At 39.1% G+C, this 55,176-nt stretch carries 71 protein-coding genes (1 of these 71 running past the window's edge); 53 read left to right on the top strand and 18 right to left on the bottom strand.

What is annotated here, in order from left to right; genetic code table 11:
* Positions 1–594 carry the start of an FAD-dependent oxidoreductase gene (locus tag HMPREF9072_RS09480; RefSeq protein WP_009411508.1) on the bottom strand. It extends 1,629 nt beyond the left edge of the window, so the window shows 594 of its 2,223 coding nt (coding positions 1–594); its start codon is at positions 592–594; the stop codon falls past the left edge of the window.
* Positions 595–682: 88 nt separating this feature from the next.
* Here HMPREF9072_RS09480 and HMPREF9072_RS09475 point away from each other — a divergent pair, with 88 nt between their 5' ends.
* Complete coding sequence (locus HMPREF9072_RS09475) at positions 683–1,387, top strand: response regulator transcription factor (protein WP_034566348.1); 705 nt, start codon at positions 683–685, stop codon at positions 1,385–1,387.
* Between the two features lie 12 nt (positions 1,388–1,399).
* Here HMPREF9072_RS09475 and HMPREF9072_RS09470 read toward each other — a convergent pair whose 3' ends face one another.
* The 4 genes from HMPREF9072_RS09470 to HMPREF9072_RS09455 all read right to left on the bottom strand — a co-directional run bounded on the left by HMPREF9072_RS09470 (position 1,400) and on the right by HMPREF9072_RS09455 (position 5,405).
* Positions 1,400–2,047, bottom strand: coding sequence for a hypothetical protein (locus tag HMPREF9072_RS09470; RefSeq protein ID WP_009411506.1), 648 nt, complete (start codon positions 2,045–2,047; stop codon positions 1,400–1,402).
* Positions 2,048–2,191: 144 nt separating this feature from the next.
* On the bottom strand, positions 2,192–4,774 hold the full coding sequence (gene mutS / locus HMPREF9072_RS09465) for a DNA mismatch repair protein MutS (protein ID WP_009411505.1): 2,583 nt from the start codon (positions 4,772–4,774) through the stop codon (positions 2,192–2,194).
* A gap of 42 nt (positions 4,775–4,816) precedes the next feature.
* The gene (locus HMPREF9072_RS09460) at positions 4,817–5,137 is read right to left on the bottom strand and encodes a type II toxin-antitoxin system YafQ family toxin (protein WP_009411504.1); all 321 of its coding nucleotides are present in this window, start codon (positions 5,135–5,137) and stop codon (positions 4,817–4,819) included.
* Positions 5,130–5,405, bottom strand: a complete 276-nt coding sequence (locus HMPREF9072_RS09455) for a hypothetical protein (RefSeq protein WP_002674416.1) — start codon at positions 5,403–5,405, stop codon at positions 5,130–5,132. The genes HMPREF9072_RS09460 and HMPREF9072_RS09455 overlap by 8 nt, the downstream gene beginning before the upstream one ends.
* A 476-nt stretch (positions 5,406–5,881) precedes the next feature.
* Here HMPREF9072_RS09455 and HMPREF9072_RS12545 point away from each other — a divergent pair, with 476 nt between their 5' ends.
* Positions 5,882–6,082: a phosphinothricin acetyltransferase gene (locus tag HMPREF9072_RS12545; RefSeq protein WP_232300847.1), complete on the top strand. Its 201-nt coding sequence runs from the start codon at positions 5,882–5,884 to the stop codon at positions 6,080–6,082.
* A 290-nt stretch (positions 6,083–6,372) separates the two neighbouring features.
* Here HMPREF9072_RS12545 and HMPREF9072_RS09450 read toward each other — a convergent pair whose 3' ends face one another.
* Positions 6,373–7,665 carry an MFS transporter gene (locus tag HMPREF9072_RS09450; protein WP_009411503.1) on the bottom strand — a complete coding sequence of 431 codons (1,293 nt, stop codon included), beginning with the start codon at positions 7,663–7,665 and terminating at the stop codon, positions 6,373–6,375.
* 604 nt (positions 7,666–8,269) lie between these two features.
* Between HMPREF9072_RS09450 and HMPREF9072_RS09445 the strand changes: the two genes are divergently transcribed.
* From HMPREF9072_RS09445 to HMPREF9072_RS09390, 12 genes are all read left to right on the top strand, one after another.
* Positions 8,270–9,550, top strand: coding sequence for a tyrosine-type recombinase/integrase (locus HMPREF9072_RS09445; RefSeq protein WP_009411502.1), 1,281 nt, complete (start codon positions 8,270–8,272; stop codon positions 9,548–9,550).
* 303 nt (positions 9,551–9,853) lie between these two features.
* Complete coding sequence (locus HMPREF9072_RS09440; protein ID WP_009411501.1) at positions 9,854–10,909, top strand: hypothetical protein; 1,056 nt, start codon at positions 9,854–9,856, stop codon at positions 10,907–10,909.
* Positions 10,910–10,935: 26 nt separating this feature from the next.
* The gene (locus tag HMPREF9072_RS09435; RefSeq protein ID WP_009411500.1) at positions 10,936–12,012 is read left to right on the top strand and encodes a hypothetical protein; all 1,077 of its coding nucleotides are present in this window, start codon (positions 10,936–10,938) and stop codon (positions 12,010–12,012) included.
* A 72-nt stretch (positions 12,013–12,084) separates the two neighbouring features.
* Positions 12,085–12,654 (top strand): hypothetical protein, encoded by a 570-nt coding sequence (locus HMPREF9072_RS09430; RefSeq protein WP_009411499.1) that lies wholly within the window; start codon positions 12,085–12,087, stop codon positions 12,652–12,654.
* Between the two features lie 22 nt (positions 12,655–12,676).
* Complete coding sequence (locus HMPREF9072_RS09425; RefSeq protein ID WP_034566346.1) at positions 12,677–13,135, top strand: hypothetical protein; 459 nt, start codon at positions 12,677–12,679, stop codon at positions 13,133–13,135.
* Between the two features lie 23 nt (positions 13,136–13,158).
* Positions 13,159–14,328 (top strand): hypothetical protein, encoded by a 1,170-nt coding sequence (locus HMPREF9072_RS09420; protein ID WP_009411497.1) that lies wholly within the window; start codon positions 13,159–13,161, stop codon positions 14,326–14,328.
* On the top strand, positions 14,325–14,849 hold the full coding sequence (locus HMPREF9072_RS09415; RefSeq protein ID WP_009411496.1) for a hypothetical protein: 525 nt from the start codon (positions 14,325–14,327) through the stop codon (positions 14,847–14,849). Before HMPREF9072_RS09420 ends, HMPREF9072_RS09415 begins: the two co-directional genes overlap by 4 nt.
* Positions 14,850–14,926: 77 nt before the next feature.
* Positions 14,927–15,799 (top strand): hypothetical protein, encoded by an 873-nt coding sequence (locus HMPREF9072_RS09410; protein ID WP_232300846.1) that lies wholly within the window; start codon positions 14,927–14,929, stop codon positions 15,797–15,799.
* 12 nt (positions 15,800–15,811) lie between these two features.
* Positions 15,812–16,087, top strand: a complete 276-nt coding sequence (locus HMPREF9072_RS09405) for a hypothetical protein (protein WP_009411494.1) — start codon at positions 15,812–15,814, stop codon at positions 16,085–16,087.
* Complete coding sequence (locus tag HMPREF9072_RS09400) at positions 16,080–16,694, top strand: hypothetical protein (RefSeq protein ID WP_009411493.1); 615 nt, start codon at positions 16,080–16,082, stop codon at positions 16,692–16,694. Before HMPREF9072_RS09405 ends, HMPREF9072_RS09400 begins: the two co-directional genes overlap by 8 nt.
* Positions 16,691–17,218, top strand: coding sequence for a glycoside hydrolase family 73 protein (locus HMPREF9072_RS09395; RefSeq protein ID WP_009411492.1), 528 nt, complete (start codon positions 16,691–16,693; stop codon positions 17,216–17,218). The genes HMPREF9072_RS09400 and HMPREF9072_RS09395 overlap by 4 nt, the downstream gene beginning before the upstream one ends.
* Positions 17,205–17,762: a hypothetical protein gene (locus HMPREF9072_RS09390; protein WP_009411491.1), complete on the top strand. Its 558-nt coding sequence runs from the start codon at positions 17,205–17,207 to the stop codon at positions 17,760–17,762. The genes HMPREF9072_RS09395 and HMPREF9072_RS09390 overlap by 14 nt, the downstream gene beginning before the upstream one ends.
* Positions 17,763–17,817: 55 nt before the next feature.
* On the opposite strand, the gene HMPREF9072_RS09385 is transcribed toward HMPREF9072_RS09390, so the two are convergent.
* From HMPREF9072_RS09385 to HMPREF9072_RS11795, 3 genes are read right to left on the bottom strand one after another with little or no spacing between them, the layout of a single operon-like run.
* Positions 17,818–18,393: a hypothetical protein gene (locus tag HMPREF9072_RS09385; protein WP_009411490.1), complete on the bottom strand. Its 576-nt coding sequence runs from the start codon at positions 18,391–18,393 to the stop codon at positions 17,818–17,820.
* Positions 18,394–18,423: 30 nt separating this feature from the next.
* Entirely contained in the window at positions 18,424–18,600 is a 177-nt protein-coding gene (locus HMPREF9072_RS12665) for a zinc-ribbon domain-containing protein (protein WP_157236449.1), read from the bottom strand.
* Between the two features lie 25 nt (positions 18,601–18,625).
* Positions 18,626–19,525, bottom strand: coding sequence for a S24 family peptidase (locus HMPREF9072_RS11795; protein WP_198143955.1), 900 nt, complete (start codon positions 19,523–19,525; stop codon positions 18,626–18,628).
* Positions 19,526–19,678: 153 nt separating this feature from the next.
* On the opposite strand from HMPREF9072_RS11795, the gene HMPREF9072_RS09375 reads away from it, so the two are divergent.
* Positions 19,679–19,993, top strand: a complete 315-nt coding sequence (locus tag HMPREF9072_RS09375) for a hypothetical protein (protein ID WP_009411487.1) — start codon at positions 19,679–19,681, stop codon at positions 19,991–19,993.
* Here HMPREF9072_RS09375 and HMPREF9072_RS09370 read toward each other — a convergent pair.
* Positions 19,977–20,369: a hypothetical protein gene (locus tag HMPREF9072_RS09370; RefSeq protein ID WP_009411486.1), complete on the bottom strand. Its 393-nt coding sequence runs from the start codon at positions 20,367–20,369 to the stop codon at positions 19,977–19,979. The genes HMPREF9072_RS09375 and HMPREF9072_RS09370 overlap by 17 nt on opposite strands.
* A 184-nt stretch (positions 20,370–20,553) precedes the next feature.
* On the opposite strand from HMPREF9072_RS09370, the gene HMPREF9072_RS09365 reads away from it, so the two are divergent.
* The 38 genes from HMPREF9072_RS09365 (at position 20,554) to HMPREF9072_RS09175 (ending at position 46,583) form a co-directional block, all read left to right on the top strand.
* Positions 20,554–20,766, top strand: coding sequence for a hypothetical protein (locus HMPREF9072_RS09365; RefSeq protein ID WP_051032653.1), 213 nt, complete (start codon positions 20,554–20,556; stop codon positions 20,764–20,766).
* Positions 20,767–20,769: 3 nt separating this feature from the next.
* Entirely contained in the window at positions 20,770–21,117 is a 348-nt protein-coding gene (locus HMPREF9072_RS09360) for a DNA-binding domain, excisionase family (RefSeq protein ID WP_009411484.1), read from the top strand.
* Between the two features lie 55 nt (positions 21,118–21,172).
* Entirely contained in the window at positions 21,173–21,679 is a 507-nt protein-coding gene (locus HMPREF9072_RS09355; protein ID WP_009411483.1) for a hypothetical protein, read from the top strand.
* A gap of 12 nt (positions 21,680–21,691) precedes the next feature.
* Complete coding sequence (locus HMPREF9072_RS09350) at positions 21,692–21,982, top strand: hypothetical protein (protein ID WP_009411482.1); 291 nt, start codon at positions 21,692–21,694, stop codon at positions 21,980–21,982.
* A gap of 112 nt (positions 21,983–22,094) precedes the next feature.
* Positions 22,095–22,952, top strand: a complete 858-nt coding sequence (locus tag HMPREF9072_RS09345; RefSeq protein ID WP_009411481.1) for a DUF1351 domain-containing protein — start codon at positions 22,095–22,097, stop codon at positions 22,950–22,952.
* 4 nt (positions 22,953–22,956) lie between these two features.
* Positions 22,957–23,772, top strand: a complete 816-nt coding sequence (locus HMPREF9072_RS09340; RefSeq protein WP_009411480.1) for a recombinase RecT — start codon at positions 22,957–22,959, stop codon at positions 23,770–23,772.
* Between the two features lie 2 nt (positions 23,773–23,774).
* A complete protein-coding gene (locus HMPREF9072_RS09335) occupies positions 23,775–23,993 on the top strand; it encodes a hypothetical protein (protein WP_009411479.1) in 219 nt (72 codons plus the stop codon).
* Positions 23,990–24,625 carry an MBL fold metallo-hydrolase gene (locus tag HMPREF9072_RS09330; protein WP_157236448.1) on the top strand — a complete coding sequence of 212 codons (636 nt, stop codon included), beginning with the start codon at positions 23,990–23,992 and terminating at the stop codon, positions 24,623–24,625. Before HMPREF9072_RS09335 ends, HMPREF9072_RS09330 begins: the two co-directional genes overlap by 4 nt.
* Positions 24,626–24,637: 12 nt before the next feature.
* Complete coding sequence (locus HMPREF9072_RS09325; protein WP_009411477.1) at positions 24,638–25,195, top strand: hypothetical protein; 558 nt, start codon at positions 24,638–24,640, stop codon at positions 25,193–25,195.
* Complete coding sequence (locus HMPREF9072_RS09320) at positions 25,195–25,482, top strand: hypothetical protein (protein WP_009411476.1); 288 nt, start codon at positions 25,195–25,197, stop codon at positions 25,480–25,482. The genes HMPREF9072_RS09325 and HMPREF9072_RS09320 overlap by 1 nt, the downstream gene beginning before the upstream one ends.
* Positions 25,482–25,970, top strand: coding sequence for a DUF3127 domain-containing protein (locus tag HMPREF9072_RS09315; protein ID WP_009411475.1), 489 nt, complete (start codon positions 25,482–25,484; stop codon positions 25,968–25,970). The genes HMPREF9072_RS09320 and HMPREF9072_RS09315 overlap by 1 nt, the downstream gene beginning before the upstream one ends.
* A 24-nt stretch (positions 25,971–25,994) precedes the next feature.
* On the top strand, positions 25,995–26,228 hold the full coding sequence (locus tag HMPREF9072_RS09310) for a hypothetical protein (protein ID WP_009411474.1): 234 nt from the start codon (positions 25,995–25,997) through the stop codon (positions 26,226–26,228).
* A gap of 88 nt (positions 26,229–26,316) precedes the next feature.
* Positions 26,317–26,760: a hypothetical protein gene (locus tag HMPREF9072_RS09305; RefSeq protein ID WP_009411473.1), complete on the top strand. Its 444-nt coding sequence runs from the start codon at positions 26,317–26,319 to the stop codon at positions 26,758–26,760.
* A 3-nt stretch (positions 26,761–26,763) separates the two neighbouring features.
* Positions 26,764–27,537 (top strand): phage antirepressor KilAC domain-containing protein, encoded by a 774-nt coding sequence (locus tag HMPREF9072_RS09300; protein WP_009411472.1) that lies wholly within the window; start codon positions 26,764–26,766, stop codon positions 27,535–27,537.
* Between the two features lie 136 nt (positions 27,538–27,673).
* Positions 27,674–30,277 (top strand): DNA methyltransferase, encoded by a 2,604-nt coding sequence (locus tag HMPREF9072_RS09295; RefSeq protein WP_009411471.1) that lies wholly within the window; start codon positions 27,674–27,676, stop codon positions 30,275–30,277.
* A gap of 72 nt (positions 30,278–30,349) precedes the next feature.
* Complete coding sequence (locus tag HMPREF9072_RS09290; protein ID WP_009411470.1) at positions 30,350–31,267, top strand: DUF6291 domain-containing protein; 918 nt, start codon at positions 30,350–30,352, stop codon at positions 31,265–31,267.
* The gene (locus tag HMPREF9072_RS09285; RefSeq protein ID WP_034566344.1) at positions 31,227–32,000 is read left to right on the top strand and encodes a hypothetical protein; all 774 of its coding nucleotides are present in this window, start codon (positions 31,227–31,229) and stop codon (positions 31,998–32,000) included. The genes HMPREF9072_RS09290 and HMPREF9072_RS09285 overlap by 41 nt, the downstream gene beginning before the upstream one ends.
* Before the next feature lie 7 nt (positions 32,001–32,007).
* The gene (locus HMPREF9072_RS09280) at positions 32,008–32,280 is read left to right on the top strand and encodes a hypothetical protein (protein WP_009411468.1); all 273 of its coding nucleotides are present in this window, start codon (positions 32,008–32,010) and stop codon (positions 32,278–32,280) included.
* A complete protein-coding gene (locus HMPREF9072_RS09275) occupies positions 32,277–32,597 on the top strand; it encodes a hypothetical protein (RefSeq protein ID WP_009411467.1) in 321 nt (106 codons plus the stop codon). The genes HMPREF9072_RS09280 and HMPREF9072_RS09275 overlap by 4 nt, the downstream gene beginning before the upstream one ends.
* A complete protein-coding gene (locus HMPREF9072_RS09270) occupies positions 32,594–32,818 on the top strand; it encodes a hypothetical protein (protein WP_009411466.1) in 225 nt (74 codons plus the stop codon). Before HMPREF9072_RS09275 ends, HMPREF9072_RS09270 begins: the two co-directional genes overlap by 4 nt.
* 22 nt (positions 32,819–32,840) lie before the next feature.
* Complete coding sequence (locus HMPREF9072_RS09265) at positions 32,841–33,356, top strand: MazG-like family protein (protein ID WP_034566341.1); 516 nt, start codon at positions 32,841–32,843, stop codon at positions 33,354–33,356.
* Positions 33,346–33,792, top strand: coding sequence for a hypothetical protein (locus tag HMPREF9072_RS09260; protein WP_009411464.1), 447 nt, complete (start codon positions 33,346–33,348; stop codon positions 33,790–33,792). The genes HMPREF9072_RS09265 and HMPREF9072_RS09260 overlap by 11 nt, the downstream gene beginning before the upstream one ends.
* Before the next feature lie 242 nt (positions 33,793–34,034).
* Positions 34,035–34,529, top strand: coding sequence for a hypothetical protein (locus HMPREF9072_RS09250; protein WP_034566338.1), 495 nt, complete (start codon positions 34,035–34,037; stop codon positions 34,527–34,529).
* A gap of 38 nt (positions 34,530–34,567) precedes the next feature.
* On the top strand, positions 34,568–34,924 hold the full coding sequence (locus HMPREF9072_RS09245; RefSeq protein WP_009411462.1) for a hypothetical protein: 357 nt from the start codon (positions 34,568–34,570) through the stop codon (positions 34,922–34,924).
* A gap of 114 nt (positions 34,925–35,038) precedes the next feature.
* Positions 35,039–35,239 (top strand): hypothetical protein, encoded by a 201-nt coding sequence (locus HMPREF9072_RS09240; protein ID WP_009411461.1) that lies wholly within the window; start codon positions 35,039–35,041, stop codon positions 35,237–35,239.
* A 210-nt stretch (positions 35,240–35,449) separates the two neighbouring features.
* Entirely contained in the window at positions 35,450–35,788 is a 339-nt protein-coding gene (locus HMPREF9072_RS09235; protein ID WP_009411460.1) for a VRR-NUC domain-containing protein, read from the top strand.
* 51 nt (positions 35,789–35,839) lie between these two features.
* A complete protein-coding gene (locus HMPREF9072_RS09230; RefSeq protein WP_009411459.1) occupies positions 35,840–36,433 on the top strand; it encodes a hypothetical protein in 594 nt (197 codons plus the stop codon).
* Positions 36,434–36,444: 11 nt separating this feature from the next.
* Positions 36,445–36,894 carry a hypothetical protein gene (locus HMPREF9072_RS09225; RefSeq protein WP_009411458.1) on the top strand — a complete coding sequence of 150 codons (450 nt, stop codon included), beginning with the start codon at positions 36,445–36,447 and terminating at the stop codon, positions 36,892–36,894.
* Between the two features lie 2 nt (positions 36,895–36,896).
* Positions 36,897–38,249, top strand: coding sequence for a phage terminase large subunit (locus tag HMPREF9072_RS09220; RefSeq protein ID WP_009411457.1), 1,353 nt, complete (start codon positions 36,897–36,899; stop codon positions 38,247–38,249).
* A gap of 173 nt (positions 38,250–38,422) precedes the next feature.
* A complete protein-coding gene (locus HMPREF9072_RS09215) occupies positions 38,423–38,983 on the top strand; it encodes a hypothetical protein (protein WP_009411455.1) in 561 nt (186 codons plus the stop codon).
* A 4-nt stretch (positions 38,984–38,987) separates the two neighbouring features.
* Complete coding sequence (locus HMPREF9072_RS09210) at positions 38,988–39,197, top strand: hypothetical protein (protein WP_009411454.1); 210 nt, start codon at positions 38,988–38,990, stop codon at positions 39,195–39,197.
* Positions 39,163–39,582 (top strand): hypothetical protein, encoded by a 420-nt coding sequence (locus HMPREF9072_RS09205; RefSeq protein ID WP_009411453.1) that lies wholly within the window; start codon positions 39,163–39,165, stop codon positions 39,580–39,582. Before HMPREF9072_RS09210 ends, HMPREF9072_RS09205 begins: the two co-directional genes overlap by 35 nt.
* Positions 39,583–39,587: 5 nt before the next feature.
* A complete protein-coding gene (locus tag HMPREF9072_RS09200) occupies positions 39,588–40,067 on the top strand; it encodes a hypothetical protein (RefSeq protein ID WP_009411452.1) in 480 nt (159 codons plus the stop codon).
* Positions 40,067–41,140: a hypothetical protein gene (locus tag HMPREF9072_RS09195; RefSeq protein WP_009411451.1), complete on the top strand. Its 1,074-nt coding sequence runs from the start codon at positions 40,067–40,069 to the stop codon at positions 41,138–41,140. Before HMPREF9072_RS09200 ends, HMPREF9072_RS09195 begins: the two co-directional genes overlap by 1 nt.
* Positions 41,137–43,023 carry a hypothetical protein gene (locus tag HMPREF9072_RS09190; RefSeq protein ID WP_009411450.1) on the top strand — a complete coding sequence of 629 codons (1,887 nt, stop codon included), beginning with the start codon at positions 41,137–41,139 and terminating at the stop codon, positions 43,021–43,023. Before HMPREF9072_RS09195 ends, HMPREF9072_RS09190 begins: the two co-directional genes overlap by 4 nt.
* A 13-nt stretch (positions 43,024–43,036) precedes the next feature.
* The gene (locus tag HMPREF9072_RS09185) at positions 43,037–46,099 is read left to right on the top strand and encodes a hypothetical protein (protein WP_009411449.1); all 3,063 of its coding nucleotides are present in this window, start codon (positions 43,037–43,039) and stop codon (positions 46,097–46,099) included.
* A complete protein-coding gene (locus HMPREF9072_RS09180; protein WP_009411448.1) occupies positions 46,096–46,350 on the top strand; it encodes a hypothetical protein in 255 nt (84 codons plus the stop codon). The genes HMPREF9072_RS09185 and HMPREF9072_RS09180 overlap by 4 nt, the downstream gene beginning before the upstream one ends.
* Positions 46,351–46,352: 2 nt before the next feature.
* Positions 46,353–46,583: a hypothetical protein gene (locus HMPREF9072_RS09175; protein ID WP_223375702.1), complete on the top strand. Its 231-nt coding sequence runs from the start codon at positions 46,353–46,355 to the stop codon at positions 46,581–46,583.
* A gap of 65 nt (positions 46,584–46,648) precedes the next feature.
* On the opposite strand, the gene HMPREF9072_RS09170 is transcribed toward HMPREF9072_RS09175, so the two are convergent.
* From HMPREF9072_RS09170 to atpD, 8 genes are all read right to left on the bottom strand, one after another.
* Entirely contained in the window at positions 46,649–47,374 is a 726-nt protein-coding gene (locus HMPREF9072_RS09170) for a YggS family pyridoxal phosphate-dependent enzyme (RefSeq protein WP_009411446.1), read from the bottom strand.
* A gap of 24 nt (positions 47,375–47,398) precedes the next feature.
* Positions 47,399–47,980 carry a threonine/serine exporter family protein gene (locus HMPREF9072_RS09165; protein ID WP_009411445.1) on the bottom strand — a complete coding sequence of 194 codons (582 nt, stop codon included), beginning with the start codon at positions 47,978–47,980 and terminating at the stop codon, positions 47,399–47,401.
* A complete protein-coding gene (locus HMPREF9072_RS09160; RefSeq protein WP_002674442.1) occupies positions 47,967–48,737 on the bottom strand; it encodes a threonine/serine exporter ThrE family protein in 771 nt (256 codons plus the stop codon). Before HMPREF9072_RS09160 ends, HMPREF9072_RS09165 begins: the two co-directional genes overlap by 14 nt.
* A 224-nt stretch (positions 48,738–48,961) precedes the next feature.
* On the bottom strand, positions 48,962–50,932 hold the full coding sequence (gene dnaG / locus HMPREF9072_RS09155) for a DNA primase (RefSeq protein WP_009411444.1): 1,971 nt from the start codon (positions 50,930–50,932) through the stop codon (positions 48,962–48,964).
* Positions 50,933–50,959: 27 nt separating this feature from the next.
* Positions 50,960–51,970 (bottom strand): virulence RhuM family protein, encoded by a 1,011-nt coding sequence (locus tag HMPREF9072_RS09150; RefSeq protein ID WP_009411443.1) that lies wholly within the window; start codon positions 51,968–51,970, stop codon positions 50,960–50,962.
* 1 nt (position 51,971) lies between these two features.
* Positions 51,972–52,784, bottom strand: coding sequence for a DUF2262 domain-containing protein (locus HMPREF9072_RS09145; RefSeq protein ID WP_009411442.1), 813 nt, complete (start codon positions 52,782–52,784; stop codon positions 51,972–51,974).
* Between the two features lie 328 nt (positions 52,785–53,112).
* Complete coding sequence (gene atpC, locus HMPREF9072_RS09140) at positions 53,113–53,349, bottom strand: ATP synthase F1 subunit epsilon (protein ID WP_002675806.1); 237 nt, start codon at positions 53,347–53,349, stop codon at positions 53,113–53,115.
* Positions 53,350–53,408: 59 nt separating this feature from the next.
* Positions 53,409–54,923 (bottom strand): F0F1 ATP synthase subunit beta, encoded by a 1,515-nt coding sequence (atpD, locus tag HMPREF9072_RS09135; protein WP_002674457.1) that lies wholly within the window; start codon positions 54,921–54,923, stop codon positions 53,409–53,411.
* Positions 54,924–55,176 lie beyond the last annotated feature (253 nt).

Below are 55,176 nucleotides of genomic sequence, written 5' to 3'. Positions count from 1 at the left end.
GTTATAAGGGTCATCTGTATAATAACCCAAATTAGCCGTGAGTACGTTTTTGAGTGCTTCATTTTTGATATTTGCATCAAGCCATTTACCCACATTCATTGTAGAAGTTTTGATAATGGTAGGAATCAAGAAAGGCATCAGCGGGTAGAGCAATATATTGAGCCATTTGCTACGGGGGAGTCGGCGCATTTCGGTGTAAAGCCTATCGATGAGTCGAAAATAACGCTCGATTTCGACTTTACTATCAGGAAAATCGGCGATGAGTTTTGCTTTGGCTTCTGCCCCGTGATGCAGGGTACACTGGAAGTTTTGCTTCTTCAAATGGTAGAATTCGGGTACTTTTAGAAATTCTACTTCCTCAAACACCCCTAAAAGTTCTAAGATAGGACGTTTAGGGTCGGTTTCGTTCAATCCGTCGATTTCGTGCAAACCTACTTCCATTAGGTAATCTTTACGTTTGAAAGCGGTAGCACAACCACCTGCGATATAGTGTTGTTCGAGCACAATTACCTTCTTGCCCCAGAGTGCCAAAGTAGCTCCGGCGATGAGTCCGCCCAAGCCACTACCTATAATAATACTGTTGTAATTTTTCATCTTTGAGAAATAATTATTAATTTTGGGGCAAAATTACGGCGGTTGCGCAAGTGTGGCAATACGCAAAAATAACCATTTTTAATTGACGATGAGCACCTCAGCCTCTATGGAAATCTTAGCACAGAAGTATATCCCTTATGCCGAAATGCTAGCAAAAATAGGGAATAATGCCGTTTTTATAGTAGATAAAAACGAGCATTTCTATTTTATTTCCGATAAGTTTAAACTCTTTGGTTACGACGATATTCCTAAGAACGACAGCAGTGAAATGCAAGATTATCCGCTAAAACGACGCATTCACCCCGATGATTTGGCGATGAAAGAGCTCATAGATGAGAAGATTTACGAGTTTCTATCGTCCTTACCCAAAGAAGAACAAGTGCAGTACAAATACATTTACGACTATCGCGGAATGGCAACCGATGGCACTTATGGGCGCGTGACTAACGAGGTGCAACTATTAGAAGTTACTGACGATAATTACCTCGCCTTAGGCATTATAGAAATTGCCCCTGACCAATCGGAGAACTTGCCGGTAAGGGTGCAAATGAAACACTGTATCACAGGGGAGATTATCCCCATAAAAATAGAAGAGGAAGATTTTGTGCTTACCCCGCGAGAAAAGGAAATACTCACACTTGCCTCGCAAGGCTTTTCGAGCAAAGAAATAGCTGAACAGTTATTCATCAGCACTTACACAGTGAATAGACACCGACAGAATATACGGGAAAAATTCAATGCTGAAAGCCTTATAGAAGCGATTGATTTAGCAAGAAGGAAAGGAATATTGTGATAAGTAACAGGTTTAATACGCTGTTACTTTTTGAGCAATTCTTTCGTAGTGAGTGAAAATACGATAGGTACCTACTTTCATTATTTTATTCTCACTGTCTTTTTTTTCAGTAACTGTTAGTACAAACGCTAAGTTTTTAATACCTTGAGGAGTCAGTTCACCTGAAATTAGGGTTACATCGTTATTCTTTACACCTTCTGTATTAGCAGCGTGGTTTAGGAAGACGGTAAACTTGTTACCACTACCTGAAATGATAGCACCAGAGCCTGTAGCTGTATCAAACACTCCGAATTTCAGTGCTTTGTAATCAGATTTTACCTTTACTCCTTGTTGATCATAAAACTTATATTTATAATCGGCAGCTGGATCTCCTTTGGTAAAGTAATGGTCGTCGGGGTCACTGGTGTAAAGGAATTTGAGGTTGTCGAGCAAATAGATACCCTCGATATTAGGCGGGTTAGTTCCTTCGTGAATGGTCATTCCGTTGGCAACCATTTCGGTAAGAGTTTTGTCGGGCAAAATGGCTTTAGCTTCCTTAGGAATGTTGAAGTTTGTAACTTCGGTAGTTTTCTTTCCTTCATTGTCGTCGGATTTAGAGCATCCAACAATTGTAAGCAGTGCAAATAAGCCTGCACAAAGTGTGTAAATTGTTCTTCTCATTTTTATTGATTTTTAAATTGTTTAGTTATTATAGACTTTGCTAAAGTGTAGCGATGCTGTTAAAACCTCCCCCTAACCCCCTCAAAGAGGGGGAATGTAGCGACACTACTAATTTACTAATTTACTAATTTCCAAATTTGCTAATTAGCTAATTCGCTTTCTCATTTCGTTGAGCTTCATCAGTGCCTCTACGGGGGTGAGGGTGTTGATGTCGAGACTGAGTAAATCTTCTTTTAGGGCTTCTAAAAGTGGGTCGTTCATATCAAAGAAGCTTAATTGCATTTCTTTTTGGGCGTTTTTAACCACTTCGGCAGTGGGTACTACATTATGACTCTCCTCGAGCTTTTTAAGCATTTTATTCGCCTTCTGAATCACATATTGAGGCATTCCTGCCATCTTCGCTACGTGTATCCCAAAACTGTGTGCTGAACCACCCTCGGTGAGTTTGCGCAAGAAAAGTACGCTGTCTTTGGTTTCTTTTACCGATACATTGTAATTCTTGATGCGCTCGAATTGCTCACTCATCTCGTTGAGTTCGTGATAGTGCGTAGCAAAAAGGGTTTTGGCTTTGCTAGGGTGTTCGTGCAAATATTCGGCGATTGCCCACGCTATGGAAATACCATCGTAGGTGCTAGTACCACGCCCGATTTCGTCCAAGAGCACCAAACTTCTATCGGAGATGTTGTTCAAAATAAGGGCTGCCTCATTCATCTCCACCATAAAAGTAGATTCACCCATAGAAATGTTATCGCTTGCTCCTACACGGGTGAATATCTTATCGACAATACCTAATTGAGCGTTGGCAGCAGGCACAAAACTGCCTATCTGTGCCAAGAGGACTATCAGAGCAGTTTGTCGCAGGATAGCTGATTTACCCGACATATTAGGTCCAGTAATCATTATGATTTGCTGGCGTTCACGGTCTAAATATACATCGTTGGCAATGTAGGGCGTACCAACGGGCAATTGCTTTTCAATCACAGGGTGGCGACCGTCTTTAATCTCAATGGCATACCCTTCGTTCATCTCGGGGCGGTGATAGTTGTTTTCCATCGCCAAAGTAGCAAAACCACAAAGGCAATCCAGCTGACCGATAAGCGTGGCATTTGTTTGTACCTGACCGATATACTCACTGATAAAAGCAATCAGTTCGGCGTATAGCGATTGCTCTAACTGAGCGATTTTTTCTTCAGCACCTAATATTTTAGCTTCGTATTCTTTGAGTTCTCCGGTGATATAACGCTCGGCATTCACAAGGGTTTGCTTGCGTATCCAATCCGCAGGAACTTTATCTTTATGAGTGTTACGCACTTCGATATAGTAGCCAAAGACGTTGTTGCTATCTATTTTTAGAGAAGGAATACCCGTGCGTTGGCTTTCGCGTAAGAGTAAATCGTCTAAATAACTTTTACCCGAATGTGAGAGTCCGCGTAGTTCGTCCAATTCTGCCGAAAAACCTTTGGCGATAGCATTGCCTTTGGCTATGTTCACAGGAGCATCTTCATTGAGTGTTTCGGCGATGCGCGCGCTGAGCTGTTCGCAACTGTGGAGCTTGTCGCCCAAAAGGGTAAGCGATTCATTAGCAGAAGCCAAACACAACTGTTTTATCAAGGGGATATGTTCCAAGGAAGCGCGCAATTGCACTACCTCCCGCGGATTGATTTTAAGAGTAGCAACCTTAGAAATCAGTCGTTCGATGTCGCCCATACGGCTGAGGGCTGTTTTCACCTGCTCTAATACATCGATATGCTTCAAGAAGTAATCGACCACCTCGTGACGCTGACGGATTTTGTCTAACTTCTTCAGCGGTAACGCCAACCAGCGTTTGAGGGTACGGCTACCCATAGGCGATAGCGTTTTATCAATCACATCGAGCAAACTCACCGAGGGGGTAGTATTGCCCGTATAGAGTTCCAAATTGCGAATGGTGAACTTGTCGAGCCATACATAAGCCTCTTCGGCGATGCGCTGAATGGCAGTAATGTGTTGGAGTTGGTGGTGTTGGGTTTCGGATAAGTAGTAGAGAATAGCCCCTGCGGTAAGAATTGCTTCGGTGAGTTCGTCTACGCCAAAGCCTTTGAGAGAGTTGGTTTGAAAGTGTTTGGTAAGTACCTGTTGGGCATAATCGTCTTTAAAGACCCAATCTTCCAAGTAGAAACAGTGAAAGTCGTCGCCAAAATGTTCGGCAAATTCCTTTTTTTGATGTTTAGCAACGAGCAGTTCGCTGGGGCGGAAGTTCTGCAAGAGCTTATCGATATAGGTTTTATCGCCTTGTGCTACCAAGAACTCACCGGTAGAAACATCGAGAAAAGCTGCACCGCAGCCTTGTTTGCCCAACCATACTGAGGCTAAGAAGTTGTTGCTCTTGCTTTGTAATATATCGTCGTTGAGGGCAACTCCTGGGGTAACGAGTTCTGTAACACCTCGCTTTACAATGCCTTTCACGAGTTTAGGGTCTTCGAGCTGGTCGCATATTGCCACGCGGTAGCCCGCTTTTACGAGCTTAGGAAGATAGGTATTGATAGAATGGTAAGGAAAACCCGCCAATTCACTGCGCTCGGTACCGTTGTTGCGGTTGGTGAGCACAATGTCGAGGGTATGAGCGGCTTTTACGGCATCTTCACCGAAGGTTTCGTAGAAATCGCCTACCCTAAACAGCAGTAAAGCATCAGGGTATTTGCTTTTTATCTGATTGTACTGTTTCATCAAGGGGGTTTCTTTTGCCATATTTTTTTAGTGAAAAAGTGAAAAGTTTATGAGGAATATTTATTATTTCTTATTTTTATAAAAAAGCTCTGAATGACTACCTATTCTATCTAACATAATTGTTTTTTCAGTATCATCTTGTTCCCAAATAAGTAGTAAGTCAGGTTCTATATGACATTCCATACAACCTTTATAATTTCCTGTTAAAAGATGAGGTTTTTTATCCATTGGGATACCTTCAGAACCTTTTTCTATCAAAATATTAATTATTTCTATAATTTTTGATAGCTTAATAGGTTGATTTTTATATTTTTTTAGTTCCTTTTTAAAGGTCGTAGCATAGACAATACGATACAAATCTTTATTTTCTTTTGTGTCATTCATCTTCTTCAGATAAGATATCGTTAATCAATTCTTGAGCATTTGTATAACCTTTTACGAGTCCCTTTTTATATTTAGCGAGTTCTGTTCTTCCTTCCTCAATAGCTTTTATAGTTTCTTTATTAGGAATATATTCCTCTACAGGTTCGGCTACTATAGTAGGTTCTACTATCACATTATATTTCTTGAAAAGAGATTCAAACATAGGCACGTCTCCCTCAGGGATACTCACATTGTAATTGACCATTTTATTGTAATTTACAGTTCTCATATTCTATTTTTTTTGCAAAGATAATAATAATTTGCTAATCTGCTAATTTTACATTTGTCTATTCTATATCGGCAGTGGAGTTATACTTTTGGATAAGGTGATAAAAATCGTTTTTTGACAGGTCAGACTTGTTGGACAAATCGGATAGGTTAGAGAGAGCGGAAGGAAACGGAGAAATTCAAAAGAGGAGAAGTAGGGTTTTTGACGGAAAAAGGGTGTGAGGATGAATGTAGTTAGCTTATAGGTAGCTTATAGGAAGCTTATACGAATCTTGGACGATTGGTATAGAAAGGGTATATAAGTGGTTGACTCATAGTATAATACAGCGATGCAAAAAATGGTAAAAACGGGGTTTCGAGACGAAAGAGAAGGGAAGAGGTGATAGGCCTTAGGCCATAGGCAATAGGGGGGAGTATGACGAAAAAGGGAGAGAATGACGAATGACGAATGACGAAAAAGGGGGAATGTGACGAGTCATTTATTCGGTAAGCCCCCGAACCCCCGAAGGGGGACTAGCTGGAAAAGGAGACAAACCTCTCCCTTTACACATACTCCGCTCTCGCGGGGCACATACCCAGCTGTCGCTGACTACCTTCAAGAGGGGGAATGTGATGACGGAGAAGCAAAGAAATGACGAGGGACAAATGACGAATGACGAAGGTAATGTGAGGTCGTAACACGAGATACAGTATAACTTTGCCAAAGGTGCGAGCCGCATAGGCAATTTAAAACTTTGGCAAAGTATTGTAACAAGGAAAGACAAAACGTATTTAACGCCACAATATTAGAAATGCCAATAATACTCAATCAATGGCAAATTGCGAATGATGGGCTTTGAGTGAAGATAGAACGAAGGGAAAATTTGCTGTATGAGAGAAGCTTGAAAAAATTTTAGGAGAGAAAATAGGAAAGACTGCCCCACTAAAAGTGGGAGCAGTCTTTCTTCTAACTTAGGGAAATTTGATTATTAATCTACGTTGATATCGGTATTTACATTTTTACTACCTACGAGGGCATAATACAAGAGGAATAGCAATGCTAATACAATTACCCAGTAACTTTGGATATAACCAAAAGCATCGGCAGCCCAACCTTGGATAGCTGGCAAAATACCACCACCACACACCATCGCCATAAAGATACCTGAGGCTGCGGCTGTATATTTACCCAAACCTTCGGTAGCGAGGTTAAAAATACCTCCCCACATTACTGAGGTACACAAGCCACAAAGAATGAGGAACATTATGCTTATTGGCACTTCGGCTAACCCAAAAGATATATCAGATTTGAACACAGGCATATTTACCATTTGTGTTTCGGGTATTAATATAGCTAAGATAACAAAAAGAATTCCTAAGGAAGATACAAAAGTAAGCATTCCTTTGCTTGAAAACTTCGCTCCTAATGAACCTCCGGTAAGACGACCGATGAACATCAGGAACCAATAGGTACCTACTACTGAACCTGCAATAGTGGTATCTATTGCTAAGCCGTTCATTTCTGGACTACTGGTCATAAAAAGGTTTGCGATGTTGGGAATTCCTACTTCAATCCCTACGTAAAGGAAGATAGCTATTGCTCCTAATATAAAGTGGCGGAAAGATAGTGGACTGTGTTTATCGGTTACATCTTTTTGTTTTACCGCTGCGTGAGGTTCGGGTATTTGCATTAGGGCAAGTACAATAAATGCCAAAGCGAAGATACCCATTGCTAAGAAGAGGGCAGGATTGGCATCGGCAATAGAAGTACCGGCACTGATAGTACCAATGAGGTACCCTACTAATACGGGCACGATAGTTGCCCCGATAGAGTTGATAGCGCCTCCGAATTGCAAGAGTTGGTTACCGCGTTTGCCACCACCACCGAGGGTGTTGAGCATTGGGTTTACTACCACGTTCAGCATACACATAGAGAAGCCTGAGATAAATGCCCCAGTGAGGTATACTCCAAAGCTACCCATATTACCTGAAAGGAAAGTAATACAAACGCCAACGAAGCCTACGGCAATAGCTGTTAAAGCAGTTTTCTTATAACCGATGCGTTGTAGCATTAGCCCTGCGGGAATCCCCATAAAGGCATAAGCGATAAAATTGGCTAAGTTCCCCAATTGTGATTCGAGGTTGCTTGCCATAAATTGGTTTTTTACAATTACCCCGAAAGGGTTTTGTAAGCCCGTTACGAATGATATCATAAAGAATAAGGCGAACATCATCGCAATGGGTAATGCGTAACTTTTGTTTTGTTGATTTTGGTGTTCCATTATTTTTAGTTATTTATTATTTTAGAAAATAGGGAATAGGAGAAGGGAATTAGTTGTTAGAAATTACTTATTTCTCCTATTAACTACTGTATTTAGTAAATAGTGGGGCAAAAGTAAATAAAGAAAATATAAAACACAACAAAAACGAAAACTTTTTTAAGGTTTATTTATGAAATATATTAGATGTTAGGTGTTAGAAGTTAAAAATCAGAAAATTAAGAAATTAATAAATAGGGACACGAGTTAAAAGCTCACGCCAGTGGAAGAAGAAAAAAGGAAGAAAAATTAGAAAATGGAGGGAGGGTCGTAGCACGAAGGATAGTTGAAACTTTGCCAAAGTTTTGATACGGACGAGTCAGACTATTCGAATGTGTTCGATATCGATAGCTAAAGGCTTAAAGAATAATCATTAACGGCTAACCACTATTTTTCATTCAAACAGTTATAGTAATCTATTTTAATTTCTTTAAAACGAAAAAATAAATAAAAAGCAACTTACACAAGGAACTTTGAAACGTTTTTAGTTTTAAAAATAAAAAATATTTAAAATAAACTTACCACTATACTTACCCTTTTTGTATCTTTGCCGAAAATTATTCGGATTATGTTTTTCTATCTCAAAGAGCCTAATGGTGACAAAGATACAATAATTATCATTCAGTATTACATTGCTGACGAAAAAAAATTGTTCAAGTATTCGACAGGTGAATATATTCACCCTAACGACTGGGACTTCAACGCCCGTATGCCAAAGAGTCGCAAGGGTGCTGACGGTGTAAGGTTGCGAAAGATAGCCGCGCATATTATGCAGTATAACGACTTCCTTGTTACACTCATTGATAATTACAAATTGAATGGTGAGAAGATAACAAGAGAAAAATTAAAGAATGATTTTGACACTAAATTCAAACCCGAGAGGGTAACTAATGAATTTGATTACTTCACGGATTTTGCGATGAATTTCCTTTCTTCTATCAAAGGAGCGATTAATAAAAATACGGGAAGAGAGTATAGCCAATCTCGAATATATCTTTACAACCAATCTAATAACGCTTTAATTAATTTTGAAAATTACATAAAGAGACGTATTAAAGTTGCTGAATATAATGCTCAATTAAATGATGAGTTTGTAGCGTTTTGTATGAATGAAAAGAAGTACTCGGCTAATACGATAGGTGAATTGGTTTCGGGTATTAAGGTATTGTTGAGAAAGGCAAAAGAAAGGGGGCATACAATTGCTAACGATTTAGATAACTTCACAAAAACGAAGGAGGAAAGTATATCAGTGGCATTGTCAGAGGCGGAAATTGAAAGATTGGTAGCGTTTGACTTTTCTAAGGATAAGAGATTGGAAAACACACGTGATTTGATGATTTTAGGACTTTGGACAGGCTTACGAGTGTCAGATGTTATGGCGTTGCCCGCCATTGACCCTGATAGCAAGTTTATTGAGGTTGAGCCTCAGAAAACACGCAATACATCGGGAGCAAAGGTTGTAATACCGCTTCATCATCATATTAAAGAGATGATAAGAAAGCGAGGAATGCCTACGCCTTTGAAAAGTATAGTGTTTAACAGCAATATTAAGGAGGTGTGCAGGTTGGTAGGCTTTAATGATGTAGTGGAAGGGTCTTTAATGAATCCCAAAACGAGAAGAAAGGAGCGAGGAGTATTCGAGAAGTGGCAATTAATAAGTTCACACACTTGCAGGAGGTCATTCGCTACTAACTTATATCTAATGAATTTCCCTACATTATCAATAATGAAGATTACGGGACACACAACGGAGGCAAGTTTCTTGAAGTACATAAAAGTAACGCCAAAAGAGCACGCCGAAAAGTTATTAGCACACTGGGAAGCTTATTATAAAGAGAAAAGCACCTAATTAGAATTTCAGAAGATAATATATAAGTATGGGTAATTATGTGTAAAGGTTGGGTAATAAAAAAACACGCTTTTTGAGGCGTGTTTTTGTTTAATAATAACCTAAATAAATATACAAGAAAACAAATGAATTTTCAATAGAAGAAAGCACACTTTTTATAGTGTGCTTTTTTTGTAATAATTAAATTAACAACAAATAAAACTACAACTGTAATGTTGGGGGCAAAGGTAATGAAATGCTTTATAATTCATTGCTAACACACATTAGCAACGTCGTAGGGTACGTTGTGCGTAATTTTGCCATATGGAAATTCGTTTTAGCACACATAATGAACAATTGACAGCCTCACAGATTGACGCTGAAAATGGCGTTATCTATGGGGTAGCATTGGCTAATAAAGGGCTTAATAAGAATGGTTATTACTTCTCTGAAAGATTTCTAAACGAGTTAAAAGCATACGGAGAGAAGGAAGGTAAAATAAAATCTCGCTTTGAGCACCCCTCTTTTGGTACCTCCGATTTGGGGTCACTAATTGGTTGGTTTAAGAATTTCAGAATTGAAAACGGCAATCTGTACGGTGATTTGTTTATTGCAGATGTGGCAAAGAAGACGCAGGTAACGGGCAGAGGTATTTCGATTGCTGATTATATCATTTCAATGGCTTCGGAGTGTCCGGATATGTTTGGCAATTCTGTATACGTGTTCGCTGATGAGGTTGTAGAGGAGGTAACAGAAGAAGGCGAAACAAAACGATTTGCCGGACTATCTCTTGATTGGTGGGTGTCTTCGGACTTGGTAGATGTGCCCGCTGCGACGAATGGACTATTTTTTTCAAACAAAAGTAAAACAAAAAAAGTTGATTATATGAATATTTTAGAAAGAGTGAAAAAAGCGTTTGATTTTTCAATTAACAAGGCTTTTGACTTAGATTTGACCCTTGCTAATGGTGATATTATTACCGTAGTTACTGAGGCTGAAAAACCACAAGTGGGCGACAAAGTGAAGCAAAAGACTGACGGGGGAGAAGACGCCGAAAAACCGCTTGCCGATGGCGAGTATGTTTTGAAAGATGAGAGCACGCTGGTAGTAGAAGGTGGGGCTATTAAGGAAATTAAGGAAAAGGCGAGTGAGCCTAATCCTGATGAAGGCAACCAAGAGGAGTTTGCTAAACAATTGGAGGAATGCTTTAACTTGGTGGCTGAGAAGATTGACGCTTTGGCAAGTGAATTTGCTAAGATAAAATCGACGCAAAGTAGATTTTCAGCAGACGACAAAGGAGCAACAAGTAATGAGTCTTCTGTGGTCGGAGACGGCTTGGATATGGACAAAATGCGTAAGCTTTTAGGGCGTACTAAGTAATTTTAACTAAAAGATAAAATAAGAATATGGCAAATACAGCTTTTAAAGAGTTTCTTAAAGAAGCGGAAAGAAACAAGGAATACATCAAGAGAATTAAGGACTTGTTAGAAGAAGGGCAATTTGGTTTGCTCCCATTGCAACAAATCTTTACAATTCGTGAGGGTATTGTGAAAGGTACTGAGTTCGGATATTATGCGCCAGTATCGAATGTAACTCACTTAGACGAGGGTTGCGGTAAACCTTCTAAGCCACTTGATACACAAGTGCGCACGGGCTGGTTTGACCCTGTTCCGTTAAAGGTGAATGTTTCAGATTGTTATTCAACATTGGAGAAGACATTCGACGCTTGGGTGGCTAAAACAGGAGCAGACCGTTTTAACATTGACGATTCGGATTATGTGGCGTTTTTAGTGTCACTTATTGAAGGAGGCATATTGAATGACTTCAATAGATTTGTCTTCTTCGCAGACAAGAACCATTCGACAGTAGGAAGCGGTAGTGGTACGCAAGTGCTTAAAGCGGGCTTGGACAAGGCTAACTTTAACGTGCTTAACGGACTTTTCTCTCAGTTTGAGAAAATGGTAGCAACCGCTACCGAGAAAAAAATTGCTATCGCTGAAAACGCAAAAACAAGCTATGCAGACCAACGTGCATTGGCAGATAGCAGAGCTTATGAGGTGTTGTGTCAGTTGAAGGATATCGCTGGCTTTAAATCCGGAGCATCTCCTGTGTTTGTAATTACACAAAGTTTAGCAACTAACTTAACTCGTTTTATGCGTAAAGAGTTCCGCAATGAACAATCGTTTAAAATGGTTGAGGGCGGTTATATGGTATCAGAGTTCGAAGGTGTACCTGTGGTTACCTCTGAATGGTTAGACGATATGATACGCTCTAACTTTGACGACGGAACTAAGTGGCACAATCCACACAGAGCGTTGTTACTTGATAAGAACGAGTGCCAAATTGCTATTGATAGTATGGGAGCGCTCAAAGATATAGGTGTTGAGTACTTGGGTGGCGATATTGAGAAGGTATTCTTGAAGGCTTCTTATCGTGCAGACTTCCAACGTGTGATTGGCAATACCGGAGCAATGGCAATTTAGTAATGATAGTGATAAATGGTTAATGTTTAGTTAGCCATTTATCATTAACAATTAAACATTAAAAGATAAATTATGGCAGAATGTATTAATGCGTTAAGTAAAGATTTAACCTTTGACTGTACAGACAAAGTGAAAGGCATTGAGAAGCGTATCTTGCTCATCAATAGAGCAGATATAGACTTTGCAGCAACCACAGTAGACGCTTCGAAAAACAAAATGAGTTCACTTGTGCTCAAAGCGAGCAAAACCGGTTACTTCTTTGACAATTTCAAAGAAACACACATATCAGAGAGCATTAAACCGGAGATTTCAGATGATGATTTCAACGGTTACAAACACTCAATAGGTATTACCGTGTACGGCAAGAGTGCTGAGGAGTACGAGCAGATTGACCAATTTGTAAATGGAGCACAATTGGTTGCGGTAATTGAACACAAGGCGAAAGGAGAGAGTAGTTTTGACGTATTGGGCTTCTTTGTAGGATTAGAAGTGACAGAAGGGGAAGGTCGCACTAATGGAGGCGCTTTTAAACTCACAATTTCGACTCCTGCAAATCAGAAAGAGCCTAATGTGGCTTTGAAATGGCTCGAAACCGACTACGCAACCACTAAGAAGAAGTTTGACAAAAAACTTGCAGCATAGTGGCAAAAAAAAATTGGTGAAAATGGTTTTTACAAATGAGAAATTGAATAAGTTGCTCATTGGTGGGTATGAAAAGGCGGTGAGCGAGGACAAAGATACGTTCATCGCCTTTTATGCTTACTTGTTTGACGACAAAGACCCCTGTACGACTTGTGGTAATAAGTTGAAGGGGTATTGGAATAAGCTCGTTGATGAGGGCAAAGAAAAGTTAAGAATTAAAAATAATATTATTATGGCAAAAAATGGTCAAAACACACAAGAAGAATTAGCTAATGAACAAGTTAGCAGATTAGCGAATGACAAATGCGCATTTAGATTGCGCGAGGGTATCGGGTCGTTGGCAATGGACTTCGGTAGTAGTGAGTTGTTCAATAACGACACTATCACGAATGAAATTGCTGTGAAATATCTCAAAATCAACAAGAATAGGATTGCGAACTTCGAAGTGTATCCTGAGAATTGGGAAGAACTCATTAAGTAACAATTAGCAATTAACAATTAACAATGGCAAAGGTAACGGCGGTAGAATTAGCGAAAGAACAGAGAAAGACAAATAGCGAGAAGTATAAGAACTTCCCGTATTTGGCTAATGGTCAAAATAACGACTACCCAACAATTATTGAGCAGTTGGTGGCAGGTTCACCAACCGCTCGTGCTTGTTCGGGTGTGATTGCCGATTTCATCTATGGTCGTGGTTTTGCATTGGAGATTGAAAGAAGAGAGCAGGCAAGGTCGCAAGGTGTTCGATTTAGAAAAGATGAGTTGTTTATTAACGATAAACGGGAGACCCCTAACGACTTGCTGAAAAAGGTTGCGCGAAGCATTGCAATACATAAGGGCGCATTCGTGCACGTGAATTACAACGGCTTCTATGAGAAGACAAGTGTGCAGGTGTTGCCTTACAAGAATTGCCGATTAGGAGCAAAAGACAGCGAGGACTATCGAGGCAAGGTGCTGGTATATAACGATTGGGATAAATTGGCGGACTATAAGGATAGGGATAAGAATTTAGTCGCAATTGACCGATACGACCCTCGTCCTAAGGTGATAGAAGCGCAGGTAACCAAGGCAGGAGGTTGGGATAACTACAAGGGGCAAGTGTTTTTCTTAAACCTTGATAGAAATGATACCTACCCGCTGGCTTGGGCTGATGTAGTAATACGTGATTGCGAAAGTGAATGGCTGTCGAGTATATTTACCCGCAACGGATTTAAGAAAGGATTCTTTGGAACGTATGCCATTGTTACTCCAACAATGGAAAGTGAGGAAAAACGCGAGGATTTTAGAAATGAACTGAGAAAGAGCATAGGTGTTGAAGCAGAGCAGAGTGTGTTTCACTTTGAAACAGAAATGCAGGGCGATAAGTTGGAGGATAATGTACTGATAAAGGCTATTGAGAGCAATATCAAGGACGATACCTTTAAGTATGCCGATGAGAAGACGGCTAATAACATCCGCAAGTCGTATGGTAATGTGCCCCCTGTGCTTATTGATTACGTGGAAGGGAAATTAGGCAATACATCGGGAGAAAGTTTGAAGGAGGCACGCCTCTTTATGCAGGAGCAAATGCAGGAAGAACGTCAAGATGTACAAGAGATGTTCGAGGAGCTTTTCGACGGATTCGCAAGGAATATATCAGCAAACGGACTTTTTGAAATTAGCAAATTAGTATGAAGTTATTAGTTAATAAGCAAGAATGTAGCAAGTATTTAAGCGTTTCGCTATTCCGAAAAGAGGAAGAATTCAACCGTTTTATTAGGGAGGCGCAGATGTTTGACTTAAAAGAACTTGTATGTGAGGCATTTTACCAAGATTTGACAAGCGAAACGCCCGTGAGGGATTACTCTTTATTGCTTAATGGTGGCACTTATACTTTTGAAGGCAAAAAGTACGAATTTGCAGGGCTCAAAGCCGTATTAGCGTACTTTACATATGCTCGATATGCTTTCACAGGGCACTATATTGATACAGCTATGGGATTGAAAGTGAAAGAAAATCAAGATGGTGATACAGTGAGCCAAGCGGAGCGGAGAGATGTACGCACAATGTACAAGCAACAAGCGGACTTGCTATGGCAAGATTGTGTTTTGTACCTTGAAAGGAACGTATCACTATTCCCCGAATATAGATGTAATAGTGGCTGTGGTGATAGCAACCGAATCAATAAACCAAGAATGAGAATGCAATTGATATGAGGTGTATAGATAACATAAAGGATATAATCCTTGATTGTGATTATAAACCAAAAAAGGGACTAAAACACAGAGCATTGGTGATACCTTACAAGGACATTGACAGGAGGTATACTACACTGAACGCCGACAAGACAGAAATCACTCACTTACAACTGTTACCGAGCAAGCGAGGGTATTTATTTGAATTGAACAACGCTTTTAAAGTGAGTGGCTCGCAGAAGTTTGGCGGAGGCTTCACGCACGAGTTATCGATAAAGATAGACAAGGCAGATAGTGGTAATATTGCCACAATGAATGCGCTAACAAAAGGTACTTATGTACTTATCGTGGAGACAACCGGCAACACATTTGAAGTACTGGGCTATGAGGCTGGTTTGGTAGTAAATTCTGTACAAAGAGACTATGCAGGGAATGTAATAGGGCTAACTTTTGCCACACCGAGCGACGTGAAGGAGTTGCGAATGGTAGCGTTATGGGGAGAGGGCAACTACCTTACTATGAGCAAGAAGTTTGAAAGGAAGGCGTTTGTTGGGCGTAACTATATATTAAAATCAAATGATTTTATCAATAGTGGATATAAAATGCTCAACATATCTCCCTTATTTAGTAATGAAATTTTAAAAAACGACAGCATTACATTATCTGTTGATATAATGTTTAACAATCTCATAGGAGGAAATCGTTTAGGAATTGAGTTTAACATAATCTATACAGATGATACTAATGTGTATTATAATATATGGAAGAGGGTAAATAGTGGAGATATAGGTACTTCGTTTTCTGAAAGAATGGTTAATATATTTCAAAACAATAATAGAGAAAAAAAAATAAAATATATATCACAATTAGGATTACACATACAATGTGAGGCTGAAAGCGTTAAGGTTTCTAATCCAAAATTGGAAATAGGAAACATTGCAACTGATTGGTGCCCTGCTGATGAAGATTAAATAAAAAGAACTATGAATAAAATTAAACGAAACTTAACAGGTCAAGACAAACTACTACATTCATTTTTTGGGAACATTATATTAGTGGTATCCTTCTTAGTGTTTGTCTTGTTTATGAAGTGGTGGGAGGCATTAGCATTTGCTTTTTTTTGGGTGCTGAGCATAGGTATTTCCAAAGAGCTATTCGACAAAGAAGTAAAGGGCACCTTTATTGATTGGTGGGATATTGTAGCGAGCGTAACGCCTTACCCTATTGTGAAACGCATAAACAAGGAGGCTAATGGATAAGTTTATGAAGTGGCTAATGAAAGCCAAGATAAAGATAGCGATATGGGCAACACCGTTGGTTTTACTCTTCTACTTTGACGATAAGATACATCTAAGAGATAGGGTGTACTATTTCTTTGTTGCTTTCTTTAAGAGCATTCCGTTGCTGTTGTTGTATGCTTATTTTTCAACTGATAGGGAACAAAATGCTATATTTTATGCGAGTATAGGGGTTTTGTTACTCCTTGATATGTTAGCTGGTGCTTGGTATCACTTTAAGAAGGGAGATTTTGATTTTGTAGACCTCTTTAAAGGGACAATTACTAAGATGTTACTTATCACAATAGCCTTTATATCTTTATCACTTTTAAATATACCATTGAGCAGGTCGGGGTGGGGGAATGCGTTTGAAATTACTATACAGATGATATCTTTATTGTACCCTGTTAAGGATATTGTAAAGAATGTTTTTGTGCTTTCAAAAGGTAAGTTTCCACCTGAGTTCTTTATGAGAACCTTATACAATTATGAAAAGAGCGGAAAGCTAAGGGAGTTTTACGAAAAGGTAAACAGTGGTATTATTCCTGAAGAATTAAACAATAACGACAAAAGGGACGAACAACAATGACACCAAAAGAATTTATAAAGCAATACAAACCTTTTGCACTCGAAACAGAGCGCAAAACAGGCATATCTCACCTCTTCATTTTGGCACAAGCGGCGTTGGAAACTGGTTGGGGAGAGCGTGGTGTTGGTAATAACTTTTTCGGTATAAAAGTACCTAAAAACCTTGTTAGCAGCACGCCGAATGAGAAAAAGCAATTGCTATTCACTACTGAAGTACTAAACTCACCAACTCCTAACCCTCAGCAGTTCCCAAAGATTATCAGCATTAGCAAACGCACTGATGGTAAATGGCTGTATCGTGTGCAGGATTGGTTCAGAAAGTACGACACGCCAGAAGAATGCTTTACAGACCACGCAGAATTATTCTTCAGAAACAAGCGATATGCTAAGGCGTTGCTTGTAAAATCCGACTCGTACAAGTTTGCTGAGGAGGTAGCAAAGGCAGGGTATGCAACCGCTACCAACTATGCTGATAGTTTGAAGAATATAATTACAAAAATTATTAATCTAAATGAGAAAGCATAATTACATAAGAATACTAAGAGCTTTCGGAGTTATCGGATTGGCGCTGGTATTGCTTGGTCTATTAGGTTGCAGGGCTCGTAAGGTAGCAACTACCGAGCAAAAGCAGGTGCAGAAAGAGCGTATTATAAAGTACAAGGATAGTACGGCACTTTTTCAGCAAGACGCTCAAACCTTGCAACTCGATACACACGCCTCGCAAGAGTACGAGGTAACAGTGGAGAGCGATAAGGATAGCGTAGGTAACAGCAAGGAACTTACATATACTCGCATTCGTGACGGCGACAATGAAACTATAAGGGTAAGAGGTGGAAAGGTGAAGATTACTACTAAAAGAGCCATATCCAATAGCCAAATAGTGGCGAATACTACCCTTACGAATACTATAAGCACAACTAATAATGAATTACGAAGTACAGAAAGCACAACGGCTTTTTCTCATAAAACAAAAGATGTGAAAGGAATTGTTAGCTGGTGGGTATGGTTATTGGCGGTCCTGCTGGTGGGTGTAATAAGTTGGAGAATGTGGAAGTGTTTTCATAAGTAATTATTTTTAGTTGTTAAAAAAAGAGCCCCGTGTAAGTGCGAGGCTCTTTTTTATTTTACCAATCATCATTTTTTGCTTGTGACGTCCCATTTAAGTATTCTTTAATTTTTTCAATTTGTGAATTGTAGTAGTTTTCTATATCTTTTTTAAGTTGTTCTTGTCGTAGGTTGTTATTTTTTTCATCATATATAGGGAACCCTGACCACTTACTACCTTTAAAAGTTACTTTTCCTAATTCTCCTTTGTTTTGACTATTATATATATTCTGATTAACAACTTCATATTTTGCTTTTCCGTCTTTAAAAGAAAGTTGCACAGTAATAAGGGCGTCTGCGGGTACAGTTACAAAACTGTTTTTAATTGTTCCAATATTAGGCACAAAAGTTTCCCACTTTATAAAGTCATCTTTAACATCACCTTTTATTACTTCTTTTGGATTTTTGTAACTTACATTAATGTACTTAACAGCGTTATTATACAATTCGCTGGCAGTTTTACCCTGTACTTCAATAACTGCAAAGTCTTTTCCTGATGTTTTTTCTTTAAGTCCATCAGGGGTAACTTCAAATTCTTGTGCACTTGTGAATGCTACTGAAAGAATTGTGAGTGCTGAAAATAATATTTTTTTCATTGGTATATATGTTTAAAAAAATTAATACTCTTAGTTAAAGTACTTGATAACAATAAATGTTATAAACATCATAACCGCAAGGACCGCCATTGCAATTATACTTTCAAAGTTTTTTCTTTCTTTTTCAATCGGATGTCCACAATGAGGACAAGTTTCTGCTTTGTTACTAATTTGCTTTTGACAAGCTGGGCAATTAATTAGCTTCATATTTTTGAATTTTAAGATTGTTTTATTATAGAAAATCTTTCGCACGATTGGAGCGTTTGCTACGCCCCTTTTGCCGTACTTCTATGACGTTGTAGAGAAATCGTACCTCGTGAAGACTAATTTTAAAATCTTCATATTTTGGATTCAGAGAATGACAGTATATAACACCGTTCTTCACATCGTGTTTGATAATTTCTTTAAGCATTATACCATTGGTGGCGTGTGCGATAACGAAATCCCAATCTTTTATGTGTAATTTATATTGCCACAAGTGGCGCTGTACTTCACGACATATTACGACATCGCCCTCGATGTAATCGGGCTCCATACTATCGCCTGCGACCTCGAATGCTAAGTAGTTGCCGTGATGTTTTTCCTCTGAGTCAATAAGTATTGTAGGCATATCTTCTAAGTATTCATCATTGTAATATCCTTCCGTCCAACCCGCTTGTGCTTTGGTAGTTACTAATTTAACGGCTAATTTCTCGGGATACTCCTTTTCTTTTAATTCACCTTGTGGAAGTCGGTCAGTTATTTTGCTGTAATCTATAACAGGTATTAGTATTTCGCCATAATTAGAGGTTATATAGTCAGTATTTATTTCTGGGTATAAAGATTTTAGATTTACAATTTTTATAAAAGGCACTTTTGCATTGCCTATGCGTATGTTGTTAATTTCTTCCTGAGAAAGTCCTATTTTTTCGGGGGTAAAATCAGGGCGAGTGTGTTGCAAGTATTCATAGACTTCGATAAAGCGGGCATTTATAGGCGGAAGGTCGGCATTAGCAAACATAGAGCCTTCACCCTTCCAAAGCCAATTCTTGTTGAAACCATAGATATTAGCGAATTTTGTAATGAATTTTTCAGTAAGATACCTTTCATCACCTTTTAAAGCTAATGACATAGAACTCTTATTGATTTCCATTTTATTCACAACATCTTGATTGGTATTTATTATTTGTTCACCTTTAAGATGAGATATGGCTTTTTTGAACCTCTTTCGAGTTTCTTCAATAAAAACATTGTTTGTATTTGAATTATTTTCCATATCTTTGCAAAAAATTAAAGATTAAACGTTATGAATGATATTATTATTATCCTGTTGTTGCTTGTTATTGTGTGGCTATTATTGTGCCATAAAACCAATTCGAGAGTTATTATAGACCAACGCCAAATATACGCTTCTGATGATGAGTTAGAGCAGTACGTTGAGAAATTAGAGATGTTTTTACACTACATTTTGAGCCGAAATAAAGATGAATACAACGTTTATAGAGAAGCGTTGGATTATATACAACGCAGGCGTGGCGTTATATTAGCAAAAGAAAAGAAACAAGCACTAAGTGTACTCATAAAGCAACACAAGGAGATGTTGGCTAAAAAAGGGAACTAATAGTGCTGAATATCTTTATAGTGGTATCCACGGGGAGGTTGTAATCGGACAGCGTCCCCTTTATTTTTTGTAAAACAGTTTCACGTTCTTGCCAAAACGCCTCAAACCCTCCTTTATTTAAATCATCGTCCCATTCATCAGAATTATATTGCAAACAGTATCCATAATCTACACTATATTTTGCTACTTCAAAACGATAGTTGTACCGTTTATTAGTACACAGGTATTCAAAAATAGCTTCTACTTTAAGACGTTGCCAATGAGGCAAATACTTTTCTTGCAAATCACTTGCATATTGCACTTCTCCCGCTTGCTTTAACGCTTTTAGAACCTCATCAATATCTTTTCCCTTGAATATATTTAGTTCTGTTGTCATATTTTTTCAAAATCTCTTCAAAAAAAATTACACTGTAAATCAATTACTTATAAAAAAGTTTGTAAAAAATACAAAAAAAGTTCGTATTTTATTTGGTAGATATAAACTTTGTTTGTATCTTTGCCCTGTGAAAATAAAAGTAAAAGCGTTTAGCGTTTTTTACTTGGCAAAAGTACAAAATAAAATGAAACTAACAAAAGAAGCGAGAAAAAAAATGCTCAACAAAACAATTGCAAGAGCATTGGAGGATAAATTGAATGTGAGTTATTGGACGTTGGTAAAGTGGCGTTCAATGGATGAAACACCTCTATATCATCGTTCAGAAGCAATAAGAGATAAGGTGATAGAGGTACTCGAAATGACAGAAGAAGAAGCATTTACCAAAAACGAAGAATAAGATATGTTAAGTAGAGTAGAGAGAATAAGTATTCAGATTGATGAACTCAGTGTTAGAGAACTATCTGAATTGTGGGAAAAGAAAGGAGTAGTGCCTTCATATGTAGACCAATACGTAATTGCGTATGAACATTATGAAGACCGTAAGCGTGCTAAGAGATTGTTGCGTGTTCCTGAGGTAGCAGAGTACTTAGGAGTATCTGATTATATTGTGCGTACGTGGCTAACAAGCGGGGTATTGAAGAATGAGAACCTTGCAGGAGGGCAGTCGCTTATAAGTGTAAAACAGTTGGAAGATTTGAAGGAGAAAGACCCCAACAAGATACTCAGGAAAATGAAGAGAAACAAATAAAGCGACACTTCACAGCGTCGCCTTAACTAAATATTAATTTAATAATTTTTTAACGATGGCAAAATTACAACAAAAAATGGGAACAACCAAACAAAGTAGCCAAATTCTTCTAATTGACGGCTATGTAACGATGAATGGCAAGCGCTATGAAGAGTGCGTGCCCTTTGAAAGAGAGGCGTTTAACGAGGCTCTTGGACAAGAATTACACCCAGATACTGCAAGGGTTAGTAATGAGATATTCAATAACATTATTGAGAAATTGCAACCTGACACTGACGGAAATAATGAGCAATGGGGGTTGCTTTACAAGGACAATTACTATGAATTTATATTGTATGCTGACGCAAAAGGCACTTATAGCGAGAGTGGCAGAAAGGTGAATGGTGAATGGTTACCTATTGAGTTCACAGATGAGCAATGGGCAGAAATTGAAGGCTTATTAGATGTTGAAGGGCAAGTGCAAGAGATGTTAGCAGAAAGGCGATATAGAGAAGAGATAGCAGAAGAAGAGCGAATGCCCGAGTTTGCCGATTACAGCGGTTATGGTTTCTTAACAGTTTAAAATCTTACAGCAATGAAAAAACAAGTAACAACATTAGAGGTAGGTAAATGCTACCAATTGAAATATGATAATGATGTATTTCACATCATTAGGGTAAATGAAGTGTACCCTTCATCATTACCTAACAGAACACCAAGCTATAATGTAGCGGAAGTATGGGGTGATGACACAATAAAGACTAATAATTATTATGTGGCACATCAAGGCGAAGTTTATACAGAAATACCACAAGAACAATTCATAAGTGTATTAAACTCGATGTTGCTAAATGTATCAAATTATATTAGTAAAATCTCCAATTAATTCATACTCGTAGAAAAGTGCCGTGTTTTCCTTAAATCTGTACATAATTCATCACGACAACGCACGGCACTTTCTTTAAGAACAATAATTAACAATTAAATATACAAACCAAATGAAAGAAGAACAATTAATAACATTACAACAACCTCCTATCATCATATACGAGCGTATCAAGGCGGTAGGGCAACAGATTGAGGCTAAGATTGCTGAATTGAACCTCGACAACCAGTTAGTAACAGAGGAAACTTGTAAAAGCGCGAAAGACACTCGTGCAATGTTACGCAAAGAACTTGATATGTTCGAGACACAACGCAAGTTTATCAAAGAGCAGGTAAACGCTCCTTATGAAGCCTTTGAGAAAGCGTACAAAGAGCATATCAAAGTACATTACGACAAGGCAGATAGTACGCTAAAAGACAAAATCAATCAGGTAGAAAATAGATTGAGGGAAGACAAAAGCGCACGTATCAAAGAGTATTTCACAGAATTGTGTCAATCACAAGGTATCGACTTCCTCATCTTTGAACGCTTGCCACTGAATATCACAATTAGTGCCAGCGATAAGAGCCTTAAAGAGCAAGTAGCAGGCTTTGTGGGCGAAGTGTCAAAGAGCCTCCAACTCATTGAGAGTCTATCCGACCCTGATGAGTTTAAAGCTGAAATACTAACCGAGTACAAGCAAACGCTTGATGTTACAAGAGCGATACAGAATGCACAATACCGCAGGCAACAACGAGAAGCTGAATTACAACGTATCGAGGAACAAAAGAAACGAGCCGAGCAAGCGAGATTAGTAGATGAAGCAAGAGCGAGAGAGACTGCTCCTTTGCAAGCACCTGCACAAGTGACCAATGAGACACAAGCAGACAAAAACAAGGTTATACAAACCACTTTCACAGTGCAAGGCACAAGAGAGCAATTACAAGCCTTAAAACAGTACATCATTAGTAATAACATTCAAATACTATAGCACAATGGAAACACAAGTATTACAAAAACAATCATTAGCGAACTTCCTTAATAAGTCCGATAAATTCTTAGAGCAAAATTTAGGCGCAAAAAAGAGCGAATTTGTATCAAACTTATTAGCACTATCAGATAGTAATAAAGAACTATCACAATGTGAGCCTGCCGACCTTATGAAGTGTGCAATGAATGCTACTGCACTGAATTTGCCACTAAATAAAAACTTAGGGTATGCGTATGTAATACCTTATTTCGACGGCAAAACAAATCGCACCATTCCTCAATTTCAAATGGGGTACAAGGGTTTTGTTCAGTTAGCAATTCGTAGCGGTCAATACAAAACGATTAACACTTGCGAAATTCGTGAGGGTGAAATCAAAAGAAACAAGGTAACGGGGCATATTGACTTTTTGGGTGAAAATCCGAGTGGTGCGGTTATAGGTTATCTTGCCTACATTGAGTTACTCAACGGATTTCAGCAATCGCTTTTTATGACAATTGAAGAAGTGCAAGCACACGCCCGCAAGTACTCTAAGATTTATGCTAAAACAAACAGAGGGCTTTGGAAAGATGAGTTTGATTTAATGGCAAAAAAGACAGTACTAAAACTATTGTTAAACCGTTACGGAGTGCTTTCTGTGGAAATGCAAAAAGCGATAGAAAAAGACCAAGCAGACAATGAGGGCAACTATATTGATAACCCACAAGGGCGATATATCCAAGACGCAGAGGTTATCGAGCAAAACGAACCTACTGAGAATGCACAACCTGTACAACCAGTGACAAGTGAAGAGCCTAATAAGGTAGATTTTAAAGACGTATAAAAATGAAAACACATTACTTTACATTAGGACAATCGCACGTATATCGCTTTAATGGGCAAACATTAGACCACGATTGTGTGATTAAGATAACAGCCGAAAACCCCAGAGATGTAATGGTTGAGCATTTCGGCTTAAAATGGGCTTTTGAATATGATGAATGCCCCGAAATGAAGTACTTCCCACGAGGTATTTATAACTTAACAACTAATGAATGGGAATGATACCTACAAGAGTTATTAGTTCGGGTAGCGAGGGTAACGCTGTGGTTTACGACAACGCAATAATGGTAGATTGTGGCGTTACACTCAAAGCCTTAGAAGCGATAAAACGTTCTTTGAAAATTGTGCTCCTAACTCACCATCACGGCGACCATTTAAAGTTGCGAACCTTACAACGATTACAAGCCGAGCGACCTACCTTGCGAATTGCTTGTGCTGACTTCCTCTTAGAGAAGTTGGAAGGGTTAAACAATATCGACGTGTTGCAAGTGGGTATGTTATACGATTACGGCAATTTCAAAGTATCACCAGTGAAGCTCTATCACGACGTGCCAAATATTGGCTGGCGAATATTTCTCAATAGTGGGCAAAAGATATTCCACGCTACCGATACAGCACACTTGGAGGGTATCACCGCCAAAGGTTATGATTTGTACGCTATCGAGCATAACTACTGCGAGGAGTATATACAGCAGGCGATAGAAGAAGCGCACGCAAAGGGCGAATATACGCACGCGTACGGCAATATCAATACACACCTTAGCATACAGCAAGCAAGGGAGTTTATCGAGGCGAACAGAAAGGAAAGCAGCGAAGTATTAGAACTGCATAAAAGTAGAAGTTTTTATAAGTAAAATTAAAGAAAAATGAAAACAATATTTAAAGTAGGAATGAAGGTCTATGACCAAGTATACGAACCTGATATAAAAGGAGAAATATTAGATGTGAATATGAAATTATCACCTCATCCTATTACAGTACAATTTGGTAGTTGTGTTCGTTATTATACGGCTGAAGGTTGTAGAGGGAAAAATACTATAAAGACACTTTCGACGAGTCCTTATACTATTCAAGGTTTTGAGCAAAAAGCACCTGCCCCTACAGTCAAAGATGCTTTAGAGTGGATTAGAAAAAACGATGGGTGTGATGAATTTGACAACAATTACCCTAAAAAGGAAAATGTTTTTTGTTTTGAAGCACTTAAAAAACTTGTAATTCTCAGAGACTATTACAACAAAGGTTGGCAACCTAATTGGGAGGATGACAAAGAGTATAAGTATTGTATAAAAAATTTTGGTAACGAAATAGATACAATAGATTTAGATTTTTCTAATCGTGTAATGGCTTTCAGAACTCCACAAATCAGAGACAAATTCCTTGAGGAGCAAAGAGAACTCTTAGAAATAGCAAAACCTTTATTGTAATGGCTAAAATAATACCAAAAGTAGGTGAGATTTGGACGGTAACAAGAAATAGATACTTATTTGACCGCCTTAAGAAAGGTGATGTTTTTTATCACGAAGGGTACAGATTAGAGTTAATAAAAAAAAGATATTGGAGTTCAGAAATGGACTGTAACGATTTAGTAGCATTAACTCTAAGAAGACTAACAGACAAAGTTCCTGAAGAAAAACCAAAAGAAACATTTATCACTTACTTAAAAAAGTGTTTTAAACAACTCTTTAAGAATAACAAAAACAAAGTAAAATAATGGAAATACAAGGACGAATTAAACAAATATTCGCTACTGGAACAGTAGGAGCGAATGGATTTCAGAAGCGTGATTTGGTAATCACCACAGAAGAGCAATACCCAAGTGATATTATAATTCAGTTCACACAGAGTAAGTGCGCTTTGTTGGATAACTTACAAGTAGGGCAGAGGGTAAAAGTACACTTTAATCTACAAGGGCGTGAGTGGACAAGTCCCCAGGGCGAGGTTAAGTACTTCAATACGGTTGTAGGTTGGAAGATTGAACTTATTCAAACCACGAATGTAGCGCAACATACACAACAATACCAGCAAGCGTCCCAAGGTTATGCACAACCTCCCCAAGGTTACCAACAGCAACCGCAATACGCACCGCCTCAACAAACACAAGCGTACCCGCCACAAGGGCAACCGCAATATCAGCAGGGGCAAATATTTAACAATATGGGGCAAGCACCTGCACAAGAAGATGACGGAATGCCTTTTTAGAAAACAATTTAAAATAAATAAAAAATGAACAAGTATGTAATTAAATTTAGCCACGTGGAAGAAAGTGAGTACACGGCTATTGTAGAAGCAGAAAGCTATGAAGAAGCAATGGATATTTTTGAAGAAAGTCCATTTGAATTTCTTGAAGATGAAGAACCTGACAGTGTACAAGGACACGCATTTCACGTTAGTAAAGTAACTGAAGATGGTGAGGTTGTGTATGAAAAATCAAAGAAACTGAATGTTGAATACTGTTAATATTAGGTAATTAACACAACAAAAAAGCAAGTATCAAAAGGGATAGTAGCAGGTTCGATTCCTGCCTTGCTTTCAAAGACAATAAAGTATGATTTTCAACGCAACCAACGAGTTTGATATACAACGGGCAAAGGAGCGTTTAGCGTTTCTTATCGAAAAGAAAAAGACCTTTGAAATCACCGAAAAGAAGCATAAACGCACCTACTCTCAGAACAATTACATTCACCTCCTATTTGCGTGGTTCGCTCTTGAATACGGTGAGACTCCTGAATACGTAAAGCAAGAGATATTCAAGAAGATAGTAAACCCTCAGATATTCAGAACTGAATACGCTAACCGAAAAACGGGTGAGATAAGAGAAGCGTGGCGAAGTACAGCGAATTTAGACACGAAGGAGATGACAACCGCCATTGATAATTTCAGAGATTATGCCAGTAAGGAAGCGGGGATATACCTACCAACACCTGATGATTTAGCGTACCTTAATGAGATAGAAAAGCAAGTGAATAACTTACAAGGAAAATATTATTAAAAAATGAATAATCAAGTTTATAACTACAATGGGAATAACATCACTTTCCAACTTGGAAATGGTGATGTAATGGTAAATCTTACAGATGTGGCAAAAGCTTTTCCTGAGAAGAATTTAACAACGATAGTAAACAGCCTTGAAATTCAAGAGTATATAGAAAGACTTAGCAAACTAAAAAATTATAGTTTGGCTGATTTACTGATAGTTAAGCGAGGGGGTATAGCTGGAACCAATGGCACTTGGGCGCACCAAAAGGTAGCCTTGCGAGTGGTACAGAAATTAAGCCCCGATTTTGCTATTTGGGTAGACGAAAAGATAGAAGAACTCCTAAGAAATGGAGTAGCGACTATATCCAATGAGGACGAGGCTATTTATAACGCTATGAATATTCTGCAAAAGAGATTGGAAGCAAGCAAACAGAACATACAAATGCTTGAAAGCAAGGTGGAACTACAAGAGGAAAAAATAAAGTATCTCGTTCCAAAGGCTCAATATACGGATGAGGTATTACAGAGTACAAGCACATTTACCACTACACAAATAGCGAAAGATTTAGGAATGAGCGCACAGGCGTTGAACCAAAAGCTCAAAGAGATGAAAATTCAATTTTTTCAAAGTGGTCAATGGTTCTTAACGCACCGATATCAGGACAAAGGATATACAGATATGCGTATAACGCCTTACTTTGACACCAAGACGGGAGAGCCTAAAACATCTCAATCTATGGTGTGGACAGAGAAGGGCAGGCAATTCATCACAAGTTTAGGTATAAAATAGTTGTAATTTTTCCATTGTGCACCCCGATAGGCAAGCACTCACGTTCGAGCCGTGAGCGGGGGCTAAATTAACAAACCGATTTGAAAGGAGATTGAGCGCGCGGCAATCTTTATCAAATCTCTAATTTCAAATCAAAATGAATGAGTATCAAGAATTTTTAAAGAACAAAATCAAAATTGCTCCTAAGCAAGGGTTTGAATGCTCACTTGATGAGATTAACCCACGAATGAAGCCCCACAATCGCCTTATGGTAAAGTGGATGGTCGAAGGCGGTAGGCGTGCTTGTTTTGCTTCTTTTGGGCTTCACAAGACCGTTACCCAGCTCGAAGCTGTTAGGGTAGTCCTTCAAAAGTTGGGAGGGGGCAAAGGGCTAATAGTTTGCCCGCTATCCGTACGACAAGAGTTTGTCGAAGACGCTAAGAACATTCTCGGTTGGGAGATAGCCCCTAAATTTATACGCCGTATTGAGGAAACAGACGATAAGGACGGTATCTACCTAACCAATTATGAGAGTATCAGAGATGGCAAATTAGACCCTCGACACTTTCAAGTGGCAAGCCTTGATGAGGCAAGTATCCTCAGAGGATTGGGAGGCTCTAAAACGTTCCGTGAGTTTATGAGGTTATTTACAGGTGACGCCGGGCCAATGCAACAGCGCAGAGGAGCGGACAACATCAAATACCGATTTGTAGCCACAGCTACTCCCTCTCCTAATGATTATATAGAGTTATTGGCTTATGCCGACTTCTTAGGGGTAATGGACGTATCACAAGCCAAAACGCGCTTCTTTAAACGCGATAGTACTAAGGCTGATAAACTCACTTTGCACGCTCATAAAGAAGAGGAGTTTTGGTTATGGGTATCTTCTTGGGGGCTTTTCGTTACAAAACCTTCTGATATTACCCAAAACGAAGCAGACGATATGGGCTACATACTCCCTGAATTAGATTTGCGTTGGCACGAAATACCTACTAACCACGAAAACGCGGGGGTAGAGAAAGACGGACAAGGAAAGTTGTTTAAGGACACTGCTCTTGGTTTGCAACAATCGGCACAAGAGAAGCGAGAGTCGTTAGATGACCGTATCGCTAAAATGTTAGAACTCCGTGCGGAAGACCCAGAAGCACATCGTGTAATATGGCACGATTTAGAGAGCGAGCGTAAGTCAATTGAGAAGGCTATCCCAACGATAAAATCAATATATGGCTCTCAGGACTTTGAAAAGCGTGAAGAAATTATCAGAGCATTTTCTTATGGCGAGTTACAAGAGTTAGGAGCAAAGCCCGTAATAGCAGGCTCAGGGTGTAATTTTCAACGATATTGCAGTTGGGCAATATACTTAGGGATAGGTTATAAGTTCAACGACTTTATACAATCTATACACCGCCTGCAACGCTTCCTACAGAAGAACGTGGTACGAGTAGATTTAATCTATACCGAAGCCGAACGCAACGTGCGTAAAACCTTAGAAAACAAGTGGAAAAACCATAACAAATTAGTAAAGAATATGACTGAAATCATTAAAAAATACGGACTTTCTCATTCTGAAATGGCGCAAGTACTTACGCGCAAAATAGGCGTGGAGCGTATTGAAATTAAGAATAATTACTACCATATCGTAAACAACGACAATGTAGTAGAACTCAATCCTAACGAAAACCCGCACGCACTAAAAGACAACAGTGTAGGGCTTATCCTTACCTCAATACCCTTCAGCACCCAATACGAGTACTCACCTAATTACGCCGACTTTGGGCATTCTGAAAGCAATGAGGAGTTTTTCAAGCAAATGGACTACCTTACCCCTAACTTATTCAGAGTATTGCAACCTGGCAGAATAGCGGCTATACACGTAAAAGACCGTATCGTACCAATGGGGCTATCAGGAATGGGCGTGCAAACTGTTTACCCTTTTCACGTAGATTGCATACAGCACTACACCAAGCACGGGTTTGCCTATATGGGTATGAAAACAATTGTTACTGATGTGGTTCGTGAGAATAATCAAACCTACCGCTTAGGGTGGAGTGAACAATGCAAGGACGGTACTAAGATGGGTGTAGGAATGCCCGAATATCTCTTACTATTCAGAAAACCTGCAACCGATAAAACTAACGCTTATGCTGATGAGCCTGTAATTAAGAGCAAGAAAGACTACACACGTGCTAAGTGGCAGATAGACGCTCACGGGTTTACACGCTCCTCAGGTAACCGCTGTTTAATGCCTGAAGAATTGGCTAAACTTCCTCACGACAGTATATTTAAAGAGTATAAGCGTTTTTCATTGGAAACAGTCTACAACCACGATTTTAATGTTAAGATTGCTGAAACATTAGACCTTCACGGCAAACTTCCTACCTCATTTATGCTATTACAACCTCAAAGCTGGAGTGATGAAGTGTGGACTGATGTTACACGTATGCTTACCCTTAACGGCTCACAGTGGAGCAAAGGGAAAGAGATGCATCTTTGCCCAATGCAGTTTGATATTGCTGATAGAATTATAGAACAGATGAGCAATAAGGGCGATGTAGTATTAGACCCTTTTGGAGGACTAATGACAGTGCCATATAGGGCTGTGCTTAAAGGTCGTTATGGGATAGGTTTCGAGTTAAACCCTCAGTACTTTTTGGACGGAGCAGCTTATTGTGAAGCGGCGGCTCAAAAGGTAAGTATGCCTACACTTTTCGACCTTATAGAGGAGGCAGAAGCAGAAGCTGAACAGAAAAAAGCAATTTAATAACTCATTCATTTTTCACCCCCTTGCTTGTCGAGGGTGAGGGGGTGTTTTTAAAAATAAAATATCTACACTATGGAACGAGATACATTTGTTTTTTACAAGGATTGGTTGAATGTTATTCGGGATTTGCCAAGTGAGGTTCAGTTGGAAGTTTATCAGGCTATTGCGGAATATGCCATATACGGTAACTTAATTGAGCTAAAACCACTTGCAAAAGTAGCATTCGGATTTGTAAAACAAACAATTGATAGGGATACGCAAAAGTATATATCAATTAAAGAAAAGAGAAAAGAGGCAGGAGCGAAAGGAGGTAGACCGCTGAAAAACAAAGACTTAGAAGAAAGCAAAGAAAAGCAAAAAAACCAATTGGTTTTTGAAAAAAGCAAAAAAAGCAAAAGCCCCCTTAATGTTAATGTAAATGATAATGTTAATGATATTTCTTTTTTAGAAAAAAAGAAACAAAAAAGCGTGTGTGTGGACTTTGGCGAGGAAGAAAAAAAAGAACAGCCTTTAAATGCTGAAAAAGAAACCTCCCCCCAAGTTGCGCCCGCCCCCCCTCCTTTCAATTTCAAAAAAGCAATGCTTGCGGAAGGTTTTGCCCCCGAGCTTGTAGACGAGTGGTTAAAAATACGCAAGGCGAAGAAAGCTATAAACAGCGAACTTGCATTTAAAACTTTCATTGAACAAGTCAGGAAAACAGGGCAAGACAAGAATGCTATCCTTGAAAGGGTAGTACAGAAGCAATGGAAAGGTTTTGAGGCGAGTTGGTTACAAGCAGACCAAATACCTCAACAAACCGCTAACAATCAAATAATCTTAGATGAAAATGGAAAAATCATTACAAACGGACAACAGCAACAATCCACAAGCGATAAACAACGGTTTTATGCCGGTCGCCAAACAGCCGATAACATTAGAAATAATATGCAAGGCTGGGGAACTCACACCTTTGGCAATAGCGAAGAGAGGGCACGAATACCCACGCCTTAGAGAACTTGACCGTGAAGTAATAGCCCCAACATTCGGAATGGTATTTACTCGCATTGCTACTCTTGTGGGACTAAAAGGGGAGATTGACCCTTTGCAAAAGCAGGAAATATGGAACGCCGTTTTTAGCCGTTTTTCGGGGCTTTCTTTTCAGGAGATATACAAGGCTTTTCAAATGGACAGAAGCGGGGAATTTGGCGACGTAACCGACCACTATCAGTTTTTTGACGTGTCCTACGTCTGCAAGGTTTTGGGAAGATATCGCCAGTGGTTGCAAGACACTCAGCGAGTACATAACATTAACATTTCACAATTACTACCAGAAAATCAAAACACGATGACAGAAGAGGAAAAAGAAAAAAACGTAATTCGTTGGCTCAATGAGCATTTTGAGGAGTACAAGGAAACAAAGGAATTGCCTATACTATCCGTGCCTATCTATGACACACTCTATCAGCGAGGTATATTACAACCTTACTTCGCTACACTTACCGAAAAGGATAAGCAACTAATGAGAGCAGAGACCGAGAAGCGACTTCGACAAGAGCAGACGAAGGCTAAGGGTAAGAAGGAGTTTAGTGCTATTAAGGCACTGTTAGAACAATATCAGAAGGGAATAAGCGACCCTGAGGGTAAACTAAGTAGCTTTAAGAAGGAAGATACTTTGAAATTCTTCTACAACTACCTCATTACGCAGGGCAAGGAGCTTTCAGAATTATTAACTAATAAGCAATGAAACAACAATGGAAGAACAAAACAGCAATAAGAATTTTAAACTAAGAAAATTTTCATTAGAATTTGAACGCGGTCATTCTTGGGAAAAAGAATCCGAAAAACAAAAAGACAGATACGAGGGGAGTGTAACATTCACAAATGACCTTAGAGAAGAGTTTACATTAAATGTAGATACAGAACTTTCGTTAGAGATAATAAAACTCATCTCTAACAAGCTCACAGAAAACACGGAAAGACTTGTAAAAAACATTACTGAAAGCATAAAAATTACAGAACAATGAAAAAACAATCACCACAAGAACAAGAAGCAGTGGAGTTATTCGAGTACGCTGCACGTAATCTCATCAAGGAATTTTGCGACAAGCAAGACCTACAATTTGAATTCGATAATTACGATGTAGGGGGAGGTATTATATGCCTATCCGATTACTTCTTCAATATCGAGGATATATACTTCGATATGAAACACGACAAGCCGAATGGCAAGATACTGCAATGGTACGACTATGTACTAACACACGAGTCTAACATCAATTACCGCTCCTATTGTATGGGAATGAGAGAGGAATTAATAACTAAAAAAAATCAAAAAAAATGAGAACAATTAAAAATTTATATGTAAAAGTAACCTATACCGTAGGTTTAGGAGATGTAGAAGTCTCCGATGAAGTATTTGAACAATTAGATAAGATGGCAGATTATGGATTTTCTGTTGAAGATTGTGAAAGTAGCAAGTATCCAGAAGCGTTTGATTGGCTTGCTTACAACATAAGAGAAAATGATGCTATGGATTGGGCATACGAAGTAGAAATTGACTAATAACCTTAAAATCACAAAGAAAATGAGAACAACCCAAGAACTCGTCCCTCTTATCCAAGAGTGGGCAAAAGAAAGAAAAATCTATGAACAACTAACGCCATTTGATGAACTCATCAAAACACACGAGGAAGTAGGCGAACTTATCAAGGCGTGTTATGATAACGACAAGTCTGCTATTCAGGACGCTATTGGCGATGTAATAGTAACACTGATTAACTATTGTTACTTTATAGAATTGGATGCTATAAAGTATATTAAGCAAGCGGTTGATATATCCGTAACAGGTTATTATACCATCTCATACGTAATGAACGCTCATAACGCTTTAGGTAGATTGATAAGCCTTTATGTGTGGGATGAAGGCAAAGAAATATCTAAACCAAGCGGACTTAGAGTATTTAGTATTCTACACTATCTCAACGGTATTGCTCATTTGGAAGGCACAACCTTAGAAGCCTGCCTGAACTTCGCTTACAACAAAATCAAAGACAGAACAGGAAGAATTATTAACGGAAAATTTATCAAAGATGAAAAATAACGACTACCCCACTTGGCTTGTCCCTTTGGATACAGCCTTACAACTTAAAGGTATAGGTTTTGATGAGCCTACATTATTTCATTATTACGAAAACGACTTTGATGTTACAATAGAAACAAATAGTTACTATGATGAAGGAGAAGCTCAAGGATATTTACATTTTTATATATCTGCATTTAAAGAAGAAAACTTTAATAGAGATAAGAAATGTACTTCTCTTCCTACTTGGACAGATGTCTTTGATTGGTTCAGAGCACGTGGCTACAAGATTACCTTCAAGGATATTAACATCGGTACGCAATGTGCTTTCTACCACTTGGATATTAAGGAGGGGCACACGTTTAGCCACTTTGCAAAAAAGTACGAGAAAGCACGAGAAGGACTGGTAATGAAGCTAATTGAAGTACATAAGGAATTTGGTAATAACATTAAATGATTTGATTAATTTTACAAAAAAATTGAGAGGCAAAGACATTTTTTCATTCTTTGTCTCTTTTTTTTGCAAAAAATATTGTATATAAAACATTGATTATATAGCAGTTACACGTTTTTGTTACAGATATAACAAAATAAAATGAAAAAAATATGCGAAAAACTTGCGCAATTAAAATTATTGCCGTATCTTTGTCGTGTAAAATTAAAGCAAGAACAATTTTTAACATTAAAAACTCAAAGAAAATGAAAGTTACAATTAAAGACATCTACAACGAAGCATCTTACATCAACCCAAACGTATCAACTATCAGCTCAATAGGTGATTTCGTAGAAGAAAGTAGCAGACAAGCAGCAGCTTACAGCAGAAGAGAGTTAGTACAATATGTGTCTAAGGACTCTTTGGCATTCAAAATCTTGACTGAAAATTTAAAAGATTTTTTCAGTGAAAAACAAATGTGGGTAATTGCTTACGAATTACAGAAGAATGCTGAATACGTCGCTAAGTTACAAGCAGAATTAGAAGTAAGAGAAAGAAGAGCGAAAGCCAAAGCAGAAGCAAGTAAAGCAAAATTGAACGCTAACAAAGAAGCAAGCCAAGAAGTACTTGATTTTGTAAAATCAAACAAAAAACTTTTAAAAGATTATTACACTTTTGTAAAAAAGAATAAAAAATACTCTAAAGAGTACTACTCTAAGAAGTTCACCTTAGAGAGTGCAACCGAATTTGTAAACTTGTAAAATTAACATTAATATTAACATTTAAAATTAAAAGAAAAATGAGAACAAAAACATTCACAATCGAAAACAACGAACACAACTTAAACTGGGTAGAAGACAACTTAGATACCCGTGATTATGAAGTAAAAGGCAATGATATAATCATTACCTACTTTGAAGATTTTCAAAAAAATGATATATTACAAGCTATATCAGAGAAGACATACAATGTAGTATTCAACGACGATAATAATTCTAACGATAAAGGCTTCGAGGCTACATTAGAATATTGTAAGAACTACATTCAATCATTCAATGGAACTAATCACAGCTACTTCGAAGACTACAAGGGGGGTATAGTGCAAGTCGTTTGTAATGAAACTGGTGAGGTGGTATATGAAGAAGAAGTAATATAACATTTTGCAAAAAAAGCCCCTAACACTACATTAGGGGCTTACTTGTAAAATTAAAACAATTCTAACGATTTAAACAACCCTTAGAAATGAGGGTGCAAAGATACAAAAAAAATTATGACACCACACGAAAAAGTAATATACATCATTCAGCAATTGGAAATATCTGATAGCAAGGTAGCACGAGCGATACAGAAGAGCGTATCAACAGCGACGCACAAGCGACTACGATTAAGAGATAACAAATTCACTGAGGAAGATTACCAACGACTTCGTGATTTCTACATCGAAAAACTCAGAAAAATAGAAATGTTATAAATATAACAAAATATTTTTCACCAACAAGACGGGCATTTGCTCGTCTTTTTTGTTTTTAGACATTTTGATATTCAAACGTTTGAATTTTTGCAAGTATTTTTGTTTAGCTTAAAATACAAATAAGTATCTGATTACCAAATAATTATATCAAAAAATATTAGGAATTGTTTAATATGTTTTATACCTTTGCACTACGAATTTTGAATAATTATGAAACTTCAAGAAAGTACATTGCAAGCCTCCTGTGTGCGTTGGTTCAGATACCAATATCCGCACCTTGTAATCTATGCTGTACCTAATGGGGGAAGTCGCAATGTGCGTGAGGCACAGCGTCTAAAATCAGAAGGCGTATTGGCGGGGGTGGCTGATTTGGTAGTTATGCTCCCTCAGGGTAAGAGCCTATATATTGAGATGAAAGTAAAAGGCAATCGCCAAACTGAACACCAAAAAGACTTTCAGAAGAAAGCAACCACATTAGGGCATACCTACGCTGTATGCTACTCCTTTGAGGAGTTTCAACAAATTATTGAAAATCAAATACAGAAATAGCAAAATACAATAATTCAAGAAAATTATATACAAAAAACACTGTTAAATTATATGTTTAAACCAATACGACAAAATAGAAAATCAAAATCAATACTTGCTGATAAGTTTGTTACTGAAAACTCAAACTTTAAAGCAGGTAGTATTGTTTTGTCAAATCAAACTGTTTTTTTTCAAGCAATAAATAAAATTAATCAAATAGCGGGCATTCCTAACGATAATGAAGATTACAGAATTGTCACTCGAAAGAATATTAACTCGTTTGATTTTATTTTATTATTACTTCATAAGAACAAAATAACAGACCTAACCATTGCGTTTTATCGCATTGGCAAAAAAGTTATTCAGGAATTAAAGAATTTGAAAGATAATAAACTCATTACTAACATAACACTATTAGTTAATGATGGATTTCCAAAATTATGCCCTGACGCATACAACCTAATGAAGCAATACGAGAGCAATACTTTCAAAATTAAAATAGAGAATAACCACACCAAGATAATTTGCGCAAAAACAGAAGATAACAAATACTATGTAATTGAGGGTAGTGGTAACCTCTCCAATAACTCACGAATTGAACAATATTCATTCACTCAAAACAAAAGTCTTTACGATTTCCACACGGAGTGGATTAATAACATTTAAAATAAAATGATATGAAAACAGAAAGCAAAAATAATAATAAAATAAAAAGACTTAATGGTAAATTATTCTCACCAGAATACCAGCCTTCTGAAAAGTGGACAGAAGAAAGAGCATTGCAATTGGGAAATGAACTTATTGAGTGGCTAAAAGAAAAGGATAGTGAAGGCAATGATAAGGGAAATATATTTTATGAAGAGTTTTTGATAATTGAAAAAGATTTGTATCCAGAAATAGTAACATATTTAAGAAGTAAATTTCCTTCGTTTTTCAAGCTATTAGAAAAAGCAAACAAAATTCAGGAACTTAAATTACAAAAATTCGGCACGGCAGACAGATTGAATGCAGCGATGACCAAATTCGTACTAATTAATAAGCATAATTGGTGCGAAAAACAAGAATTGACCGGGAAAGACGGTAAAGACCTTAACAATTTCCAAGTAACAGGGATAATTATTAAGTAGCAATGAAGAATGTGGTACTTGAATTTAACAGCAACGGAAACGACAAGCAGAAGGAATGCGGGCGAGCGTGGGCTAATGATGATATTGACGAAATTCTATACGGAGGAGCAAAAGGTGGGGGTAAGTCGTTCATAGGTTGCTCATTGATATTAGCCGACGCCCTAATGTATGCAGGCACTCAGTATTTCATTGCCCGTAAGCAATTGAACGACTTGCGACGCTTTACAATACCGAGCATTCACGAGGTGCTGAACGGCTGGGGCATACCACAAGAAGCGTGGAAGTACAACGGGCAGGATAATTACTTTGAATTATATAACGGCTCACGAGTATTGCTATTAGATTGTAAGTACTTGCCGAGTGACCCGCAATATCAGAGGTTAGGCTCAATGCAATTTACACGTGGGTGGATAGAAGAGGGTGGGGAGTTCGATTATGACAGTTATTCTAACTTGAAAATATCTATTGGGAGGTGGAAGAATAGAGAATATAATTTGAAAGGCAAATTACTGATAACCGCCAACCCTTCCAAGAATTTCCTATATAAGGAATTTTACACCCCCTACAAGGAGGGTACGCTCAACAAGAGAAGGGCATTCATTCAGGCTCTGCCGTATGATAATAAGATGTTATCCAAGGAATACATTCAGAACTTGGAGAATACCCTAAGAGGCGCAGAGAAGCAACGGCTACTGAATGGGCTATGGGAATACGACGATGACCCGAATGCATTGTGTGATTACGATAAGATATTAGCGATATTCAATAATGACCAATTACCCAAGGAAAGCACGACGTACCTAACAGCCGATATTGCCCGCTTTGGCTCAGACTTGTGCGTAATAGGCGTATGGCGAGGCTGGGAGTTGATAGAAGTGTATACACTGGCAACTTCGGCAACTACCGAGATACAAGCACTCATCAATACGCTACGAATGAAGTATAATATACCCAAGGGAAATTGTATTGCCGATGAGGACGGCGTAGGAGGTGGAGTGGTAGACAACACGGGTATTGTAGGCTTTAAGAATAACAGCACCCCCTTTGAAGAGAATGGGCAACCTACCAATTACAAGAACTTGCAGACGCAATGCTTGTACAAGTTAGCCGAGCGCATTAATAGTAATGGTATATACATTAGTGCTGAGGTGTCAGAGCGCACCAAGGAGATGATAATTGAAGAAATTGAACAAATCAAAAGCGACAACAAGGACGGACAAAAGTTATCTGTAATTAACAAAGACACGGTGAAGCAAGCCATAGGACGAAGCCCCGACTATCGCGATATGTTACTAATGCGTGAATACTTTGACTTGAAACCTAAGAGAACGTTTAAACCTATATTTAGAAGATGAATATTATTTTAATTTACTTTACTTCTATGGCGATTGCTTTAATCTTGTCGATTATAGCAGTTCAAAATGTAGAAGAAAACAGGACCAAAGGTGAAATATGCGCTTGGTTGGCTGTAACAATAATAATTGGCAATATCATATATTATGCGAGCAAACTTATTTAACAATTACAAATGACACTTTACGAATTTCTACAATTGTCCGAAGAAAAGCAGAAAGAACTTTTGCCTGCTTTGAAAATATTAAAGCCAATACCGAACTACACGAGTAGGCGTTGGTTTAAGAAACACACACACGGGGTAAAAGAGAGCATTACCGAATTGACATTTGGCGAGGTGAACAGTATCAAGAGGCAAGCGATGAGCTTAGATAGCATAGATAAATTAGACGTGGTACGAATGGTATATAAGGAAGAGCCTTTGCGAATGAATGTATTTCGCTTTTATGGCTGTTTGCGATTTCTTACCTTGGAAGCAGAAAGAGTAATGAGAATGGAACAAGAGCATTGGAATACCGAACCTACTGAGCACGACATTAAACTACAACAAGCAGGAGTTAAAGAGTTAGAGCAGTTCGGCGATTTGCCAATGATAGATAGCCTCGCAGGGGGTGATATTCTTAGGTACAATGATATTGAGAAATTAAATTACTTGGAAGTGCATTATATCCTGTGGTATAGAGCAGCACAAGCGAATATACAGAATAGATTTCAGAAGATAATTATTAATAAGTAATAATATGAAAAAAATAAACTTATTACGAAAAATAATAAAATTGCTACAAGAAGACGCAAATTGCGCTTATCAAAATTCTATGAATTTAGGCAAAAAAGATGAATTAACAAAAGAGAAACTTAAAGGAGTTGTTGATTCTTACAATAACGTTTTAGTGTTAATAGATTGCTTTATAGAGAATGAAAGAGATTTTACAACAGATAGCCACGAGTAACGGCTGGCACTTTGATTATGGGCGTTCAGACTTTCATAATTTAGAGACCGTAGCGGGTAAGGATTATTACTTCTTTCTCGACCCGTTAGAAGAGAGTGTAACGTTTGATGATTACGCTGAACCAACGAAGCACATCTATAACGGGCGTTTTATGCTTTTGAAACACTCGGACTTTGACAGAGTGTATAATTCACAGAGCGAAAACGAACAAGTAGAAGGTAAGTATGAGCAGTATATTAAGCCTTGTAAAGAGGAGGTAATGAAGATTGCCAAAGCCTTTTGCGGTGATTATACAATTGAAGGCTGGCGAATGGTTGAGGTTATCAACTTGTACGATAATAACTTCGATGGTGTACTCGTTTCTTTCCAAATTAGTAGCGAATAAAGAATATGGAAGAGGCTGTTAAGATATTACAAGAGGAATTGGAAGCCTTAAAACTTGACCTTATTGCTAAGTATAAAGAACTTGGTATGCGAGCAAGTGGAATGTGGGAGCACACACTCGAAGTGAAGACTACAACTACTACGGGCGGTTTGCGTGGCGTAATTACAGGAATGGATTACACCTACTATATGCAACACGGGCGCAAGGATGGGCGAATGCCACCCATACAAGCCATTGAGCGTTGGATATTGGCAAGAGGATTAGAGCCTATAAAGGATAAGATGAGCACTACCTCGCTGGCGTGGGCGATTGCCAAGAAGATAGCACGAGAGGGCACTAAGAGATTTAAAGGAGGCGAACAACCCCCATTTATTGACGCTGTGATAACACCTGAGAGGGTACAACAGATAATAGAGAAGGTAGGGTATAAGTACCTGGCTACTTTCACAAGTGAGATTATTAACTTTTTAAACGAAATGAAATAATGGAATTAGGAAGTTTAGGGAATTTTGCAGGAGCGTTTAGCGGCATTCCATTGCAAGTATCATTTTCAGATGAAGAAAACAAGAAAATGCAATATAAATGTGTGGTACACTTGACATTTAAGTATAATACATTCCTATTTTCTGGTTACGCTTATGAGAAGCGTGTAGATATGAGAGTAAATTATACTTATGATGGTGTCTTTGCAAGTGTAAATATAAATGCCGATGCCATATTTAAGGATTTATTCAAAGGTGACTACGGGAGCGACGAAAATAAAATAAGAGATTTAAGAGATATAGCACAAATACATAGAATAAAGGTAGAGGCTTCGGCAGAGTATTACGACTATCAGAAGAAGCAGAATGTATTTCTGTTAGATAACACCGGTAACAAGTTGGTAGTAAAAAATGAATATACCTTATATCCTGCTACTTTCACAGTATGGAATGTATTGCCACAGCAGAAGGGTACTCGTATATTTAGACGTTTCTCCGAAGCAAACGGGAATCCAATTAAAGCGTATACAACCTATTTTAAAAACTTTCCTCCCCCAATAGATTATATTGTAGTAGAAGATGAGAACAACAAAGAAAAAGCAAAGGTAATATCAGAGCTTCGTTCTTATCTTTATAATTCATATAATATTATTAACAGGGTAATAGATGAAGAGTGTGGAGTCTATTTAGCTTGGCAAAACGAAGCGGGCAGTGTGAGTAGTTGGCTATTTTCTCCCAATTACAAGGAAGAAATCAAAACAAAGTCATTAGGCAGTTTCTTAAAGGGGTACAAGACAGATTTTGATTACCCGCTTATTAGACCTTTTGGCGTGACAGCAACGAAGACGTGGACACTACATAGCGATATAGCAGTAATGAGCGAGGAGGTGGAAGAGTTGCAGGGGCTGTTAAAGAGTCGTTATGTATACTTATACATAGGAGATAAGTACGGTAAGGAATGGGAGCGAGTAATGGTACAAGAAGGTTCATATAAGTTTGATGTGAATTCACAAGACACGCACCCATTTACAGTGACAATAGAATTTGAACCAATGAGAACATCAACAAACATATGATAACATTAATAATAGATGGAGTAGAGGCAGAATTAGAACAAAAAGCATTCACTTACACATTACAAGTGAATGATATGTTTGATTTTGACACAAGGGAGGTATCGTATTCTGAGACAATATATTTGCCAATAACATCTGGCAATCGCTCTATATTTGGATTTGCAGATGTGCCTACAATTGAAGATAAGGGGGCGTATAAGCAATATAATGTGGATTACTATGTTAATGGTATTCCAATAGTGCAAGGAGGGCAAGGGTACTTGATAGGCTCACGAGGTAATTACTTTATCTTTGAGTTTAAAGAGAGTAGCAAGAAGCTATATCAATTCTTACAGAATAGAGATATTAAAGGATTGAAGGAGTTATTAGATGGCGGAAGCTCTAAGAGTTCTTGGTGGGTGACAAATAGCCACGAGAACGGTATAATAGATAACACAATGTACTTACTCGCTGACTATGGCGACGACAGTGTAAGTGACCTCGGCAGTAATGGTATATTATGGAATATACAGAGGTCTCCTCTTTCTATAAGTTTGCGAAGAATATTTAAATTGGTTGCACAAGAAGGAGGATTTAGTTTTAAAGGCGACTTCTTAGAAGATGACACTTTTAAAATGAGTTACATATGCTCATCTAACATTAAGTATGAAGAGAAGCAGGAAGATACTTTTACGGCAACCAATAATGAAAGATTTAAAATATACACAGCACCAAGATATAACCTTTGGGGATTCCCGTCCAAATCAGATGGTAATGGGTATGGAATACAGTTATATCAGGGGGTTTATTCACCTACTGTATTTCCTTACAAAATTTTAAACAATGGTTATTACCGTGTGAAAATAAATATCAAGAAAGTGCACGGAATTGTAGATGAGCACGCTTGGTTTGGGATACTCAGCTCTTCATTAGGAGGTAAAGAAGATGATTTGAATATTTATAATGGGCATACTTGGGAGGATATGAGTTATCAGTTTGATATATATGGACAAAAAGGAGACGAAATATTCTTATCAATGAGAGCTGGAAGACACGGAGCAGTAGAGGTTGAGGGGGTTACATTTAAGATTGAAAGGCTGGCGCAGAACAATGATTTACAAACGTTGGTGAGTGATTTTTCGCTTATAGATTTGTTCAGAAATGTGTTTAAAATATTTTCAATAACCCCGATGTATAACAGTAAAACGGGAGAGTATTGGTTCTATACACTCTCTGAGCGTGTAAACACTGATAATGTTTTGAATTGGACAGGAAAGTTCGTAAAAGTGAAAGAGGTTAAATTCCACTCACAGAATTACGCTAAGAAGAATAATTTTCTGTATAAAAAGTATGACGACAACAACGCACACATACAAGAGGATTGGGATGGAAGATTATTTTTTGAAGACGAAACCTTGGTAGATAGAAAGGATTTTGCTGTCGGATTTTACGCTCATAAAAACAAAAGGCTCGCAATAAACAACGTAGAGTTGGAGCGTATGGAGTTTTTTGCAAAAGAGGAAAAAGTGGAGAACGGACAGGTAAAAGTAGAATATAAAGAGAAAACAGGAAGATGGCATATATTCTTACGTAAGAAGTTACCAGTAAAAGCTATTGTTACAACAGTAGGAGGGGATAGATTTGTCGTAGAAAATGTAAATGCGGCAGATGGTGAACCTTACAAGTGGAATACATTGCTTAGTTCTTTCTACAAGGATTTGCCCCGCTTAATGGAGCACCCCTACATTGTTACTGCTGAATTTGCTTTGTCTGAGATTGATATATATGAGTTCTCGTTCTTCTCACGTATATACGTTGAGCAGTTAGGGTGTTACTTTTTGCCAAACAAAATAAAATACAAGGCTGGTGCGTTGGCAGAAGTGGAAATGATAAAGATTAGTTAGAATTAAAGAGAATATGGAAAGGGTAAATATAGCGCAGATAGATATTGATGTGGATTCGCTCATTGCGAAGAGTGCTGAGGTGCGTGAGAAGCTGATTAATATAGGCAATGAGATGAAAGCCTTAAAGGACGACTTCTCCAAGGGGAATATATCAATAGAAGAGTACACGAAGAGGCTCACCTTGCTAACAGCAGAGCAGAAGGGGCAACGTGATGAGTTACGTGTGTATGATACTTTGGTGAAGAACCACATTACGACAGAGGCTAAGCAGATTGCTTCTAACACCACAATGAAAGGCTCAATTAAGGAATTGAGTGCTGCACTTTCTCAGAATAAACACATATATCAACAACTATCTGAGGAGGAGCGCAACAATGCTGAGGTAGGGGGTAAGTTATTGGCGGTTATTCAAGAGCAGGATAAGAAGTATAAGGAATTACAAAAGAGTATCGGTAATAATCAAGTAGACGTGGGTAATTACCGGCAGGCGATATTGGATGCGGTAGGAGATAACCAAGCATTTGGAACTTCAATGAATAGCGTTGTCAATACATTTAACTCTTTGAAGGTGAATATTGTTGCGTTGGCTACTCCGTTTACCAATTTCGTACAGACAGGCAAGATGGCGCCAGGTGTACTCAATGCTACTGCAACGGCTACGGGGAATGTGTCTACCGGTATGAAGATATTGCGAGGTGCAATTATCAGCACAGGTATAGGTGCGCTCATTGTAGCATTAGGCTCTTTAATATCATACTTCACCAGTACACAAGAGGGAGTGAATAAGGTGAACAAGGTACTTACGCCGTTAAAGGTGCTATTTCAAACGCTATTCGGAGTAGTGCAACAGGTGGGTAAGGTATTAGTGGAAGCGTTTAAAGCAGCGTGGGAGCCCATTAAGAAAGTCGGTGAGTTTATAGGCACATTCCTCATTACACCAATAAAGCAAGTCGTGGGCGTAGTTAAGGGACTTGGGAAGATACTCACCGGAGACTTTAAGGGTGCTTGGGAAGAGGTGAAGAAGCCCGCACAGGACTTAGTGAACAAGGGTAAAGAGATGGGTAAGGCAGTAGGAGAGGCTCGTGCTAAGTATGCTGAATTAGGCAAGGAAATGAAGAGCATTGTTGGAGGTATTGGCGACACAATGGACGAGGCGCTTAAACGTGGACAGCGAATTGAGGAAATAAACCAAAAATTAGCAAAGTCGGAGGCGGAGCATATAGAGAAGACAGAAGCGTTAAAAGAATTATTCGCAGAGCAAAACCAAATAGCAAGGGACACCTCTAAGAGTGTAGAAGAGCGAGAGAAAGCGGCTAAGGCGTCCGTTGAGACTTTGAAGCAGATAAACGCATTAGCAAGAGAGCGTAACCAGTTGGAAGTGGAGCGTATCGAGTTACAACAAAAAAGCAACGATACAAGTGACGAGGAGAAAGCAGACCTTGCAAGGAAGAAGGCAGAGCTTAACGCTGCTAATAGGGAGATGTTGAATGCGGAAACCGCTCAGAATAAGGTAATAAATAGCATAAGAAACACAGCAAGACAAGAGGAGGACGCAAGGGCAAAAGAGCAAGCAGATAAAGCTCGTGCAAGAATGCAAGAAGAATTGAAGCAACAGCGAGAAGCAGTAGAAGAGTATGTAAAGACTAATTCGGCGGTTGCTAAATCATTGCAGGAACGTTTAGCAATTGAGGAAAAGGGAATGCAAGACCGCTTGGCGGTATTGGAGAAAGAGAAATCTAAGGGGCTAATAAAGAAAAATGAATATGAGAAGCAGAAGAGAGAGATTGAAGAAGCGTATTTGAAAACACGAACAGACCTCTCTATTGAAGCGGTAAAGAAGGAAGCAGAGCAATACGAGTTGCAAAACAAAACTAAGATTGACAGCGAAACACGATTAACCGCTGAACTCATAGCGCAAGAACAGGCAAGGCAAGATGCAATTTACCAAAAGAAAGTCGAGGCGTTAGAGAAAGAGAAAAAACTCAAACAGGAGGCACACGATTGGGATTATAACGCTGAGGACGCTTATCAGCAACAATTGCAAGAACTAAGAGAAGGGTATGATGAGAAGGCTAAGGAGTTGAGAAAACAGCAATCGGATATTGAGAAAGAGGAAAAGAAAGCACAACAGGAGTTGGATTTTCAAGACAAACTACTTACCTTGCAAGAGCAGGGGGCTACGCAATGGGAGATTGAAGAGGAGCAAATGCGACAAAATCACGAGCAAGAACGTGAAGCGCTCAATGAATTGCTGGCAAGTAATCAGGTTTCACAAGAAGAGTATAACAAAAGATTATCAATATTAAATCGAAAACAGTCACAAGATGAAATAAACTTAAAGCGCAAGACTGAGGAGTCTAAACTACAATTAGCGTTAGGAGCTTTATCACAAGCGAAACAGTTATTTGGCGAGCATACAGCAGTAGGGAAAGCGGCTGCGGTGGCTGAGGCTATGATAAACACTTACTTAGGTATCACGAAGGCACTATCTGCATATCCTCCTCCTTACAATGCTATTATGGCAGGTGTTACCGGGGCAATGGGTATGCTAAACGTTAAGAAGATAATGGAAACCAACGTGAAGTACGAAAAAGGCGGTTTGCTCAAAGGTAAGAGCCACAACGAGGGTGGTATTCCTTTCACCGTTGCAGGACGTGGAGGATTCGAGGCTGAGGATGGCGAATTCCTTGTGAACAAAAAAGCAACGAAGAAAAACTTACCCCTATTGAATTTTCTCAACAGTGATGTAAGTAATGGCAGTTATAACCCAGTGTATATGCAAGCGGGCGGTGTAATTAAACAAGCATATGAGATGAAGATTGATTATACAGAAATCACGAAGGCAGTAAGAGAAGGTGCTATGCAGGGGACACAAACAGGAGCATATGAGGGTGCTATGCAAGGTGCTTTTCAGGGCTCACAACAAGGAGCATTCGAGGGGGCTCGTGCTGGTAGTCTTGAAGGCTCAATGCAAGGAGCGTATGAAGGGGCAACAATGGGCACTACCTCAGGGCTCACCAATAGCATTTTACGCATTAGCGATAATGAACGGGCGAGACAATCGGCAAGTATATGATAAAACTAAAAGCAATATTAAAGGGTTGGGAGAATTATATATTCCCCGACCCTGAAATGGAGGCAAAGGCAAAAGAGCGGGCAAAGATATGCGCAGAGTGTCCTATGGCTAAACGTGGTACTTATCAGCAACTAATGCCTGATTATACCTTGAAGGATGTTAAGGGTATGAAGTGTAGCGTGTGTGGTTGCCCGCTCTCTACCCTTTTGCGACAAGATGAAAAGGGGTGTGAACTTAATAAATGGGAATAGCAATGAATATATACGAGAAGTTAAAACCGATGGAGAACGACCTGCGCTTGGTTTACAAGCACGGAGGCAGGGTAGCGTGTGAGATATTTCGAGACTTGGAGATTTACGAAGAATATCAAAAAAGCAACGCCCCAAAGATGGAGCGTTATACTTTCATATCTGAACAATTTAAGATTAGCGAGAGCCTCGTACGTGCTATCATAAAACAGATGGGTAAAAAAATTTGTAGTTAAACTTACCACTGTACTTACCACTAATTCTGCAATTGCTTGAATTTTAAATACTTATTTGATAAAATTTATTTTTCATTCCAATAGTAGCTATCGGGGTAGATGCGCTTACCGAAGATAGCGGTACCAACGCGCACGATAGTGGCACCTTCTTCAATAGCGGTTTCGAGGTCGCCACTCATTCCCATTGAGAGCTCTCGGGGGTCTACATTAGGGAGGTTGAGAGCAATAATCTCTTGTTGGAGATGTTTAAGGAGTTTAAAGCAGGCGCGCACCTTTTCGGTTTCGGCACTAAACAGACCAATAGTCATTAGTCCTTTGATATGTAGGGTAGGCAGTGTAGCCACTTGCTTTACAAGATTGAGCACCTCAGAGGGGTCGGCACCAAACTTGCTTTCTTCGTTAGAGGTATTCACCTGAATAAAGATGTCGAGTTCCTTACCTTCACTCTCCAAACGGTTGTGGAGTTTTTGGGCTAAATCGAGGCGGTCTACCGATTCTACACAACTCACCTCGTAACGCAAAATATCTTTTATCTTATTCGTTTGTAAATGACCGATAAAATGATTGGTATGTGGAGTGTCTTTCAGCGCTTCATACTTCTCCTTGAGCTCTTGCACTTTGTTTTCGGCGATGAGCGTATATCCTGCATTTAATGCTACTTTGATGCGCTCAGGAGTTACCGTTTTAGTAGCCAAGAGGAGCTTTACTTCCTCCGGCTTGCGACCTACCCGCTCACAAGTGTTGGTAATACGTTGTTGTACTAAGGCGATGTTTTGTAATATATTTTCCATTTTTAATTGTCAATTATTAATTAACTATATCGGTTCATTCTCCACTTCTTCCTTTGGTAAATAGCCTTCAGCTTTCTTGCGCAAGAGGCGACGTTTGATGAGGTCGTTTAGGTCTTTACCTTTTACCGAGTAGGTGTTAAATAACAGCATAGGAGCAATCACCCCAAAGGCTAAGCACATAGTAATAAAGCCTGTTTGTAAACCAAGTTTGAAGGTTTGGTATAGTAAATCTAATGTTTCGTCTTGTGGGGTTTCAACGGTTACTATTTGTATGATTTTCATCATAAACTCATAGCCGTACTTACCAGGAATCATATTAATTACGGCGGGAATGGTAAACACAATAGGAGGTGTGTGTACACGGTGGGCGAAATACACCGCTAAGAGCCCTACGACACAAGCCCCCAGAAAAGAAGTAATCACGATTTGTTCGGGCATTAAGGTTGCTAATAGAAGGAACTTAATACCCCACCCTATACCGCCTAATACACCTGTTATCCATAAAGCACGACGTGGAGTGTTAAACAATAAAGCAAAACCGATAGAAATCCACATCGACCAAAAGATGCGCTCTGCTAAACCTAAAAATATATCAAGGAAGTTCATAACCGAATAATAGTAAAGCTAAATAAAAACCTAATGAAATCATAAACACCAAAATAGCAGCGTGAGTGAGTTTAGCAATTCCTGCTACAATACAGCCTGAGAGCATATCGATAAAGCCATTGATAAGAGGTACCCCAGGCACTAACCACAATACACAAGCTGCCAAGGCATTGTGATAGTCTTGTACGCCAAGCAAGCGGAAGATGCTCATCACAGCAACCGATACGAATGCAGCCCAACCCCAACAGATATACACGTTGAACTTGCGCAACTGCAAAATACGTCTGCCTGCTAACCCTAATAAAGTAGCGAGAAACGACATAGCGAACTCGGCATAACTTGCGTTTTCTTTGCCAAATACGTAGGCTAATGAGCCTCCTGCTATTGATACGAAGAACCACATTACATACATATTGTAATGTGGGCGTGCCTTGATGGTAGCTACCTGCTCTTCGATTTCCTCAATAGGGAGTTTCTTTTCGATAGCCTCCCACGATAGGATACTGATATCGGAAATGGCACTGAAGTTCACTCCGTGATGCGGGATAGAACGCACGATAGTTTCTTTTTCGCCTGTGCTTTTGTCCTGTATTGTTAGCACGATAGCCGAATGCGAATAGAAGTTCTCGCAATGGTAGTTCAGTGCATTAGAAATGCGTTCTACATTGCGTTCTACCCTACGGGTATTGGCACCGCTGGAAATTAGCAGTTCGTTGATATCGGCAAAAAGGCGTGCCGCTCGTTCAATGGGCTTCATATATATTTTATATGTTAGTTCTTAAGAGGTTAGTTATAGGGCTTGTCAGACTATTCGAACGAATAGCTTTTAGTATTCCTTGCTGTTTTCTTCTAAGAGAATATCTTTCTGGCAAGCAAAAGTAAATTGCAAGTAACATAAAGCAAATAATTTCTAAATATTATAGTTCTCGTTACAAAGTGCAAAAGTACAAAAATAATGAAGAATGGCAAAAAGGTGAAGATTTAATAATTTACTATCACATTTAAGCGCTTGCCTAATATTGTTTTTAGTTGGTTATATCCTATGACCTCTTCCATAATGCTTTTGCGTTCTTCATCTGTTATTTCAGTACGTACTTTCTCTGCTAAATTGTTGATGAGGTACATTATTAATAACAAACGAATATTTAGAATGATATCCGAGATAATTCTGTTGAGGTCTCTGTCTTTCTCCTTTGCGACAATATCTCGTTTTAACCAGTTGTCTAAATGTCTAAACTCGTCTTCCATTTCCAAATCGGATACCTTAGCACTGAGTTCCACAGGAAGTTCGTTTGCAAGCCTACTCACATCATAGGAAGCATCTTCTTGGAACATTGTCATTAGTTGGTCATATATCTGCTTGAAATCGGGGTTAGCGAACTCTATTTCGTCTTCTTGAAGTTCGAGGAATACTTTTTCGTAAACTTTGAGAGTTTGCTGTACTTTTTTTTCTTTGAGGTCGCCGTTTTCTTCTTCTACCAGAATAGTATCGGTGAAAACACAGACTTCATTCCCTTTAGAAAGAAGAATCTTTATTAAATCGTGCTCTAACACCTCCAAACGGTTTATTGTGCGTTTTTGAGCCTCTTCTGGCGTTTGTACCACTTGCATAGTAGATTGCTTGCGCTCTACTTTTTGTCCTTCATAAAAGTCCTTTTTGAGAATTTGTGCCAAAGTAGAGAAGAGTACTTGCTCCGAGATATCCATAATGGTAGCGCACTCGCGCACATATACTTCCCGCTTGATAAGGTCGGGGATTTTAGAGATACTCTCTACCATATCGCGTATGGTTTCGGCTTTTTTGATAGGGTCGTTCTGTGCCTCTTGCATTAGGAGGGAGGCTTTGAAGCGAATGAAATCGGTGGCGTTGTTTTCGAGGTATAGCACGAGGTCTTCGTAGGCAGTTTTGCGAGCAAAGCTATCGGGGTCGTCTCCCTCGGGGAAGGTGCAGACTTTCACATTCATACCCTGTTCCAAGATGAGGTCTACCCCACGAATGGAAGCACGTAAGCCAGCGGCATCACCATCGTACAGCACCGTGATGTTGGGTGTGAGACGGTGAATGAGGCGGATTTGGTCTTGCGTAAGTGCTGTTCCGCTTGAGGCTACTACATTTTCGATGCCTTTTTGGTGCATCTGAATCACATCGGTATAGCCTTCAACCAGATAGCAGTTATCAGCTTTGGCGATAGCTTGTTTGGCAAAGAAGATGCCGTACAGCACTTTGCTCTTGTGGTAAATCTCACTTTCGGGAGAGTTGAGGTATTTAGCTTGTTTCTTGTCGTTGGTAAGGATGCGCCCCCCGAAGCCCAGTACGCGTCCGCTCATAGAGTGAATGGGGAACATTACACGCCCTTTGAAGCGGTCGAACTTACGGTCGCCATTGACGATGGTGAGTCCGGTTTTTTCTAAGAACTCCAACTGATAGCCTTTGGCAAGGGCGTTATCGGTGAAGGCCGTCCACTCGTCGGGGGAGAAGCCTAAGCGGAATTTTTGGATTGTTTCCTCAGTAAAACCGCGTTCTTTGAAATAGGTCATACCGATAGCCTTACCGGCTTCGGTATTGAAGAGGGTATCCTGAAAATATTGTTGGGCGTATTCTGAGACAATATAGAGACTCTCGCGCTCATCGGCTTGTGCTTTTTCTTCGGAAGATTGCTGGGTTTCCTCAATGTCGATATGGTATTTTTTAGCCAAATAGCGAATTGCTTCGGGGTAAGTGAAATGCTCGTGCTCCATTAGGAAAGCAATAGCATTCCCGCCTTTGCCACTACTGAAGTCTTTCCATATTTGTTTTACGGGCGAGACCATAAAGCTGGGCGTCCGCTCGTTGGAGAACGGACTCAGCCCTTTGTAATTAGAGCCTGCACGCTTGAGTTGGACGAAGTCGCCGATGACTTCCTCCACCCGCATTTGGTCGTATACTTTATCTATGGTATTTTTTGAAATCACTGTTTTTTAGATTAAGGAAGAAAAGGGTTAATTTGTTAATTGTTTCAGGTCGTCCTCTAATTCTTTAAGGCTGTTTTCACGTTCTATTTGGCGTTGCTTAGTTTGGTATTTTTCATACTCTTGAGTAGATTTCTCTATAGCCATTTGGTGTGAAATCTTACCAGCATGTTGTAAGAGCTCTCTGCCATTGAGTTGCAGGATAATATCCAAGCGGGCTATCCAGTCTTTCATATACATAGGCGTTTGCTGTTGTGCCATAGTTTCGGCAAAAGCTAAATATTGTTCTACAAGCAAGCCCAAAAGCTTTATTTCCTCTTCGTTGAGATAATTCTTGGCGATGCTTACTTCACTTTTTTTAATAGTGGCAGTAGCTGTTTTGTCGTAGGATTGCATACCCAGAAGGGGTAAAGAGGCATCAGCACGGTTATAGACTATCTCGGCGGCTGTTTGCTGGCTAACCGCCCATAGGAGTTTGTTTTGCACTACTTTAAAGAACATTATGGTTTGCTCATCTTGAGAGTTGTAGTCTATACTGGTTTTGTATATATCTTTAATCTTCTGGTAGAAGAACCGTTCAGAGATTCGTATTTCGCGGAGGCGTTCTTGGAGCTGGTCGAAGTAGTTCATCGCAGTACCTTGCTTAAAACGCTCGTCATTTAACACAAAACCTTTGATTAAATACTCTTTGAGTTGTTGAGTTGCCCAAATACGAAAACGCGTTCCTTGTTGTGATTTTACTCGATAACCTACTGAGATGATCACATCGAGATTGTAATATTCTACCTGATACTTTTTACCATCGGTGGCAGTTGTTGCAAAATTTGCAACAACTGAGTTTCTGTATAGTTCCCCTTCTTCAAAAATGTTTTTAATATGTCGTGATATAGTAGATTTGTCACGGCTAAAAAGAGTAGCCATTTGGTCTAATGAAAGCCATATTGTTTCATCTTGGAAGCGTACATCTATCTTAACATCTCCTTCTTGATTTTGGTATATGAGAAACTGTGAGTCCATAGGGTTTATTTGTTTGTCAATCATTTTACCCCTCGATAGTAGCCTCTTCGAGCTCACCGTTGAGGTTCCCGTATACGGCAATGGCGTGCCCCCAGAACATATCGTCGTCATCAAAATAGATACAGAAACGTTCCTCCTCAAAAAGAATGATACTTGTGATACTCATACGCTGAGCAAAACGTTCGGGAGTAATCTCAGGGGCAGTAGCATCTGCTTCTTTTTGCCATTTGTTAGCAAAGGGAGTAAGCTTTTCAGAGGCAAAGGTTTTGAGGGTTGCTATCCATCTGTTGAATTTGCCCTTAGTAGCATTTTTGAAAGATTTTAAGATATCTTGTAGCTCACTTAGTTCGGTAGTTTCTACGGTGAGCTGCACTTCTTCATCGGTGTAGAGGATTTCACCCTCAAACCAATCGTATTCTCGGTTGAGTTCTAAACTAAAATCTTCATCTTCATAAGTAACTTCAGTGTTGTATTCCTCAATAATAGGGTCGAAACGAGGTTCGGTTACGTTCTCTTCCAAGACTGCTACCAACATAAAGCAACGTTGCTCAGGGTGTGAGAATTCAGGTTTCTTAGGGCGCACTTTGATGCGGAAAGCTTCTAACGGAGCGAAGTAATACTGCCAATTACTTTCATCAGTTGCTAACCATTCCAAACGGATATTCTCTTCGTAAAGTTCACCTGTTTTTACATCAATATATGCCAAAGGGTCGTTAGAAGGAACCCAAGCTCCATTATAATAAGTTGCTCCATTGGTAGAACTTTCAATGAGCACGATAAGTTCCTTTTCTTCGGGAAGGAACTCATCAGAGAATTTCTGTACAGTTTGTGGGCTCATAAAGATACTTAGTTAAGAGACAAGAAAGTTATGTTATATTTACAAACCAATCAAGAGTTGAATTAATAATTTACTGATTATAAACCTCCCCCCTGCCCCCTCCAAAGGGGGAGATGTGACGCAAAAACAATTATGAAGTTGCAAATTAGAGGGAATCATTTTTTTACCTTTTATTATTTTAATAAGTGTATTTGATTATAGATTTGACAATGCAAAGATATAACATTCTTTTCAGAAAAGCAAAAAACAAATAACCGACTGCTTTATTTACAAGAGTCGGTTATTTACATTTAATTTTTAATTACAATGAAACAAAAAAAACTTTCTTTTAGTCTGCTAAAATCACTACTTTGTTTTGGTTGCACTCCAAGGTACCTCCTGTAATAGTAAAATGTTGCAGTTCTTTTTTGCCCTCAAAGAGCTTTACCTCGCCTTCCGTAAGCAATGAGATGATAGGGGCGTGGTGATTTAATATTACAAATGGTCCTTTAGCCCCAGGCACCTTCACCGAGGTTACTTCACCTTTAAACAAAAGGGCTTCAGGAGTAAAGATTTCTACTAACATAAGTGCGAGCCATACGGGCTTTTTTGTTGTTATTTAACATTAGCTAATTTTCTTATTAACTAGCTAGCTTGTGCTTCGGCAAGCATTTTTTCACCTGCTTCGATTACTTCTTCGATGGTGCCTTTAAGGTTGAAGGCAGCTTCTGGAAGATGGTCGAGTTCGCCGTCGAGAATCATATTAAAGCCTTTGATAGTGTCTTTGATATCTACATAAGCTCCTGGTAATCCGGTAAACTGCTCGGCTACGTGGAAAGGCTGTGACAAGAAACGCTGTACACGACGTGCACGAGCAACGGCTACTTTATCGTCTTCTGAAAGCTCTTCCATACCGAGGATAGCGATAATGTCTTGCAATTGTTTGTAACGTTGTAAGAGCTCTTTCACGCGTTGTGCACACTCGTAGTGCTCTTTACCCAAAATTTCGGGGGTAAGGATACGCGAAGTAGAGTCGAGAGGGTCTACCGCAGGGTAGATACCGAGTTCAGCGATTTTACGCGATAATACGGTGGTCGCATCGAGGTGGGCAAAAGTAGTTGCCGGAGCGGGGTCAGTAAGGTCGTCGGCAGGTACGTATACCGCTTGTACTGAGGTGATAGAACCGTGCTTGGTAGAGGTGATGCGCTCTTGCATCGCACCCATTTCGGTAGCTAACGTAGGTTGGTAACCCACCGCTGATGGCATACGTCCTAAAAGGGCGGATACCTCAGAACCTGCTTGTGTGAAACGGAAGATATTATCGACGAAGAAAAGCACGTCTTTACCGTGACCTTCGCCAGCACCATCGCGGAAGTACTCGGCAATAGTGAGTCCTGAGAGGGCTACACGAGCACGTGCTCCAGGAGGTTCGTTCATTTGCCCAAAAACGAAAGTAGCTTTGGATTCTTTAAGTGCCTTGCGGTCTACTTTACTCAAATCCCAACCGCCTTTTTCCATCGATTCCATAAAGCCTTCGCCATATTTGATAATGCCCGATTCGAGCATCTCGCGTAGCAGGTCGTTTCCTTCACGGGTACGTTCGCCTACCCCAGCGAATACAGAAAGACCGCCGTGCCCTTTGGCGATGTTATTAATCAATTCTTGAATGAGCACCGTTTTACCTACACCCGCACCGCCAAAGAGACCGATTTTACCTCCTTTGGCATAAGGTTCGATAAGGTCGATGACTTTGATACCGGTGAAGAGTACTTCGGTAGTGGTGGAGAGTTCTTCGAACTTGGGAGCTTCGCGGTGGATAGGCAAGCCGTTGTCGCCGTCTTTGGGCAGGTTGCCAAGTCCGTCGACCCCGTCACCAATTACGTTGAAGAGGCGACCGTAGATATCGTGCCCTACGGGCATTTTGATAGGACTGCCTGTGGCAATCACTTCGGTGTCGCGGCTAAGCCCTTCGGTGGAGTCCATAGAAATGGCGCGCACCACGTCTTCGCCTATATGCGATTGTACTTCTAATATGAGTTTGGTACCGTCGGGTCTTGTGATTTCTAAGGAATCATAAATGCGTGGGAGTTCATTATCAGAGGCGAACTCTACATCGACCACAGGTCCAATTACTTGTGCTACTTTTCCTTTTTGTAACATTCTTTTTTATTTTTAGTTGTTTAGACCATAGGCGTTAAGCCATAGGCTGTAGGTGTTATGGTTTTAGAAGCTGAGGTCTGAAATATGAGACCTATGGGCAGAAACCTAAATATTGTGCAAATGTAGGGACTTTTTTAAAAAAGGCAAATAAAAGTGAAGATTTTTTTTGTTTCTTATTTTAAAATTTGCTGATTGTCAATTATTAACTAACAAATAATATTTTTATTAGAGTGTTTGCAAACACTCTAATAAA

This window comes from Capnocytophaga sp. oral taxon 324 str. F0483 (genome assembly GCF_000318315.2).
Taxonomy (GTDB): domain Bacteria; phylum Bacteroidota; class Bacteroidia; order Flavobacteriales; family Flavobacteriaceae; genus Capnocytophaga; species Capnocytophaga ochracea.
This window is presented reverse-complemented; position numbering and strand designations above follow the sequence as displayed.

Bases quoted from the DNA above. Each gene is read 5' to 3' on its own strand.
- HMPREF9072_RS09160 (WP_002674442.1), bottom strand. From the start codon at position 48,737: ATGAAGCCCATTGAACGAGCGGCACGCCTTTTTGCCGATATCAACGAA.
- HMPREF9072_RS09330 (WP_157236448.1), top strand. From the start codon at position 23,990: ATGATACCTACAAGAGTTATTAGTTCGGGTAGCGAGGGTAACGCTGTG.
- HMPREF9072_RS09215 (WP_009411455.1), top strand. From the start codon at position 38,423: ATGACACTTTACGAATTTCTACAATTGTCCGAAGAAAAGCAGAAAGAA.
- atpD (WP_002674457.1), bottom strand. From the start codon at position 54,923: ATGTTACAAAAAGGAAAAGTAGCACAAGTAATTGGACCTGTGGTCGAT.
- HMPREF9072_RS09440 (WP_009411501.1), top strand. From the start codon at position 9,854: ATGGAAATTCGTTTTAGCACACATAATGAACAATTGACAGCCTCACAG.
- HMPREF9072_RS09325 (WP_009411477.1), top strand. From the start codon at position 24,638: ATGAAAACAATATTTAAAGTAGGAATGAAGGTCTATGACCAAGTATAC.
- HMPREF9072_RS09340 (WP_009411480.1), top strand. From the start codon at position 22,957: ATGGAAACACAAGTATTACAAAAACAATCATTAGCGAACTTCCTTAAT.
- HMPREF9072_RS09225 (WP_009411458.1), top strand. From the start codon at position 36,445: ATGAAAACAGAAAGCAAAAATAATAATAAAATAAAAAGACTTAATGGT.
- HMPREF9072_RS09300 (WP_009411472.1), top strand. From the start codon at position 26,764: ATGAATAATCAAGTTTATAACTACAATGGGAATAACATCACTTTCCAA.
- HMPREF9072_RS09180 (WP_009411448.1), top strand. From the start codon at position 46,096: ATGATAAAACTAAAAGCAATATTAAAGGGTTGGGAGAATTATATATTC.
- HMPREF9072_RS09405 (WP_009411494.1), top strand. From the start codon at position 15,812: ATGAATAAAATTAAACGAAACTTAACAGGTCAAGACAAACTACTACAT.
- HMPREF9072_RS09460 (WP_009411504.1), bottom strand. From the start codon at position 5,137: ATGAATGACACAAAAGAAAATAAAGATTTGTATCGTATTGTCTATGCT.
- HMPREF9072_RS09430 (WP_009411499.1), top strand. From the start codon at position 12,085: ATGGCAGAATGTATTAATGCGTTAAGTAAAGATTTAACCTTTGACTGT.
- HMPREF9072_RS09385 (WP_009411490.1), bottom strand. From the start codon at position 18,393: ATGAAAAAAATATTATTTTCAGCACTCACAATTCTTTCAGTAGCATTC.
- HMPREF9072_RS09220 (WP_009411457.1), top strand. From the start codon at position 36,897: ATGAAGAATGTGGTACTTGAATTTAACAGCAACGGAAACGACAAGCAG.
- HMPREF9072_RS09335 (WP_009411479.1), top strand. From the start codon at position 23,775: ATGAAAACACATTACTTTACATTAGGACAATCGCACGTATATCGCTTT.
- atpC (WP_002675806.1), bottom strand. From the start codon at position 53,349: ATGTTAGTAGAAATCTTTACTCCTGAAGCCCTTTTGTTTAAAGGTGAA.
- HMPREF9072_RS12665 (WP_157236449.1), bottom strand. From the start codon at position 18,600: ATGAAGCTAATTAATTGCCCAGCTTGTCAAAAGCAAATTAGTAACAAA.
- HMPREF9072_RS09435 (WP_009411500.1), top strand. From the start codon at position 10,936: ATGGCAAATACAGCTTTTAAAGAGTTTCTTAAAGAAGCGGAAAGAAAC.
- HMPREF9072_RS09390 (WP_009411491.1), top strand. From the start codon at position 17,205: ATGAGAAAGCATAATTACATAAGAATACTAAGAGCTTTCGGAGTTATC.
- HMPREF9072_RS09395 (WP_009411492.1), top strand. From the start codon at position 16,691: ATGACACCAAAAGAATTTATAAAGCAATACAAACCTTTTGCACTCGAA.
- HMPREF9072_RS09360 (WP_009411484.1), top strand. From the start codon at position 20,770: ATGTTAAGTAGAGTAGAGAGAATAAGTATTCAGATTGATGAACTCAGT.
- HMPREF9072_RS09270 (WP_009411466.1), top strand. From the start codon at position 32,594: ATGAGAACAATTAAAAATTTATATGTAAAAGTAACCTATACCGTAGGT.
- HMPREF9072_RS09165 (WP_009411445.1), bottom strand. From the start codon at position 47,980: ATGAACTTCCTTGATATATTTTTAGGTTTAGCAGAGCGCATCTTTTGG.
- HMPREF9072_RS09230 (WP_009411459.1), top strand. From the start codon at position 35,840: ATGTTTAAACCAATACGACAAAATAGAAAATCAAAATCAATACTTGCT.
- HMPREF9072_RS09200 (WP_009411452.1), top strand. From the start codon at position 39,588: ATGGAAGAGGCTGTTAAGATATTACAAGAGGAATTGGAAGCCTTAAAA.
- HMPREF9072_RS09475 (WP_034566348.1), top strand. From the start codon at position 683: ATGAGCACCTCAGCCTCTATGGAAATCTTAGCACAGAAGTATATCCCT.
- HMPREF9072_RS09345 (WP_009411481.1), top strand. From the start codon at position 22,095: ATGAAAGAAGAACAATTAATAACATTACAACAACCTCCTATCATCATA.
- HMPREF9072_RS09320 (WP_009411476.1), top strand. From the start codon at position 25,195: ATGGCTAAAATAATACCAAAAGTAGGTGAGATTTGGACGGTAACAAGA.
- HMPREF9072_RS11795 (WP_198143955.1), bottom strand. From the start codon at position 19,525: ATGGAAATCAATAAGAGTTCTATGTCATTAGCTTTAAAAGGTGATGAA.
- HMPREF9072_RS09295 (WP_009411471.1), top strand. From the start codon at position 27,674: ATGAATGAGTATCAAGAATTTTTAAAGAACAAAATCAAAATTGCTCCT.
- HMPREF9072_RS09250 (WP_034566338.1), top strand. From the start codon at position 34,035: ATGAAAGTTACAATTAAAGACATCTACAACGAAGCATCTTACATCAAC.
- HMPREF9072_RS09350 (WP_009411482.1), top strand. From the start codon at position 21,692: ATGAAAAAACAAGTAACAACATTAGAGGTAGGTAAATGCTACCAATTG.
- HMPREF9072_RS09420 (WP_009411497.1), top strand. From the start codon at position 13,159: ATGGCAAAGGTAACGGCGGTAGAATTAGCGAAAGAACAGAGAAAGACA.
- HMPREF9072_RS09310 (WP_009411474.1), top strand. From the start codon at position 25,995: ATGAACAAGTATGTAATTAAATTTAGCCACGTGGAAGAAAGTGAGTAC.
- HMPREF9072_RS09175 (WP_223375702.1), top strand. From the start codon at position 46,353: ATGAATATATACGAGAAGTTAAAACCGATGGAGAACGACCTGCGCTTG.
- HMPREF9072_RS09365 (WP_051032653.1), top strand. From the start codon at position 20,554: ATGAAACTAACAAAAGAAGCGAGAAAAAAAATGCTCAACAAAACAATT.
- HMPREF9072_RS09275 (WP_009411467.1), top strand. From the start codon at position 32,277: ATGAAAAAACAATCACCACAAGAACAAGAAGCAGTGGAGTTATTCGAG.
- HMPREF9072_RS09400 (WP_009411493.1), top strand. From the start codon at position 16,080: ATGGATAAGTTTATGAAGTGGCTAATGAAAGCCAAGATAAAGATAGCG.
- HMPREF9072_RS09195 (WP_009411451.1), top strand. From the start codon at position 40,067: ATGGAATTAGGAAGTTTAGGGAATTTTGCAGGAGCGTTTAGCGGCATT.
- HMPREF9072_RS09315 (WP_009411475.1), top strand. From the start codon at position 25,482: ATGGAAATACAAGGACGAATTAAACAAATATTCGCTACTGGAACAGTA.
- mutS (WP_009411505.1), bottom strand. From the start codon at position 4,774: ATGGCAAAAGAAACCCCCTTGATGAAACAGTACAATCAGATAAAAAGC.
- HMPREF9072_RS09280 (WP_009411468.1), top strand. From the start codon at position 32,008: ATGGAAGAACAAAACAGCAATAAGAATTTTAAACTAAGAAAATTTTCA.
- HMPREF9072_RS09415 (WP_009411496.1), top strand. From the start codon at position 14,325: ATGAAGTTATTAGTTAATAAGCAAGAATGTAGCAAGTATTTAAGCGTT.
- HMPREF9072_RS09470 (WP_009411506.1), bottom strand. From the start codon at position 2,047: ATGAGAAGAACAATTTACACACTTTGTGCAGGCTTATTTGCACTGCTT.
- HMPREF9072_RS09355 (WP_009411483.1), top strand. From the start codon at position 21,173: ATGGCAAAATTACAACAAAAAATGGGAACAACCAAACAAAGTAGCCAA.
- HMPREF9072_RS09240 (WP_009411461.1), top strand. From the start codon at position 35,039: ATGACACCACACGAAAAAGTAATATACATCATTCAGCAATTGGAAATA.
- HMPREF9072_RS09425 (WP_034566346.1), top strand. From the start codon at position 12,677: ATGGTTTTTACAAATGAGAAATTGAATAAGTTGCTCATTGGTGGGTAT.
- HMPREF9072_RS09305 (WP_009411473.1), top strand. From the start codon at position 26,317: ATGATTTTCAACGCAACCAACGAGTTTGATATACAACGGGCAAAGGAG.
- HMPREF9072_RS09145 (WP_009411442.1), bottom strand. From the start codon at position 52,784: ATGAGCCCACAAACTGTACAGAAATTCTCTGATGAGTTCCTTCCCGAA.
- HMPREF9072_RS09260 (WP_009411464.1), top strand. From the start codon at position 33,346: ATGAAAAATAACGACTACCCCACTTGGCTTGTCCCTTTGGATACAGCC.
- HMPREF9072_RS09375 (WP_009411487.1), top strand. From the start codon at position 19,679: ATGAATGATATTATTATTATCCTGTTGTTGCTTGTTATTGTGTGGCTA.
- HMPREF9072_RS09455 (WP_002674416.1), bottom strand. From the start codon at position 5,405: ATGAGAACTGTAAATTACAATAAAATGGTCAATTACAATGTGAGTATC.
- HMPREF9072_RS09205 (WP_009411453.1), top strand. From the start codon at position 39,163: ATGAAAGAGATTTTACAACAGATAGCCACGAGTAACGGCTGGCACTTT.
- HMPREF9072_RS09190 (WP_009411450.1), top strand. From the start codon at position 41,137: ATGATAACATTAATAATAGATGGAGTAGAGGCAGAATTAGAACAAAAA.
- HMPREF9072_RS09170 (WP_009411446.1), bottom strand. From the start codon at position 47,374: ATGGAAAATATATTACAAAACATCGCCTTAGTACAACAACGTATTACC.
- HMPREF9072_RS09370 (WP_009411486.1), bottom strand. From the start codon at position 20,369: ATGACAACAGAACTAAATATATTCAAGGGAAAAGATATTGATGAGGTT.
- HMPREF9072_RS09235 (WP_009411460.1), top strand. From the start codon at position 35,450: ATGAAACTTCAAGAAAGTACATTGCAAGCCTCCTGTGTGCGTTGGTTC.
- HMPREF9072_RS09245 (WP_009411462.1), top strand. From the start codon at position 34,568: ATGAGAACAAAAACATTCACAATCGAAAACAACGAACACAACTTAAAC.
- HMPREF9072_RS09290 (WP_009411470.1), top strand. From the start codon at position 30,350: ATGGAACGAGATACATTTGTTTTTTACAAGGATTGGTTGAATGTTATT.
- HMPREF9072_RS09150 (WP_009411443.1), bottom strand. From the start codon at position 51,970: ATGATTGACAAACAAATAAACCCTATGGACTCACAGTTTCTCATATAC.
- HMPREF9072_RS09450 (WP_009411503.1), bottom strand. From the start codon at position 7,665: ATGGAACACCAAAATCAACAAAACAAAAGTTACGCATTACCCATTGCG.
- HMPREF9072_RS09445 (WP_009411502.1), top strand. From the start codon at position 8,270: ATGTTTTTCTATCTCAAAGAGCCTAATGGTGACAAAGATACAATAATT.
- HMPREF9072_RS09210 (WP_009411454.1), top strand. From the start codon at position 38,988: ATGAAAAAAATAAACTTATTACGAAAAATAATAAAATTGCTACAAGAA.
- HMPREF9072_RS09185 (WP_009411449.1), top strand. From the start codon at position 43,037: ATGGAAAGGGTAAATATAGCGCAGATAGATATTGATGTGGATTCGCTC.
- HMPREF9072_RS09265 (WP_034566341.1), top strand. From the start codon at position 32,841: ATGAGAACAACCCAAGAACTCGTCCCTCTTATCCAAGAGTGGGCAAAA.